The sequence below is a fragment of the Limosilactobacillus portuensis genome, assembly GCF_028607025.1.
Lineage (GTDB): Bacteria > Bacillota > Bacilli > Lactobacillales > Lactobacillaceae > Limosilactobacillus > Limosilactobacillus portuensis.
On sequence record NZ_CP117296.1, the window covers coordinates 1,613,784 to 1,671,454 of the forward strand.

Annotated in this window: 43 protein-coding genes, 1 tRNA gene and 2 rRNA genes (1 of these 46 only partly in view); 10 read left to right on the forward strand and 36 right to left on the reverse strand. The window is 41.4% G+C overall.

Annotation, left to right across the window (positions count from 1 at the left end):
• Positions 1-584 precede the first annotated feature (584 nt).
• Positions 585-1,610: a tryptophan--tRNA ligase gene (gene trpS / locus PRK60_RS08310; protein ID WP_148444475.1), complete on the reverse strand. Its 1,026-nt coding sequence runs from the start codon at positions 1,608-1,610 to the stop codon at positions 585-587.
• A gap of 346 nt (positions 1,611-1,956) precedes the next feature.
• Between trpS and PRK60_RS08315 the strand changes: the two genes are divergently transcribed.
• Complete coding sequence (locus tag PRK60_RS08315) at positions 1,957-2,865, forward strand: DNA-methyltransferase (RefSeq protein ID WP_244973983.1); 909 nt, start codon at positions 1,957-1,959, stop codon at positions 2,863-2,865.
• 119 nt (positions 2,866-2,984) lie between these two features.
• Here PRK60_RS08315 and PRK60_RS08320 read toward each other — a convergent pair whose 3' ends face one another.
• Complete coding sequence (locus tag PRK60_RS08320) at positions 2,985-4,325, reverse strand: FAD-dependent oxidoreductase (protein WP_102168264.1); 1,341 nt, start codon at positions 4,323-4,325, stop codon at positions 2,985-2,987.
• A 125-nt stretch (positions 4,326-4,450) separates the two neighbouring features.
• On the opposite strand from PRK60_RS08320, the gene PRK60_RS08325 reads away from it, so the two are divergent.
• Positions 4,451-5,101, forward strand: coding sequence for a Crp/Fnr family transcriptional regulator (locus PRK60_RS08325; protein ID WP_102168263.1), 651 nt, complete (start codon positions 4,451-4,453; stop codon positions 5,099-5,101).
• A 228-nt stretch (positions 5,102-5,329) separates the two neighbouring features.
• Here PRK60_RS08325 and PRK60_RS08330 read toward each other — a convergent pair whose 3' ends face one another.
• Positions 5,330-7,555 (reverse strand): alpha-galactosidase, encoded by a 2,226-nt coding sequence (locus PRK60_RS08330; RefSeq protein ID WP_273645964.1) that lies wholly within the window; start codon positions 7,553-7,555, stop codon positions 5,330-5,332.
• A 58-nt stretch (positions 7,556-7,613) separates the two neighbouring features.
• Positions 7,614-9,578, reverse strand: a complete 1,965-nt coding sequence (locus PRK60_RS08335; protein ID WP_273645965.1) for a sugar MFS transporter — start codon at positions 9,576-9,578, stop codon at positions 7,614-7,616.
• A 257-nt stretch (positions 9,579-9,835) separates the two neighbouring features.
• Between PRK60_RS08335 and PRK60_RS08340 the strand changes: the two genes are divergently transcribed.
• Entirely contained in the window at positions 9,836-10,672 is an 837-nt protein-coding gene (locus tag PRK60_RS08340; protein ID WP_102168260.1) for an AraC family transcriptional regulator, read from the forward strand.
• Between the two features lie 356 nt (positions 10,673-11,028).
• On the opposite strand, the gene ndk is transcribed toward PRK60_RS08340, so the two are convergent.
• From ndk to PRK60_RS08360, 4 genes are all read right to left on the reverse strand, one after another.
• Entirely contained in the window at positions 11,029-11,469 is a 441-nt protein-coding gene (gene ndk / locus PRK60_RS08345) for a nucleoside-diphosphate kinase (RefSeq protein WP_102168259.1), read from the reverse strand.
• A gap of 94 nt (positions 11,470-11,563) precedes the next feature.
• Complete coding sequence (gene helD / locus PRK60_RS08350) at positions 11,564-13,852, reverse strand: RNA polymerase recycling motor HelD (protein WP_273646446.1); 2,289 nt, start codon at positions 13,850-13,852, stop codon at positions 11,564-11,566.
• Between the two features lie 66 nt (positions 13,853-13,918).
• Positions 13,919-15,463 (reverse strand): gluconokinase, encoded by a 1,545-nt coding sequence (locus tag PRK60_RS08355; protein ID WP_273645966.1) that lies wholly within the window; start codon positions 15,461-15,463, stop codon positions 13,919-13,921.
• A gap of 80 nt (positions 15,464-15,543) precedes the next feature.
• Positions 15,544-16,707 carry a cation:proton antiporter gene (locus tag PRK60_RS08360; RefSeq protein ID WP_102168257.1) on the reverse strand — a complete coding sequence of 388 codons (1,164 nt, stop codon included), beginning with the start codon at positions 16,705-16,707 and terminating at the stop codon, positions 15,544-15,546.
• Between the two features lie 136 nt (positions 16,708-16,843).
• On the opposite strand from PRK60_RS08360, the gene PRK60_RS08365 reads away from it, so the two are divergent.
• Positions 16,844-18,196, forward strand: coding sequence for a ClC family H(+)/Cl(-) exchange transporter (locus PRK60_RS08365; protein WP_273645967.1), 1,353 nt, complete (start codon positions 16,844-16,846; stop codon positions 18,194-18,196).
• A 209-nt stretch (positions 18,197-18,405) separates the two neighbouring features.
• Here the strand turns inward: PRK60_RS08365 and PRK60_RS08370 are convergent, their stop codons facing one another.
• The 7 genes from PRK60_RS08370 to PRK60_RS08400 form a co-directional block, all read right to left on the reverse strand.
• The gene (locus PRK60_RS08370; protein WP_273645968.1) at positions 18,406-19,524 is read right to left on the reverse strand and encodes a trans-sulfuration enzyme family protein; all 1,119 of its coding nucleotides are present in this window, start codon (positions 19,522-19,524) and stop codon (positions 18,406-18,408) included.
• A 13-nt stretch (positions 19,525-19,537) separates the two neighbouring features.
• On the reverse strand, positions 19,538-20,686 hold the full coding sequence (locus PRK60_RS08375; protein WP_102168255.1) for a trans-sulfuration enzyme family protein: 1,149 nt from the start codon (positions 20,684-20,686) through the stop codon (positions 19,538-19,540).
• A gap of 361 nt (positions 20,687-21,047) precedes the next feature.
• Positions 21,048-21,120, reverse strand: a tRNA-Thr gene (locus PRK60_RS08380).
• A gap of 41 nt (positions 21,121-21,161) precedes the next feature.
• Positions 21,162-22,544 carry an MFS transporter gene (locus PRK60_RS08385; protein ID WP_273645969.1) on the reverse strand — a complete coding sequence of 461 codons (1,383 nt, stop codon included), beginning with the start codon at positions 22,542-22,544 and terminating at the stop codon, positions 21,162-21,164.
• The gene (locus PRK60_RS08390; protein ID WP_102168253.1) at positions 22,531-22,962 is read right to left on the reverse strand and encodes a MarR family winged helix-turn-helix transcriptional regulator; all 432 of its coding nucleotides are present in this window, start codon (positions 22,960-22,962) and stop codon (positions 22,531-22,533) included. The genes PRK60_RS08385 and PRK60_RS08390 overlap by 14 nt, the downstream gene beginning before the upstream one ends.
• A gap of 86 nt (positions 22,963-23,048) precedes the next feature.
• Positions 23,049-24,395 (reverse strand): aspartate aminotransferase family protein, encoded by a 1,347-nt coding sequence (locus PRK60_RS08395; protein ID WP_273645970.1) that lies wholly within the window; start codon positions 24,393-24,395, stop codon positions 23,049-23,051.
• A gap of 204 nt (positions 24,396-24,599) precedes the next feature.
• On the reverse strand, positions 24,600-26,027 hold the full coding sequence (locus tag PRK60_RS08400; RefSeq protein WP_273645971.1) for an APC family permease: 1,428 nt from the start codon (positions 26,025-26,027) through the stop codon (positions 24,600-24,602).
• Positions 26,028-26,788: 761 nt separating this feature from the next.
• Between PRK60_RS08400 and nth the strand changes: the two genes are divergently transcribed.
• The 3 genes from nth to PRK60_RS08415 all read left to right on the forward strand — a co-directional run bounded on the left by nth (position 26,789) and on the right by PRK60_RS08415 (position 28,861).
• Positions 26,789-27,430, forward strand: a complete 642-nt coding sequence (nth, locus tag PRK60_RS08405) for an endonuclease III (protein WP_273645972.1) — start codon at positions 26,789-26,791, stop codon at positions 27,428-27,430.
• 258 nt (positions 27,431-27,688) lie between these two features.
• On the forward strand, positions 27,689-28,090 hold the full coding sequence (locus tag PRK60_RS08410; protein ID WP_273645973.1) for an enolase-like domain-containing protein: 402 nt from the start codon (positions 27,689-27,691) through the stop codon (positions 28,088-28,090).
• Between the two features lie 96 nt (positions 28,091-28,186).
• Complete coding sequence (locus tag PRK60_RS08415; RefSeq protein ID WP_273645974.1) at positions 28,187-28,861, forward strand: mandelate racemase/muconate lactonizing enzyme family protein; 675 nt, start codon at positions 28,187-28,189, stop codon at positions 28,859-28,861.
• Between the two features lie 53 nt (positions 28,862-28,914).
• Here PRK60_RS08415 and PRK60_RS08420 read toward each other — a convergent pair whose 3' ends face one another.
• The 12 genes from PRK60_RS08420 to PRK60_RS08475 form a co-directional block, all read right to left on the reverse strand.
• Complete coding sequence (locus PRK60_RS08420) at positions 28,915-30,240, reverse strand: MFS transporter (RefSeq protein ID WP_178695811.1); 1,326 nt, start codon at positions 30,238-30,240, stop codon at positions 28,915-28,917.
• 149 nt (positions 30,241-30,389) lie between these two features.
• Positions 30,390-31,319, reverse strand: a complete 930-nt coding sequence (locus tag PRK60_RS08425; RefSeq protein ID WP_273645975.1) for a zinc ribbon domain-containing protein — start codon at positions 31,317-31,319, stop codon at positions 30,390-30,392.
• 80 nt (positions 31,320-31,399) lie between these two features.
• A complete protein-coding gene (locus tag PRK60_RS08430; RefSeq protein WP_178695809.1) occupies positions 31,400-32,266 on the reverse strand; it encodes a PPK2 family polyphosphate kinase in 867 nt (288 codons plus the stop codon).
• A gap of 53 nt (positions 32,267-32,319) precedes the next feature.
• Positions 32,320-33,507 (reverse strand): MFS transporter, encoded by a 1,188-nt coding sequence (locus tag PRK60_RS08435; protein WP_102168245.1) that lies wholly within the window; start codon positions 33,505-33,507, stop codon positions 32,320-32,322.
• 147 nt (positions 33,508-33,654) lie between these two features.
• The gene (locus tag PRK60_RS08440; RefSeq protein ID WP_102168244.1) at positions 33,655-33,921 is read right to left on the reverse strand and encodes a SemiSWEET family transporter; all 267 of its coding nucleotides are present in this window, start codon (positions 33,919-33,921) and stop codon (positions 33,655-33,657) included.
• Positions 33,922-34,072: 151 nt separating this feature from the next.
• Positions 34,073-35,092, reverse strand: coding sequence for a zinc-dependent alcohol dehydrogenase family protein (locus PRK60_RS08445; RefSeq protein ID WP_191337225.1), 1,020 nt, complete (start codon positions 35,090-35,092; stop codon positions 34,073-34,075).
• Positions 35,093-35,163: 71 nt separating this feature from the next.
• Positions 35,164-35,574, reverse strand: a complete 411-nt coding sequence (locus PRK60_RS08450) for a VOC family protein (protein WP_191911820.1) — start codon at positions 35,572-35,574, stop codon at positions 35,164-35,166.
• Positions 35,575-35,971: 397 nt separating this feature from the next.
• Positions 35,972-36,850 carry a fructokinase ScrK gene (gene scrK / locus PRK60_RS08455; protein WP_102168241.1) on the reverse strand — a complete coding sequence of 293 codons (879 nt, stop codon included), beginning with the start codon at positions 36,848-36,850 and terminating at the stop codon, positions 35,972-35,974.
• Between the two features lie 12 nt (positions 36,851-36,862).
• Positions 36,863-38,221, reverse strand: coding sequence for a glucose-6-phosphate isomerase (locus tag PRK60_RS08460; protein ID WP_273645976.1), 1,359 nt, complete (start codon positions 38,219-38,221; stop codon positions 36,863-36,865).
• Between the two features lie 209 nt (positions 38,222-38,430).
• Positions 38,431-39,720 carry an MFS transporter gene (locus tag PRK60_RS08465; protein ID WP_273645977.1) on the reverse strand — a complete coding sequence of 430 codons (1,290 nt, stop codon included), beginning with the start codon at positions 39,718-39,720 and terminating at the stop codon, positions 38,431-38,433.
• A 420-nt stretch (positions 39,721-40,140) separates the two neighbouring features.
• Positions 40,141-41,130 carry a LacI family DNA-binding transcriptional regulator gene (locus PRK60_RS08470; protein ID WP_102169523.1) on the reverse strand — a complete coding sequence of 330 codons (990 nt, stop codon included), beginning with the start codon at positions 41,128-41,130 and terminating at the stop codon, positions 40,141-40,143.
• A gap of 154 nt (positions 41,131-41,284) precedes the next feature.
• A complete protein-coding gene (locus PRK60_RS08475) occupies positions 41,285-42,676 on the reverse strand; it encodes an MFS transporter (protein WP_102169522.1) in 1,392 nt (463 codons plus the stop codon).
• Positions 42,677-42,919: 243 nt separating this feature from the next.
• Between PRK60_RS08475 and PRK60_RS08480 the strand changes: the two genes are divergently transcribed.
• The 3 genes from PRK60_RS08480 to PRK60_RS08490 are packed head-to-tail and all read left to right on the forward strand — an operon-like array spanning position 42,920 to position 45,810.
• Positions 42,920-43,888 (forward strand): efflux RND transporter periplasmic adaptor subunit, encoded by a 969-nt coding sequence (locus PRK60_RS08480; RefSeq protein WP_102169521.1) that lies wholly within the window; start codon positions 42,920-42,922, stop codon positions 43,886-43,888.
• 1 nt (position 43,889) lies between these two features.
• Entirely contained in the window at positions 43,890-44,573 is a 684-nt protein-coding gene (locus PRK60_RS08485; RefSeq protein WP_178696274.1) for an ABC transporter ATP-binding protein, read from the forward strand.
• 1 nt (position 44,574) lies between these two features.
• A complete protein-coding gene (locus tag PRK60_RS08490; RefSeq protein WP_273645978.1) occupies positions 44,575-45,810 on the forward strand; it encodes an ABC transporter permease in 1,236 nt (411 codons plus the stop codon).
• 92 nt (positions 45,811-45,902) lie between these two features.
• On the opposite strand, the gene PRK60_RS08495 is transcribed toward PRK60_RS08490, so the two are convergent.
• The 9 genes from PRK60_RS08495 to PRK60_RS08535 form a co-directional block, all read right to left on the reverse strand.
• On the reverse strand, positions 45,903-46,835 hold the full coding sequence (locus PRK60_RS08495; RefSeq protein ID WP_216972461.1) for a DMT family transporter: 933 nt from the start codon (positions 46,833-46,835) through the stop codon (positions 45,903-45,905).
• 434 nt (positions 46,836-47,269) lie between these two features.
• Positions 47,270-47,770: a phosphatase PAP2 family protein gene (locus PRK60_RS08500; RefSeq protein WP_102169518.1), complete on the reverse strand. Its 501-nt coding sequence runs from the start codon at positions 47,768-47,770 to the stop codon at positions 47,270-47,272.
• Positions 47,771-47,777: 7 nt separating this feature from the next.
• Positions 47,778-48,731 carry an aldo/keto reductase gene (locus PRK60_RS08505; protein ID WP_102169517.1) on the reverse strand — a complete coding sequence of 318 codons (954 nt, stop codon included), beginning with the start codon at positions 48,729-48,731 and terminating at the stop codon, positions 47,778-47,780.
• A gap of 256 nt (positions 48,732-48,987) precedes the next feature.
• A complete protein-coding gene (locus PRK60_RS08510) occupies positions 48,988-51,834 on the reverse strand; it encodes a DEAD/DEAH box helicase (protein ID WP_178696278.1) in 2,847 nt (948 codons plus the stop codon).
• A gap of 254 nt (positions 51,835-52,088) precedes the next feature.
• Positions 52,089-55,139: an SEC10/PgrA surface exclusion domain-containing protein gene (locus tag PRK60_RS08515; RefSeq protein ID WP_273645979.1), complete on the reverse strand. Its 3,051-nt coding sequence runs from the start codon at positions 55,137-55,139 to the stop codon at positions 52,089-52,091.
• A gap of 63 nt (positions 55,140-55,202) precedes the next feature.
• Positions 55,203-55,649 (reverse strand): hypothetical protein, encoded by a 447-nt coding sequence (locus PRK60_RS08520; RefSeq protein ID WP_273645980.1) that lies wholly within the window; start codon positions 55,647-55,649, stop codon positions 55,203-55,205.
• A gap of 491 nt (positions 55,650-56,140) precedes the next feature.
• Positions 56,141-56,665, reverse strand: coding sequence for a GNAT family N-acetyltransferase (locus PRK60_RS08525; protein ID WP_102169514.1), 525 nt, complete (start codon positions 56,663-56,665; stop codon positions 56,141-56,143).
• Between the two features lie 380 nt (positions 56,666-57,045).
• A 5S ribosomal RNA gene (gene rrf / locus PRK60_RS08530) occupies positions 57,046-57,162 on the reverse strand.
• A 75-nt stretch (positions 57,163-57,237) separates the two neighbouring features.
• Positions 57,238-57,671 (reverse strand): 23S ribosomal RNA (locus PRK60_RS08535) (it continues 2,488 nt past the right edge of the window).

Below are 57,671 nucleotides of genomic sequence, written 5' to 3' on the forward strand. Positions count from 1 at the left end.
TATTTTATTTAGAAAAAAGCGAAATTTAATATCCTCTTAATAATACCATGTTCTTCAACAGAGTGTGAACCCGTTAACTATCGGAAGGACGGAAGATTATTTTTTATGGTTAGTTCTTGGTGAAATTTGACCAGATAAAACACGACCCATATTTGTTAGGGGCTGGGACTAACAATTATGGGTCGTGTTTGAATGTAAATGTAGCTAACTTATTCACTCGGGACTTGTTAGAATTAGTATTCTAGGTAAAACTGAGCTGAAACGTGTTCGCCGTGACCGCAACTTCCGCCTAGATGATGTTCTACTGCAGCATAGCCAAAAACGTGCTCAGCCTAAGCTCCCTCAAGATAACGACCTCTCTCCTAGGCGCAAGTCGCCTTCGTCGAGAGAAATCGTTATTAATGCAGCAGAGCCGAGATCTGCTCGCCAGGAACTTGCTAGAGTTAACAAACTCTCTGCTAGGCAACTTAGCCGAAACATGCTCGCCCTAACCTTCCTCGAGCTAACGACCTCCGACTCCGACGGCAAGACGCCGTTCGTCGGAGAAATCGTTAGCCACCGGAAGGTTTTAACGGGCTCGCACTCTAATCAAAATAATTAATCCCAATTGCGTCGCGGACTTGTTTGAGAGTTTGGTTAGCGACTTCATTGGCGTGGGCGGATCCTTCTTGAAGGATTTGGTCGACGTAATCAAGGTTCTTTGCGTATTCTTCACGACGCTTTCGGATTGGTTCAAGTTCGGTTTCAAGAACATCGTTTAAGTAACGCTTGATCTTAACATCGCCAAGGCCACCAGCTTGATACTGTTCCTTTAATTCAGCAACCTTTTCCTTATCCGGATCAAAAATATCAAGGTAGGTAAAGACAGTGTTTCCTTCAATATGACCTGGATCGCTCACCTTAATGTGTGTTGGGTCGGTATACATGGACATTACTTTCTTTTGAACCGTATCAGCATCGTCTGAAAGATAGATCGCGTTACCGAGTGACTTACTCATCTTTGCATTACCGTCAAGACCCGGGATCCGTCCTTCACCCTTTGGCGGGAAGACTCCTTGTGGTTCAACCAGAATGTCTTCATTGTAAATCCGGTTGAATGACCGAACAATTTCCCGCGTCTGTTCAAGCATTGGTTCTTGATCATCCCCAACCGGAACCGTATCCGCCTTAAAGGCAGTGATGTCTGCTGCTTGGCTCACCGGATAAATAAAGAAACCAGCTGGAACACTCTCACCAAACTTTTTCTGTTGAATTTCGGTCTTAACAGTTGGATTCCGGTGAAGACGGGCAATCGTTACTAAGTTAAGGTAGTGCATCGTTAATTCACTTAAAGCAGGAATTTGTGATTGAACAAAAATTGTTGCCTTTTTAGGGTCAATGCCAACTGCCAAGTAATCTAACGCCACTTCATGAAGACTTTTCCGGATTTTTTCTGGATCACGGGCATTATCAGTCAACGCCTGTTGGTCAGCGATCATGATAAAGGTATTGTAATCACCAGTATTTTGTAAACGGACCCGATTCTTTAATGAGCCAACATAGTGACCAATATGAAGCTTCCCGGTTGGTCGGTCACCCGTTAAGATTGTGTGCTTTTTTTCTTCAGCCATTGTATTTCCTCCTTAAATTAAAAACGCCCTACTAGCTATTCAAACTAATAGGACGCATCAACTGCGCGGTACCACCTAAATTGCAGCGAACCACTGCCACTTTAATATCATTTTTAATTGTAACCAGTTCGTGCTTTGGGGATCTTTTCATCAACCATCCCTCGCTGTTACTCACACTACTTATTTACCGACTATTTTAAGCTATTCTCCCAGGAAAAATCAAGATTAGGTCACGGGATCTTGTATAATGGAACTATGATTTAACATTAGTACGGGAGTGAGAGTCGTGAAATCAAAGCGCAATAAAACGATTGATTTTAGCCTAGCGGACGCACCAGCAGATGTGATGGCAAAGATCATTCAATCTAAAAAGGAAGAACCTTTTTCTCTTGATCAGGTTACCGATAAGGTGATCAACGGCGATTCATTTCGGGTAATGGACCAACTGCCAAGTCATTCAATCGATCTTGCGCTTGTCGATCCTCCGTATAACCTAAATAAAAAGTACGATGGCATGACGTTTAAACAAATGAAGCCAGCTGAATACCAACAATACACTGAGGGCTGGATTAATAAGCTAAAGCCACTATTAAAGGCTAGTGCTAGCGTCTACGTCTTTGCGGATTGGGAAACCAGTATCGTCCTCGCTCCAGTATTAGAGCAGCACTTCACGGTCAAAAATCGAATTACTTGGCAACGGGAAAAGGGTCGGGGCGCGCTAACCAACTGGAAGAACAGTTCTGAAGACATCTGGTTCTTAACCGTTGACCCCCATGATTATGTATTTAACGTTGATCAGGTTAAACAACGGCGACCAGTAGTAGCACCATATAAGGAAGATGGTCACGCTAAAGATTGGCAGGCAACTAAAGCCGGCAACTTTCGTGATACCATGCCCAGCAACCTTTGGGATGATATTTCAATTCCTTATTGGTCAATGCCTGAGAATACAGATCACCCGACCCAAAAACCTGAAAAACTAATGGCCAAAGTTATCCTTGCTAGTTCTAATCCTGGTGACCTAATTTTTGACCCCTTTGCTGGTGCTGGTTCAAGCCTGGTTACAGCTAAAAAACTAGGACGTCATTTTATTGGCATTGAGCAAAGCCTCCTCTACTGTGCATGGGGACAATATCGGCTTAACAAGGCTAATAATGATTCACATATCCAAGGATACGCTGATGGCGTGTTTTGGCCACGAAACAGTTTATCCCTCCAAAAAAAATATTTGAAGGAAAAAGATAATTTAAAATAAAGAGAGAGTCCAGGGAAAAGCAAAATACTTTCTCCTGGACTCTAATTATTATTAATAGTTTCAGTCTAATCACGGCTTGCTTCGCGTTGTCAGCAAAGCACAAGTGCTAGTTCTCGTTCCTACTTATTTGCCTTAGCAACAGCAGCTTGAGCTAAAATGTTCAGATAATTAAATGGTCGATCAAAGTTTGGCTGGAAGAGCATGTCAACAAAAGCGAGGTAATCAATTGTGTGCTTATCTTGAATGCATAATGACAAGACACCAGCTGACTGAGCAACATCATACTTACTCATCAATTGACCACCAATGATTTGCCGAGTCTTCTTATCCCAAACAAGGGTCATCAAAACTTTTTCAGTCGTTGGCATAAATTCTGGACGGTAATTATCTTCAATCGTTACTGAGTCCGCATCAATTCCTGCTTCCTTAGCATTTTCCAACGTTAAGCCTGAAGAAACCATTGTCGTCCCATAGAGGTTCAAGCCAGAACTAGACTGGGTTCCCATGTCACGCATCTTGTTGCCAAAAATGTTAACACCGACCATCGTTCCCTGACGAATTGCGTTGGTTGCCAACGGAATGTAAGCATCCTTACCAGTTGGGTTGTAGTGAACACTGGTAGAATCTCCAGCAGCATAAATATCGGGATCGGATGATTGCATGTATTCGTTAGTTACGATTGCTCCATTATCATGCATCTTAACTTTGCCCTTGAGAAGATCAGTGTTTGGTCGGAAGCCAACACAAAGAATCGCAATATCAGCATCAAAACTTCCCTTATCCGTCTTCACGGTTACCCCATCGTCATGTTCTTCAAAGGCAGTTACTCGCTGATTAAAAGCTAGGGTTGCTCCATGATCCTTAAATTGCTGTTCAATTCGGTCGGTATATTCCTGATCGAAGTACTTGTGAAGCATCCGTGGTGCCCCATCAATCAATGTTACATTCTTGTTCTGGCGAGTATAAGCTTCAACCAATTCAACACCGATATAACCAGCACCAATAACTACTACTCGTTGGGCATCCTTAGCAGCACTAAATAGTTTCTTAGCATGATGGTAATTCTTGCATAAGTATACATGCTCACCGTCAACACCCTCAATTGGCGGAATAACTGGCCATGAACCAGTGGTATCAACTAACTTATCGTAGTGGTCGATCTTTTCTTCACCAGTTACTAAATCAGTTACCTTAACCGTCTTTGTTTCGGGATCAATGCTGGTAACATTATGTTGCATGTGAACTTCAGCACCTAGTTGACTTAATTGCTCAGGACTGGAGTAAAACATTGCATCTGGATCACCAACATCCCCGCTTAGGTAAACAGCAATTCCGCATGACAAGAATGAAACATTATCGTTCCGCTCATAGATAGTCACATCAGTCTCCGGATGATCCTTTAAAATTTGGGTAGCGGTAATTGTTCCGGCATGGGTACAACCAACAATAATAACCTTCATTTTGATAGCCTCGCTTTGTTCAATAATTAACTTAAATATTTAAACAAGTACCAAAACTTGTTGCTTTGATTATATGCAGAAGTATGTATAATTAAATTGATTTAAATCAAGAAAGGATGGTTAATTTGTCCAAACATTCTGAAGTTGCCTGTCTAAGCAAAGCCTCAATTTTCAAGAATTTGCCACTCTCCCTAAAAAAGAAGTTAGTGACAATCACCTCTCACCAAGACTTTTTTCCGAAAGGGAGTCTAATCCGTCAACCATTAGACGGTCAGGATGGAATGATCGTAATTGATTCAGGACACGCCAAAATCTATTCATTAAACGAAGATGGTAAAGAAACGGTCCTCGGCGTCTTGGCAAAGGGTGATTCGACCGGGCAAGAAAATTTATTTAGCCAAAAAGATCACGAAAACTTCATCCAGGCGACAGAAGATTGTCTGGTGTGTTCTATGAACCGACAAGATTTTCAAAAGATGTTAAATGAAACACCCGATCTTTCCTTGACGCTTTTAAATGATTTTGGTCAGCGCTTAATAATGGCAGAGAAGAATACCATTCGGCGAAACTCAATGAACGCTCAGGATCGGGTTCTTGATTACCTTAAGGAAGAAGGAACCCGAGCAGGAAACGTCTCATTTACCCTCCCATTCAAGAAAAAGGACTTAGCTAATTTTCTCGGATTAACTCCAGAGACGTTAAGTCGACAACTAAACTCACTTCAGTCGGCTGGAAAAATTACCGTTAACGGCCAACAAATAACGCTGAATAATTAAAAAGATACGAAGCTGGGAATTAACTTTCTCGGAGGGACGGTTGACTAACCTAGAACGATGAATGATGATGAGAAATCATCAGAGTCGTTCGTAGTTAGGCTCGAGTCCCTCAGTTAATTCCCGCGATTAGACTCTCTAAGTTCGGAGATTAATAAGTATATATAGAGGGCGGGAAAAACGTTAAGTTTTTTCCCGCCCTCTCATCTTTAAATTTTAACTATGTTAATCCTATTTAACTTTCTTCGCGATGAACAGCCGACTGCTAAAGTCTGACGGATCCTTTTCGGACTTCGTGCGGTCCATAATCCGCGGAACAAAGTAACCAGCATTCATTAACTCAGCTCCAGAGAACCGTTCCTGACCATCATTAACAGTGTAGGTAACTTCTGGATCTAGGCCAGCAAAGTATACCCGAATATAAGCAGGGTTAGCACCGTTGAGGATTTGGAATCGGGCAAGAATTGCTTCACTCCGGTCCTCGTTAACTACTTGCCAACCATAGACATTATCATTATTGGTGTCTGGATTATCAAGTCGGTAAAACTTCCCGAATTGGAAGAGGTGCCGATACTGCTTGTAGAAAGCCACCTGCTTCTTAATAGTGGCTAGTTCATCTGCAGCCATCTTGGTAATGTCCAATTCATAACCAAAGTCACCAAAGTAAGCAACCGCTGCCCGCGTATCAAGCGACGTTAACCGCCCAACTTGATCATTTGGAACAGCCGAAACATGGGCGCCCCACATATTCTGGGTATAACCATATGAAGTTCCATCTTGAATTTTAATCCGTTCAACGGCATCAGTATCATCACTGCACCAAGCTTGTGGAGCATAGTACATCATTCCAAGATCGAACCGGCCACCACCTGAAGCACATGATTCAAAAAGAACCTTCGGGAAGGCCTCGGTTAACCGAGCATATAATTGATAAACACCCAGGATATACCGGTGCGGGAATTCAAGCTGTTGGTCAGCAGGTAACTTTGCACCGTACATTTCAGTGATATTTCGGTTCATGTCCCACTTAATATAGTCAAGCTTCGTTTGCTTAATAATTGCACTCATATGCTCGAATAAGTAGTCAACAACTTCTTGCCTGGTCATATCAAGAACATACTGGTTTCGAGCAGGAGTCCCTTGACGTCCAGGAGTTGCAATCATCCAATCAGGGTGCTTTTCATAAAGCTTACTATCAACTGAAATCATTTCTGGTTCAAACCAGAGACCAAATTTCATCCCCTGGTCGTGAACCCGATCAGCAAAGCCACTGATTCCATTACTAAACTTCTTTTGGTCAACAAACCAGTCACCTAAACTGGATTTATCATCGTCCCGGTGACCAAACCAGCCATCATCAAGGACAAACATTTCGATTCCAAGCTTATCAGCCTGCTCAACGATCTTCATTAACTTTGCTTCGTTAAAGTCCATGAAAGTAGCTTCCCAGTTGTTAATCAAGATTGGTCGATCTTGGTGGGCAAAATGCTGGTTAATCAGGTGATCTTGATAGAAAGCACCTAACTGCTGACTCATTCGGTTTAAGCCATCGCTAGTATAAGTCATCACGGCTTCTGGAGTTTGGAAACTTTCACCATTTGCTAGCTTCCAACCAAAATCATCTGGATTAATTCCCACTAATACCCGAGTGGTGTCAAATTGATCGACCTCAACCGAGTCAATGAAGTTACCAGAATAAATGAAGTTAAACCCAAAGGCTGCTCCCTGGTGGTTATCAGTATGTAGCCGGGCCAAAGCAAAGAATGGGTTTTGTTGGTGGCTTGAGGCAACCCGCAAGCTACCGATACTTTGAATTCCGGAACGGAGCGGTGTCCGGATTAAGTGGCGTTCCCGAGCCCAACTTCCTGAGAATTGAAGCATATCATAATCATGATCTGGCAAATCTAATTGGAGACTAAGGGCCCGATCAAGAGTTACGGCTTCTTGACCACGATTAATGAAGGTTGCACTCCGAACGATGACATCTTCTTTTTCAAAGACAGTGTAGTGAAGTTGGAGAACAAGGTTAGCTAACTCATCTTTAAAAGTTACCGTCAGAGTTTGTGAATCATCACCCTGATCGTCGAATGCTGACGGCATGTTCTTAAGTCGTTCCTTGCCATCTGCAACTTCATAACCTGTATATTCAAATTCTGAAGTTCGTGAACCGTTTGGATAGGTAATTTGGTAAGCAGGATAACGGTAATCCCCTTTTCCAAGACCCGCATACTCCTGCTTAATGAGTTCCAACTGAAAGTCGCTTTGGTCAACAGTTAACGTGTTTGTACAATCACGTTCTTCACGACTGGCAAGGTTAGGGTAATCCTTTTTTACAGGAATCTGGGGACCGTAATATAATTGTCCCGCATTCCCATTTTCCAGAATTTTGAAGATGTAACTTGTCTTTGCCGTTTGCAAATGGAATAACTTGTGCTCTTCATTAACGTGGATACTCATTGTAGATAACTCCTTTAATTAGTATTGTAAGCATTTACATTATCAATTATAACCTTGTTTACGCTGGATCACTAGTCAATTTCAACGCTGATGGATCGTTTTCTGGTTTAGGATCTGTTAGATCAACTTCCATAACTGGGTCCCCTGAATTAACCTGCTTACCCGCTTTTTTCATGATTGTAATTGGCCCAAGCTTCTTAGCATTCGTAACCGTAACAATCACCGTATCATCAAGCCCAGCTTTCTTAATCACTGGATCCCAAAATTCGATTAACTCTTGACCCTTGTGAACTCGCTGACCATTTTCTACATATGAAACAAAGCCAGTACCTTTTAGTTTAACCGTCCCAATTCCGACGTGAATCAAGAGGGCGACCCCGTCATCACTTACAAGACCAACCGCATGACGAGTCGTAAATACCTGTTTAACGGTTGCATCAAATGGAGCAAATACCCGACCATCAGTTGGCTTAATTGCAAAGCCATCACCAGCCGCTCCAGATGAGAATGTCTCATCGTTAACATCAGCAAGCTTAATTAGCTGACCATTAATTGGTGCTGGAATAACAACCTGGTTTGGTGTTTTTTCTCCTTTATCCAAGTGTTTTCCCCAAGTCTTTTCAAGCTGAGCAACGATCTCCGCGTGCTTTTCTTCACTCAAGAAGACTTTCTTACCGAAAACAAAGATTGAAATAACAACTATGACTGCGGGAACCGCAAACATCAGTAATTTAAAATTGTGGGCCTGAGTAACCGTAATGGTTGATGCTGATGCACCGGTTGTCATTCCCGCAATAATCGCTACTTGACCAACAACACCATTAGCTACGGCACCACCAAACTTATCCAATAGTGGCCGTACAGACAGGGCAAGCGATTCATCACGGTGTCCCAGCTTTAATTGGCTGTATTCAACGGAATCTGTAATTACCATTAGAACAATTAAAAAGACGATTTGTTGTGGTAAACCAAATAATGAAGCTGCTAGAAGAACTAATGCTAAGTTATCACCGGCAACAGCAAAGAGGCTAAGTCCACATAAAAGGCAAACTAACGCACATGTGAATAACGTTTTTCGGCTAAACTTCTTTGAGAGAATCGGAAATAGTGATGTCGCAACAATTCCTAAGGCAATATTAATCGTTGAAAAAATCGAGAATGCCTTCGGTCGTCCCATAATATATGTAAAATAGTACACTTCCAGCGAGTTAACGATATTAATTGCAACACAGTAAAAGAGGTATGCGCAGCCAACCCACATTAATTGATCGTTCCCCGAAAGGACTTTGAAGATGCCAACAATTCCAACTGTATCCTGCTTATTCTTTCGAATTGACGAATTAACTTCACGGGTAAAGATCCCAACGCCCCATGCTGAAATCAGGGCAAGAAAACAGATAATTAGTGCAAACATGAACCACCCACGGTCATCTCCCGTGCTAGTTCCCTTAGCAGAAAAGAAAAGGACGGCTGGCATAACCAAGATACCAACTAATCCACCACCAATTGCGGAACCAACTCGTGCATAGGTCGCTGTTTTTTCCCGCTCACGAGAACTGGTGGTTAACGATGGCAACATTGACCAAAAGCCAACGTCCTTAAATGAATAGAAGATATCCATTGTGATGTACAATACCGCAAAGAGAACCAAATAACCGATCGCGCTCTTTTTATATAGGCCACCCATATTGGTGAAAAGTAATAGAAGAATTACCGCTGAAACAGTCCCACCAATTACAACCCATGGGCGAAAATGTCCCCAGCGTGTCTTCGTCCGGTCAATTGCATTTCCAATAAAGGGATCAATGAATAATTCAATAAAGCGAAGACACATAATGATTAGCGTTACCGCACTAATCATTTTGTTATCTAATGCCTTGTTACCAGTATCAAAAAGGTGCGAAGTAATAAACATGATTAGGTACCCACACAGCAGCCCATAAAACGAATCATTACCAAATGCACCAAAACTATAGGCAAGACGCTCGCGCATCGTCATTTTGCCATTATTACTAGTACTCATAATTCTTCCTTCTCTCTAGTTATAATAAAAGCGTTTTCTGTATCCGCTTTCAGAGTTTGCATTCATTATATTTGATAAGCGTTTATCATTCCATGGTTAAGTGTACGAAAAAAATGCCATTTATCTCATAAGACAAATTGACATTTAATATTGATAAATTGTATTATAGTGCTAATTCTTTTGGCTTGTTTTATCAACAAATTACCATGTCATATAAAAATTTTAACAATTCGAAGTAGCTTTAAAGGAGTATCATGATGGACGGAGAATATAAAAGCTTAACCGGGAAGAGTTTGGAAAGTAACATTCTTTTTATTGGACAGTATAATTGTCCACCAAATTACTTTTTCCGGGGAAATAATGTTCGGGATAATTACGTTATCCACTATATTCAAGATGGCTGTGGGAGCTTTTCATCTGCAAACCATCCTGCAGTAACCTTAAAAAAAGGGGATATTTTTATTCTTCCAAAAGGCGTCCCCTGCTTTTACCAGGCCGATGGTCAGGATCCGTGGAAATACTTTTGGATCGGTTTTTCTGGTACCAAGATAAAAACAATGCTTGCTGGCTCGGAATTGAATAAAAAGCGTTATTTACGTCAAGTCCAGGATAGTCAATTCTACTCCAGCCTACACAAATTATTTACCACCCTAAAAAAGCCGAGTTCGCTTGGAAATGATATCCTAGTTGAAGCACTTACCTATCAAATGTTTTACCAGCTTGTTACTGAGTACCCTGATAAAGCGCCTCACGCTAACACCAAGGCTCAGCAAAGACTCCAGCTTGCTAATTACTATTTAAGAGAACATTACCAGGATAGTAACTGCAACATCGAAGATCTTTGCCATCACCTTAATATCTCCCGAAGCTACCTATATAACCTGTTCAAATCACAAATGAACGTTTCACCGCAAAAGTTCCTTACCCAGTTACGAATGGAAGATGCCCAACAGCAGCTTGTAAATACCGATGATCCTATTCAGGTAATTTCCCGTCGTGTTGGTTACAAAGACGAATTCACCTTTTCCAAAGCATTCAAACGTTATAGTGGTTTCAGCCCAAAGTTATACCGAGCAGGATCACACTCTAATTAGTTTCGTAAATAAAAATGGACCGGAAATTCCAGTCCATTTTTATTTATGAAGATTTTTGTGAAATTATCAGATTAGCTAATGATTTTAGGCAACCGAGTCGAGATCTGCGCAGTAGCTGATTGACTTCTTTTATCAACAAGTTGATAGCAAGAAGTCTAATCAGCCTTGCGAGGGTTCACAGACGAAAACAAGTTTTCTGGTTCACTCCTTCGTCAGGAACTTGCATGTTCTACTGCAGCATAGTCGAAACGTGTTCGCCCTAACCTTCCTCGAGCTAACGACCTCCACCTCCGACGGCATACCGCCGTTCGGTGGAGAAATCGTTAGCCACCGGAAGGTTTTAACGGGCTCACACTCTAGCCCTGTGTAAATTCAAATTCTGGGAACCAGATTTTGATTTCTTTAGTAGCAGAGGAAGGTTCGTCGGAAGTGTGAACAATATTCCGAAGGTTGCCATCTGGCCATTCACGACCGTAGTCACCACGAATAGTTCCCCATTCGGCTTCAACTGGGTTGGTAGCACCAGCCATGTTGTGAATTGCCTTGATAACATTTGTTCCAGAAACGACAATTCCCACGATTGGCCCTTCTGTCATGTATTCAAGTAATTCAGGGAAGAATGGCTTATCAACCTTATCAGCATAGTGTTGACGGAGCAATTCTTCAGTTGGTTGAATCATCTTTAAGGCTTCAATCTTGTAGCCCTTTCGTTCAATTCGGGTAATAATTTCCCCAATATGGCGGGTCTTAACACCATCGGGTTTTACTAAAACTAATGTGTATTCGTCTTTTACCATGGCGAAACATCTCCTCACATATCAATCTAACATACCTAGACTAACATAAGTCGTTTTATAATGAAAGCGCTTTTTCAATTATTTTACTAGTCTTTTACCTTATTAATTCATGTTCAATCGTTAGTTGTTGACTAGCCTTTTCATTAACTGCCGTACTTACTTGCCCATTACTAATCATCGTCAGATCATGCATTGCCCGAGTAGCCATTGTGTAGAACATCCCAATTTCATCGGTTCCCTTAAGGTTTGCTTGCGAAACATCATAGGCAATCACTGAATCGAATTCAAGTCCCTTAGCCAGATAAACGGGAAGAACTAAGATTCCACTCGGCAGTTCTGTATCGTTCATATCTAGCAAATGAACATTGGAAAATTGTCGATGCAATTGACGGTAAACCTGTTGTGCTTGCTCCTGATCCTTAGTAAGGATCGCAACTGTTTCATATTGTTCATGATACTTTTCAACACTGTCTTGTAGCGCCTGTTCAACAGCATCAGCTGAAGAACGAACCAGAAGCGCTGGCCGTTGCCCATGACGGGTAAATGACACTATTTGATCACCATCAGGCAACAGCGCTTTAGCAAAGTCCGTAATTTCCTTTGTTGATCTGTAGCTTCGGCGTAACGAAATTAGATTAGGATGCTTAGCTACTAGCGTTTTGCTCAGACGTGCCAATAATTGCTCAGGTAGTTCCAATGGTTTAAACAGTGCCTGTTCGCTATCACCGAGAACAGTAAACTTGGCTCCTGGAAAAGCGTGACGCAGGTAGATCATCATTGCCACTGAATAATCCTGCATTTCATCAATAAAGACATACTTAAACGAATGGTTCTGCCCACTCCCCATTAATAAATCGCGCAAGTACATCAGCGGGGCCGCGTGCATCATTGCCAAACGGTGCATTTCTAATTCATTACTATAATTATCAATCATCCGTCGCCACTCTTCCCGGTGAATCTCTTCAGGCAATGGCAACTGTCGCAGCCAATTTGCGTACTGACTATAAATATCAATGAAATAGTCATTATAAATTGCGTCAGCGACAATCCTTAGTCGTCGTTTTGCCCAGCGATATGCAAGGTAAGCATATTGCTCATCTTCATCCCGAAAATCATCAATCGTCTTTTTACCGTATAAATTATGAAGTTGCTGAGTATCAAGACTATCAAGTTCCTTAGCTACCCAGTCCTTTTTTGCTTCTTCTTTTACTCGCCGCTGAAGTTCGCGGATTAACTTATTCTTTAACTGAACCATTCGATTAGCGGTCTTCATTGCGGTTGGCTGTTTTTGATAGAGTTCTTGAATATGCTCAGCAGTGAAAAAGACCCGTCCTTCAAAAGTAATGTTACTAAATTGAAGCTGCTCATCCATTAGATGGGTTGCATACCGATGAATATCATTCATTGCCGGTTGACTTTCTAAGAAGTCGTCAATTCGGCGATCTTGGTTCGATGCCCGTTGACGCTTTTCATATCTCTCAAAAATATTTTCTACTTGTAAACCTTCAAACCGGCGCCGAACAAAACCTGACATTGTCACCTGACGCATGTTTCGTTCCCCAAGGCTCGGTAAGACTTGAGAAATATAGTGGCTAAAGAGTCGATTGGGACTAAAGAGGACAATCTGATCGGCATTTAATGCGGTTCGACTATGGTAAAGGAGGTAGGCAATCCGTTGTAAAACTGCTGAAGTTTTCCCCGATCCAGCAACCCCTTGTACTAGTAAGAGATCACTATGGGTATCGCGGATGATGTCATTTTGTTCCTGCTGGATCGTGGCAACAATGTTATGCATGTATTGATCATTTTGCTCACCAAGAGCGGCCTGGAGTAATTCATCTCCCACCGTTTCATTAGTATCAAACATGTTAACGATCCGCCCATCTTTAATGGTAAATTGGCGTTTCTTAATTAAGACCGTTTCCCGAATTCCATTCGGTGTTTCATACCGCACCTCACCTAACGTTCCGTTGTAGTAAACACCCGAAATCGGTGCCCGCCAATCATAAATGAGAAAGGCAGTTTTATCATCATTCATTAGCGAAGCCGTTCCAATATATAACGTTTCCGGTTGATCTTTACCAGGATCCTGAATATCAATCCTCCCGAAATACGGTGTCTGCTTAAGATTTTGCAGTGTCTTTAACTGCCGGCGAAGGATCGTTTCACTTTCAGCTGCTCGTGATACTAACTGCCGCTGCTGTTCGATCATTGCTCGTGATTCAGCAATGTCGTCAATTTCATACCGGTTAATTGAGGCATTTTCACTGTAATTCTTTTCAACCGCTCGAGTTTCCTTATGGGCATCAGCAAGTGCCTTCTTAGTTTCAGCTATTTGTTTGTCGATCTGCTTCATTACTAAATCGACCCGCTGCTGCTCCATGTGTCGTTCCTGTTCTTCGTTCACACAAAAGCCTCCTCTGAATCAGTCTAACTATTGTAGCACTATTTAATTGTCACCATGAAGTGAAGCGAGCTCACTCTGAAGATTAGCAATTGTTGGATAAGATGGGGCCAATAGCTTTTCAACCTGGCAGAATACGGGAAAAAGGTGCTTATAAACCGCAACTGATTGTGGTTGTGGATCATATTTTGTTTTCTCACCGAGATAAGTTGTTACAACATCATAGTTACTAGCAAGGCCGCTACTCTGCATTATCAAAATAGCTGCTCCAAGACATCCTGATTCAAAAGAAATCGGGACATTAACCTGGCAATCTAAAATATCCGCTAGCATTTGCCGCCAAATTTTCGACCGAGCAAAGCCACCTGTAGCCGTAACTGATTGCGGTTTCCCCACTAACTTGATTACTGTCTCAAAAACACTCGCAATATTAAAGTTAATCCCCTCAAGAACTGCCCGAAGCATGTCGGCTCGGGTATGCAGTACAGTCAGACCAAAGAAATCGCCCCGGGCATTTGCATCCCAAATCGGTGCCCGTTCACCTCCTAAATAAGGATGAAATAACAGGCCGTGACTCCCAGTCGAGGTTCCCTCAATTATCCGGTTTGCTAATGTATAGCGATCGACTTGTTCGTTCTCTAAGGCTCCATGATCAATTAGATGGTGCACTGCCCATTGAAAAACGTCTCCACCATTGTTTAGCGGACCACCAACAATCCAGTGCTTTTTGTCTACCATATAACAAAATAGTCGTTTTTGTGGATCTATCACCGGTCGATCCGTAATTACCCGAACGGCGGCTGATGTTCCAATCGTAATGGCAACCTGATTAGGCTTAATCGCGCCAACACCAATGTTAGAAAGGGCGCCATCAAAGGCACCATATACAAACGGCGTGCTGCGTGGGACATCCATTTTCTGGCGTTCACTTTCCACCATCACTGTCTCTTGGGAAGTTGGCTCAGTAACAATCGGTAATTGCTTTTCACTAATTCCAGCTAATTTTAGAGCAGCTTGGTCCCACTTTCCGGTATGAATATCCAATAAACCTGTACAACTCGCAACAGAAAGATCAACCTTGAACTTCCTAAATAAGCGCCAAAAGATGTATGACTTGATATCTGCTACATGACGTATTTGGCGAAAAAGCTCCGGGTGTTCTCGTCTAATCCAGATTAACTTAGCTAAGGGCGTCATCGGGTGAATTGGCGTTCCCGTCGTCTGATAAAGCTGCTTTCCTTCTGGTGTCTCTTTCAGTTTCAAGGCATCTTGACGAGCACGGGTATCAGCCCAGGTAATAATTCTGGTCAAGGGATGGTAATGTTCATCGAGTAACAGTAAGCTTTGATTAGCCGTTGAAAATGCAACACCAAGTAATTGTCCCGTTTTTAAATCAGCCCGATGAGTTGCCGCCCGAATTACCGTTTCAACTGCTTGAAAGATTTCTTCTGGATCTTGTTCCGCCATCCCCTGTGGGTCGCGGTAAATGAGGTAATTCTTAATAAAATGGCCGATGATCGTTGCATTTTCATCATACAGCACTGCTTTAGTCGCGGTTGTACCAACATCAACCCCAATTAGATACTTCATTATTTTCATCCCTCTCAGCATTCAAAGGAGGTCGGCAAATTTTATTTCTCACCGACCTCCTTTATTTACAAAATATTCTCCTATTCAGCAACTTCATTTGCTTTCACTAAAGCATGTTTCAAGATAAATGGTGCTAAAACGGTTGCCACAATAATTACTGTAATTACATCAGAATAATACATTGATGATAAGAGATGTGCTTGATAACCGATTTGCGCGGTGATCAGCGCCATTTCGCCCCGAGCAATCATTCCGCTACCAACGACATATGAACTGTTAAAGTCAAATCCCGAAAGATAGGCTCCGGCACCACACCCGACTAACTTAGTCAAGCAGGCAAGAACCGTCATCACAATCACAAAAACAAATGACTCATCTAGCCGATCAATTCGCATGTTTAAACCGACGCTCACAAAGAATAACGGGATAAACATGGCATAGCCAATTGGAATAAAGCTTCGGTTAATCGTTTCCTTTCGGTGGGTATTAGCAACAGCGATCCCGGCAAAGAAAGAGCCAACTGCCCCACTTAGACCAACATAATCAGCAATTGCCGCCATTCCTAAACAGATGATCATCGCCATTACGGACGGTGACGCAACAGTCAATAGCCGCTCACTAAGATGCATCATGTATGGAGCAAGCCATTTAACAACCAGGTAAGTCCCACCAAAGAACAAGACTTGGAGAAGCAGGACTGCCCATAATGGCTGCCCCCCAGTCTTTCCTTCAGCCTGATTAACCACACTGATCATAATACTTAAGAGGATCACGCCAATAATATCATCAGCCACAGCAGCCCCTAAAATCGTTGCTCCCTCACGGCTATCCAATCGTTTAAATTCTCGCAGGACCGCAACCGAAATACTCACCGAAGTTGCGGAAAAAATAACCCCAATGAAAATCGATTCAAGAGTTGTGAAGCCGAAAAAGTAACTCGCAGGAGCCATAATTGCAATTGGAACCACAACACCAACAATTGCCACAACCACTGCTGGTTTGAGATATTTTTTCAATAATGAAAGATCACTTTCCAAGCCGGCAATGAACATTAAAATAATTACCCCAATTTCCTGAAACTCGTTCATCATTGAATTGAGGTGAACCCAGTTTAATAGCGCCGGTCCGGCAACAATTCCAACCAGAATCTGCCCAATAACCTCGGGAATTTCGACTCGTCGACAAAGATGCGCTACTAATTGGGTCGCCAGCAATAGTCCCGCTAGCGTTGCAATAAATTCCATTAAAAGACCTCCGTTCCCGCTCGTACTTAATTAAAACCATATTGTAACATATTAATCCTAATGATAGCGCTTCTTTAGAATTGTGAAAGGATCTTGAAAAGAATATAATTGGGGCGTGTAGATTGGAAGTGAAGAAATGAATTCATCGACTGACACAGGAACAGTCCTGCGCGCAAAAGATCTTTTACGAAAACCCTTTACCGCTGAATTCTTACGCTATGTTATTCCCGGAATTTTAGTAGGGGTTATCACCGGATTAGTCGTCGGTACCTTTCGTTGGATTATTGATCAAACACTGATCCTTTTAACAATTGTGTATCCTTATTTGGGTAGCCACCCACTGATGATTATTCCATATATTTTAGGAACGTTAATCGTTGTCTGGCTAATCGCAAAGATAATTCGTCCTGAATTATTCGATATTGTTGGTTCTGGCGTTCCTCAGATTGAAGCAATTCTAATTGGTAAGCATCAAATGAATTGGTGGAGTGTCCTCTGGCGAAAGTTTGTCAGTGGTCTCCTAACTATCTGTCCAGGACTTTTTCTTGGTCGAGAAGGTCCTTGTATTCAAATTGGTGCCTGTATTGGACAAGGATTTGCGGAAGATGTATACCACTATCAGAATACTGAAGAGCGCGATCTGTTAATTAAATGCGGGATTGCTGCTGGATTATCAGCTGCCTTTAGTGCCCCCATCGCCGGAACTGTTTTCCTGCTTGAAGAGGTTACCCGTCATTTTAATTTTAAGGTAATTGCAGGAGCCTTAGCCGCTGCTATTTCTGCCGACCTAATGACAATCCTCTTTTTTGGGACAAAACCATGTCTAGCCATGCCAATCTCAATGCGGTTACCACTCTCGTCATACCCATGGCTAATTCTAGTTGGTATTGTTATTGGCGCTGGTGGGTACCTTTTTCAATACGGAATACTTAATCTCGGTTGGTGGTACCGTAAATTTACCATTCTCCCTAACTATTATCACAGCATTCTCCCCTTACTTCTTGTTATTCCTGTTGGTCTATGGAATTGCCATATTCTTGGTGGAAGTCATAATTTTATTATGTATATTACGCAAATGTCATTAAAGACTAACTGGCTATTAGTTTTAGGGATGCTCATCCTCTTTTTTGTCCTGCGATATACGGGAACAATGATTGCCGCTGGTGCTACTGTTCCTGGTGGTATCTTTATGCCGATCTTCGTTCTTGGTAGTCTTCTTGGCGCAATCGCCGGAATTATCTTGATTCACTTCAACATTATCCCAGCAAGCTGTTACCTGAACTTGATTGCAATGGGGATGGCTGCTTACTTTGGCGCCACTGAAGGAACCCCCATTTCCGCAATTCTTCTCGTCACCGAAATGGTTGGCTCAGTTGATCAGATTTTACCAATGACCATTCTTACCTTTATTGCCTACTTCACTAGCATGACTCTCGGTGCCAAAAACTCCATCTACGAAGCATTAAGAATGGAAATGCTAGCAAAGTAGAGTGCGAGCCAGCAGAGGACTTGCGGAAAGCTAACAATTTCTCCCGACTGGATGCTGAAAGCATCTGGGAGGGAGGTTGTTGTCTATAGGGGCTTCCCTGCGAACACATTTCGACTCAGTTGCCTAGAACGTTAGCTTGAGTAGGTACAGAAGGCCCGTAAAGCAATACTAAACAGACTAAGACTAATTTCACGTCTGAGCCTGTTTTTTTATTCTCCTAATGCCTGCTTGATATCATTAATCAGGTCTTGAGGATTTTCTAAACCAACAGATAGTCGCAATAAGCGTGGTGTGATCCCTAATCGTTGCCGTTGATCAAGCTCCACATCAGCATGAGTTTGATAATACGGAATTGTAATCAAGCTTTCAATTCCTCCAAGACTTTCCGCAAAGGTAATCAGTTTCACATTATCTAAAAGCCTAGCAACATCATCTTCAGCTTTAAGGTAAAAACTAATCATCCCACCCTTCCCGGGATATAATACCTTCTCGACTCTTGGATCCTGTTTAAGATATTTAACCACCGCTTGAGCATTCTTAGTATGCTGTCTTACCCGAACATCTAATGTTTTCAAGCTTCGTAATAACAGCCATGAATCAAAAGAATCCAACGTATCACCAGTCGTAATGTAATATTCAAAATATCGTTCAGCGAGTTCTTGATTCTTACAAACCAAAATACCACCAAGCAGATCATTGTGTCCTGATAAATATTTTGTTGCGGAATGAACAACAACATCTGCCCCTAGTTCAAGTGGTCGTTGATAAACTGGGGTATAGAACGTATTATCCACAATCACTAAAATTTGAGAATTCTTTTTATGAACTGCAGTAGCAATTTCTGCAATATCTAATTCTTTCATTGTTGGGTTTGAAGGTGTTTCTAGCAAAACAACTCTAGTCTGCGGAGTAATTTTAGCTAGCAAATCTGCGAGTCTTTCACCATTCCACTGATCAAAGTTAATTCCGACATGCGAATGAAGATAACGAAAATATCGAAAATCACCACCATACAGGTCATCAAGAGAAATCAAATGATCGCCAGTTTTTAGGATACTTAACGCTAACTGAATTGCGGCCATTCCTGAACTTAGAGCAAATCCTCGCCGACCGGCTTCAAGGTTCGCCATTGTTTGTTCAAGTGCTCGACGATTAGGGGTTGCTATTCGAGAATATGTGTATCCCTTGTTCGGATCAAAATTCTTAGCTTCTTCAAGGGAATCATGGCGATAGTTCGAAGAAAAGTACAACGGTAGAGCAACCGCTTTTTTGTCATCAATATGGTTTCCTGCTTGTGCCGCAATTGTTTCAACTGAATATTTACACATAGTAATTACCCCCCTATTTTCTTGACTTTGCGATTGCCTGCTGAATATCAGCGATTTGATCATGAAAATCTTCAATCCCAACTGACATCCGAATTAATCCAGGCTTGATTCCAGCAGCTAACTGCTCCTCTTCGCTTAATTCTGCATGGCTCATTTTGCTTGGCAATTCAACCAGGCTTTCTACGGCTCCCAAACTAACAGCCAGCTTGAATAAGTGAAGAGCATTGACAAACTTAACCGGATCTACCCTTTCTGTTAATTCAAACGAGAACACACTGCCAGCCCCCTTAGCTTCTTGATGTAGCTCCTGATATCCTGGTTGCCCCTCAACCCCAGGATAATAGATCTTTTCAACCACGCTTAATCCTCGTAAATAGTTGATCAGCTCCTTAACATTAGCAATTTGCCGATCCAACCGTAAACTTAGAGTCTTAATTCCTCTTGCTAGTTCATTACTATCCTCAGGTGACAAAATACTACCAAGAGCGTTTTGAATAAAATAAACCCGCTTAGCTAACTCACGATTTTTAACAATCACTGCTCCTGCTGAAACGTCAGAATGTCCTGATAGATACTTAGTTGCACTATGAATTACAATATCAGCTCCTTGTGCCAACGGCTGTAGTAAATATGGACTTAAAAATGTGTTATCAACGATCGTCAGTAGGTGGTGTTGGTGCGCCAATGTAGCAACCTTTCGCACCACTGTTACTTGCAATAGTGGGTTTGTTACGGGTTCAAAGTAAATTGCTTTGGTATTTGGCTGAATCGCTGCTTCAACTGCCGTGAGATCACGGGTATCAACAGCGGTAATTTCCAGTCCCCAACGCTCAAAGAATTGGTGAAGCAATCGAAAGGTTCCGCCATAAATTTGCTTACCAACAATTATGTGATCTCCCCGTTCAAATATTGCCAATGCAGCATGAATAGCGGCCATTCCTGAAGAAAAGGCAAAGCCAGCTGTTCCTTCCTCTAACGCTGCCAATTGTTCTTCCAAAGCACGCCGGGTTGGATTGCCAGAACGTGAATAATCATCCTTTACTGGTGCACCAATTTTGGGATATGCAAAGGTAGTCGCTTTATAAATAGGAGTAGTCACCGCTCCAGTATTATTATCATGTTGTGCTGGTGCATGAACCAGTTTGGTGTCAAATCTTGTCATTGCTCTCTTCCTTTCGTTATAACCAAAAAAACGCCCCTAAGTAGTATTTAAACTACCTAGGGACGTCAACAACGTGGTACCACCCAAATTCACTGAATTAATCAGTCTCAACAGCACTCAACTAGAATGCCAGGGATGGTAACGGATCCTTCCGGAAAGCTAGCCATTACTGACCGCCTTTCAATTGCTCCGAGCTCATCTTCAGAATGATTACTCTCCCGCCTTTTCACCATCAGCGGTCACTTTCTGAGAGCGCCTATTCCTACTCTTCTCATCAATGCATTATTATAAAATCATTAGAAAAATTAAATTATGGTTAGTATAAAAGGTGATTGTCAGGTTGTCAAGAGGTAAATCATTAAGCCGTCTGGCGGAGTTGAACCGCCGTGTCACCCTTACCATGGATGTGCTCTACCTATCTGAGCTAAGACGGCGATTAAAGTATAACCGAAATTGTTGATAACTTGCAAGCGGGCTAATCTTTAACACTTCGGTAATAACTTAACCAAACAATGACACTGAAAATTGTCAGAACAATAAACGCGTGTTGGGTTCCAATTGCGGTTGATAGTGCCCGATTAACTTTAAGCTGTGTTTGACTACTTGCAACGATCATGGCAGCGATCGATGTCCCCATTGCACCAGCAAACTGCTGAAGGGTATTTAGGATTGCATTCCCCTGTGCCGTTTCTGAAGAACTAATAGTCCTGAGCGCGCTTGTCATTACGCTCCCCATGCACATCCCCATTCCTGCCATATAGAAACAATAAACGATTGCAATAATAACATTACTCATTTGTCGACTAATTACAGCAAAAACAAGCAAGGAAAGAAAACAAAGAGTCATTCCCAAAAGAATCGGCCGTCGCGCACCAAATCGATCAAGGATTTTACCACCAAGCGGCGCAAAGACTGCTCCGGCAACCCCTGCCGGTAAGACAACTAATCCGGCAATCGTGGAAGTATTACCGTTAACTAACTGGATATAATTTGGTAAAAGAAAGGCAAAGCCAAGCGACATAATCTGAGTAAGAAAGAAGCCTAGAACATGACCGGTAAACCGATGATTTTTAAATAGGCGCAGATCTAACGTTGGCGTTGCGATTGTAAGTGAACGCCACGTTAAGCCAATCATTCCAATAATTCCAAGACAAAAGGCTCCCAGAACATTAATGCTCATAAACGGGACACTCCCTACATTACTAAAACCGTCAACCAATCCGCTAAACATAAACACAATCATCAGAAGGCTAACGGAATCAACCCGCTGTTTTCTAATCACAGATTTTTGTTGAATCCCCCACCGTCCTAAAATAAACGAAACAACCATCAACGGGAGGAGAATGTAAAAGATCCACCGCCAGTTCAATTTACTAGCAATGATCCCACCAAATGTTGGTCCCACTGCCGGAGCAATTCCGGTGATTAAATTACCAATTCCCATCATAAAGCCAATTTTACTTTGGGGAACCTGTTCCATAATGATATTAAACATCAGCGGCAGGGCAATTCCAGTTCCGACACCTTGAATCGCTCGACCTAATAGCAATAAGGTGAAGCTTGGCGCAAAGGCATCCACTAATAAACCGCTAAAGAAAAATAGGTTTGCTACGGTAAAAAGGGTCCGTGTTTTATACGAATTCTTAAGAACTGCCGAAAGCGGAACAATAACCGCAACAATCAACAGGTAGATTGATGTCATCCACTGAACCGTATTCGTTGTTAGACTAAACTCACTCATCAGAATTGGGAAAGTAACATTCATCGCAGTTTCAACGATCACTCCGCAAAAAGACATTAACCCTGTCGCAATAACGGCAGCAACAACCCGAGGCGGAATTCGATCATTTTGAACCATTCTCTTCACCCTCCCCAATCATGAATTTCAGAATTTCTTTGAACTGATGAAGATCCTCAGCAGTAAAGTTAGCTATTAGTTGTTCTTCAGATCCTAAAATATACTCCCTAACTTTAGGTGCTAATTCTCTTCCTCTTGCTGTCAACGTAATTACCTTTTGCCGGCGATCAGTTGCTGACTGCCGTTGCTCAATCAAGCCTTTTTTCACTAATCGTTGAATAATTACTGTCGTTGTTGACCGTTTAATATTAAATTCCTGTTCGATCATCTGTTGGTTACACTCCTGGCTTCCACAATTAGCCATAAAATCAATTACAGACATCTGTGTCCCGGTCAGGTCATACTGCTGAGCAAACCGGTTAAATTCTTGATTCAGGCTATTCGTTGCCATTTTTAACAATCGCCCAATTAATTCCATCAAAAAATCTCCTATAACATTTAGTTAGCTGTCTAACAAAATATTATAGGAGATTATTTTCGATTATTAAAGTAACAATTTAGGAACTACCAACCTAATTCTTCAGCATTATCTGGAAGACTTAACTTTCCAGCAGCCTCTTCTGCAAACGCCTGATCAAGCATTTCAAAGGCTCGGTCTAACTCTTCCTCGGTAATTACTAGCGGTGGCTGGAAGCGCAGGATATTTCCCCGAAGACTGATGATAATTGCACCAAGTTCAAATACCCGATACATAATCCGCGTTGTTGCTGCGGTATCACCTTTCCCAGTTTGCGGGTTAACAATATTAATTCCACCATCTAGGCCGTACATTCGGACATCACCGATAAAGTCATATTTCTTTTGTTCATCTTCAAAGAACTGCTTAGCCTTTTCACCTAACTTAGTTGACCGTTCAAGAAGATGTTCATCCTGAATTACATCTAAAGTAGCATTAGCGGCTGCAGTTGTTACTGGATTACCAGCAGTTGTGTAAACGTTAGCAGGAGCACCAAGAGACTCCATAATCTCTTTGCGACCAACAACAGCACTTAATGGCATCCCAGAAGCTAACGATTTACCAACCGACATCAAATCAGGCTCAATTCCAAAATGTTGGATTGACCACCATTTCCCGGTACGCCCCATTCCTTGATTAACTTCATCAACAGCAAAGAGGATCCCGTTTTCCTTAGCAAATTGATAAATCTTTTCCATAAATTCCGGTGGTGTCTTAACGATTCCACCATCACCCTGAATTGGTTCAATCAAGATTGCGGCCACTTCATCAACCGGTAAGTAGGTTTTAAACGGCAACTTAAACATTTTGAAATAGCGATCAACAAATTGCTCTTCTGATTCATCAGGAAGTTTATCCCATGGATCGGGAAATGGTACTTTAACAACCCCAGGGAGTAATGGTCCCATCTTCCGTGCCATATTCAGCGAGACACTGGATAGGGTCATTGAACCATACGTGGACCCGTGATATGCTCCCGTGAAGGAAACGATATACTGACGACCAGTATATGCCCTGGCAAATTTAATAATCGCATCGTTGGCGTCCGAACCAGAATTACCCCAAACAACCTCAGTCGGTCCTGATATTGGAGCTAATTCCGCTAAGCGTGGTGCTAACCGCGCTGCTTGACTATTTGCAAAATAAGCTGGTGTATACTGAATAATTTGGGCTGCTTGATCCTGAATTGCTTTAACAACTTTCGGGTGACAATGCCCGGTATTTGTAGAACTAGCACTTGCTAAGAGATCAATGTACTGATTACCATCAACATCAGTCAAAATAGCTCCCCGCCCACTGTTAATTACGATATCGTAATACTTAACTCGTGCTGCGGTGGCAAATGCTTCATTTTCTTTTGCTAAGATTTTGTGGTTATTTTCCATTGAACCCATTAGCAATCCCCCCTACTTATATTTTTGTTGTTAGTAATAATTGGTATGTGGAAACACGTTTAATTTTTTGGGTAAAGGTTCTGGGCAGCCTTGTTAAAACGTGCTCAACCTAAACTCCCTCAAGATAACGACCTCTCTCCTAGGCGCTAATCGCCTTCGTCGAGAGAAATCGTTATCATCCGGGAGTTTTTACGGTTTCGCACTCTACTTTTTCTTATTCAAATACGAATGCTTCATTCCGTAGGCAAAGTAGATAACTAGACCAAAGACAAACCAAATTCCGGCGTACAGTTTAGCTTGGTAATCCAAACCAAGGAAAACCATCAATGAAGCGACAAAGCCAAGTGCTGGTAAAACTGGGTAAAGTGGCACCTTAAATGCTGGGTCATTAATATCTTTACCTTCGCGGCGACGCAATGGATAAATTCCGATTGAAACGAACATAAACGCAATCAACGTTCCGGCAGAAATCAACTGTGAAAGGAATGCGAATGGGAAGAACGCCCCGATCAGAATTCCAACAATTGTTAGAGTCCATAGTGCCCGGTTTGGCCGATTACTTTCATCTAACTTACCAAGCCACTTTGGCAGCATTCCATCACGACCAAATGAGTAAATCAACCGTGAGCCGGCCATACTCATCCCAATTAATGCGGTAAACATCCCCACAACAGCAATTGTCTGAACAACGGTTGCCACGCCGCCATGACCGGCAGCCCGAAGTGCCAACCCAACTGGTTCAGCACTATTAGCATATTTACTGTATGGAAGCATGCCGACAAGAACTAAACTAACAGCTACAAACAAGACAACAGCAATTACAAGTGAACCAAGGATTCCTCGGGGCATTGTCTTTTGCGGGTTAACAGCTTCCGCAGAATTAGCAGCAATTGAATCAAAGCCGATGTATGACAGGAAAATCATTGAAACACCAGCATAAATTCCCTGCCAACCACCAAATGGTCCATTTGCGGTTTCATGATATTTAGGAACAAATGGAACATAGTTAGCAGCATGTAAAGCTGTCAAACCTACTACAATAAATAGCAAAACGGCGAAAACTTTAAGGACAACCAAAACATTCTCAACTCGGGCAGCTCGAGAAACCCCACGAGAAATCAAGGCCGCAACCAGAGCAATAACTACTACCGAAACCAGGTCAACAATTCCGCCATCAGTCCCAAACGCATTTGACAATGATGCCGGGAGCTTCAACCCTAACGGTGCAATTAATGCCCGAAAGTTAGCCGAAAGACCAGAACCAACAAAGGCTAGTGCGATAAAATATTCCGCAAGAAGTGCCCAACCGGCAATCCAACCAAAGAATTCACCAAAAACAACGTTAATCCACGAATACGCTGAACCGGCAAATGGCATCGCTGCAGACATTTCTGCATAAGAAAACGCAACTAATCCTGCAACCACTGCAGCAAGTAAGAATGAGATTGCAACGGCTGGTCCAGTATGCATTGCTGCCACTTCACCAGGAAGAGTGAAAATAGAGGTGGAGACAATTGTACCGACCCCAAGTGCTAAGAAGTCCCGCACCTTCAACGAACGAACCAGATGGCCGTCTTTATTGGCATAGACGCGCGGGTCTTCTTTTCGGGTAATTGTTTTCCAAAAACTCATAACCATTCCTCCTTATCTATTAAATTTAGATTAGAATAATAAGAAAACATTAACTTATTCTAACAACCGATTGCACATTGGTCAATTGTTAATTAAATAAATGTTTTATTTTTATTTATTGTCCCGTTTATGAAAAAATTTTAATTATTAAAACAAAAAAGACTTTTCAGAAATGGGGAATTCTGAAAAGTCTTCAATAGAGATCAATCTAGCAGGTCTCATAGGGCATGTTTAAGCATCATTAATTCAATTAGGTCGGTTGAATGCCAATTACGACTCAGGTTAATTTAGGGGGTAAGCGTTTAGATAGTGTGTACCTAAGTCATAACATCAACCTAGCAAATTATTTGCGAAATCACAGTCATGGGGAGGCGACAATGATCTCAATTTGAGGATAAAGTATCAACCAATTAAATTAAGTTCAGTTCAAACATGATAACTGAAAAAATTATCACATACATAATGAAATCTAGTAGGACTACTAAATCGTTAAATAATTTCAGTTATAAACCAAGCAATAATATTACTTATCGCTTGTTCACCTTTAGTTATACATCATTATCGTAAAAAGGTCAAATAAAGTCCGAATCAATATTTAAATTTATTTATTATAAAAATCCCGCAATCCCGCGCTACCGTATATATATATATATATATATATATATCTTATAGCTCATTATCAAATGATAATTAAAAGCAAATATTTTTCGGCAGTTAATTTATTTGTTTTATAATAAAAGAAAATATAAGGAGGATCTTTCATGCTCACAGATAGCGAAATTGTCAACGCCATTCACCAAATGCGCGCCATGTTTCCCGAAGCTGGAACAACATTAAAGGCTGATACAACTTTTCATTTCTTGTTAGCGACAATTCTCAGTGCACAATCAACGGATAAATCAGTTAATATGGTTACCCCGCCACTTTTTACCCGTTACCCAACACCTGAATCACTAGCAATTGCTGAGCCCGAAGACGTTGAACCGTTTATTCAATCGCTCGGTCTCTACCATAATAAAGCTAAATACCTTGTTAAAGCCGCTCGGGGAATTGTGACAGATTTCAACAGTGAAGTTCCCCACACCATGAAAGAATTAACTAGTTTAGCTAGTGTCGGTCGTAAAGTCGCTAACGTTGTCCTTGCAGAATGTTTCAATATTCCTGCCTTTCCCGTCGATACACATGTTAGTCGGGTTGCACGACGTTTAGGAATGGTTAAACCAAACGCAACCGTTTTGCAGATTGAAAAACGCCTAAAAGAGGCAGTCCCCAAAGATGAATGGCTCGATGCTCACCACGCAATGATCTTCTTTGGTCGCTACCAATGTACCGCTAAGAATCCTAAATGTACTAAGTGTCCCCTCCTCCCCATCTGTAAATATGGCCGAGATAATGTCTTTTAAGATGACTAATACTAAATAAATTGAAACTTAAAAACCGAGAATTGTGATAATTTGTCATGACTCTGGACTTCATTGCAAAAAACAACAGCCACCCGGTTGGTGAATTAATCATCAATTGGGTGGCACTTTTTTAATTTTTCTCAAGTTTTCCCTCAAAAACTTTTTAGTAGCTTAATCGTTTTTGAAAATATTCATTTACTATTAGCAATCATTTATGCTTAAGGTGATTTTAGAAATCGTTAATGGGAGATAACAATCGTGAAAATAAAGAAAATTGATTTGTTGTATAGCGATCCGGTAGAGGATGGCTGGCGACCATCTTTTTGCCGAATTTATACTGATACCGGTCTGTATGGGGATGGCGAAGTTGCTCTTTCCTACGGTGCTGTTAGTCATGCTGCATTTGCAGAAATGCATGATTTGGCACCATTGCTAATTGGGATGAATCCGTTAGAACACGAAGTAATCTGGGAAAAACTATATCGGCAGAGTTTCTTTGGGTTAAACGCCGGGCCTGTCATCTTTGGTGCTATTTCGGCTTTTGATATTGCTTTATGGGATATTAAGGGTAAATATTATCATGCCCCTTTACACGAATTATTAGGCGGTGAGCAGCAACGACGAGTACGTGCTTATGCGAGTCAGTTACAGATGGGCTGAGGAGTTGGTCGCCATCACGCTGGCCAACCGGCAGACTATGCGGCTAATACCCGGATTGCGGTAGAAAAGGGATTTGACGCTGTTAAAATTAACTTTTTGACTTTCGATGAAGAGGGCCAGCCAGTTAACCATATCGACCAGGAGAATCTCTTAACTAGTGACTACCTAAATTTGGTTCAACGACGTCTACATGCAGTTCGTCAGGTACTTGGCCCCAATGGCGATTTAATATTGGAGAACCACGCACTGACTGGTAAACTGGCAGCCATTCGTTTCGGCAAACTAGCCAAACAGTATTCACCATTATATTACGAAGAACCAGTCAAACCAGATCCTCAACTCTTAGCCACTGTGCACCACGAAACTGGTCTCCCAATCGCTTCCGGAGAACGTTTATATTCTCGCTGGGATTTCAAACGGGCATTTGATCAGGGAGCCATTCAGGTTGCCCAACCGGATATTGGAACTGCTGGTGGGATAACGGAGGTCAAGAAAATCTGTGACTTAGCAGCAATTTCTGATATTGGTGTCCAAATCCACATTACTGGTAGTAATTTGATGACGGCAGTTTCCTTAAACTTAGAAGCAACCTTACCTAATTTTGTTATTCACGAGTATAACATTAATACAGCAATGCCAAAAATGTTAGCATTGACAAAATATGATTATGAGCCAGAAAACGGTCAACTAACTGTGCCAGATCGTCCCGGGATTGGCAACGAACTTTCTACAACGGCCTTTAAAAATAGTAATATAATTACGGTGAAATAAACCAAAGCCCCAGTATCCATCGTTTGAATACTGAGGTTTTGATCTATCTAATACTATTTAGCTTCTGCATGACGTTTCTTTAATGAGAAAATGTGTAAAGCAACAGAACATGCTAAGCAAAGAATGGTTGCGATAATTAAGAGAACTAATCCCGCATTCCAGCCGTAATGATCGACTGCCACTCCGAGAAGGCTCGTTCCCAGCGTTGAACCAAGGACATAACTCATGAAGCCCCGAAGCCCAACAGTTGAGCCCACAGCAAATGGTGGAACAACTTCCATCGTTTGAACGGAATCAAGGAATTGTGGAATGTAAACTAAACAACCTGCCAGCGCAGCATAAACCGTTACTGCTGTCACTGATTTGCTATTCCAATAGCCAAAGATACAGAAAATAATTAAAACCAGGGCAATCATTGCAGGGGGCATCCGGTAACTCTTGAAAAGTTTATCAGAAATAATCCCTGCTAGTAATGTAGATGGGATAGCGGCCCATTCAAAGAACGCAAACGCAATCATCATTTGACCATGGGTGAAGCCTTTAGCCTGAATTAAGAAGATTGGTAACCAGGTTAAAATTCCAAACCGGATCATGTAAACAAAGGTATCCATAAACGAAACTAGCCAAGCACCAGGATTATTAAAGACATACTTAGTAAGAATTTGCCAGGAGCTTAAATCGTGGTAATCAATATTGCTTTGTTCTTGCTTTGTTTCTTCCAGCGGTGGCAGGCCTTCTTCTTCAGGTCGGCCCTTAACAAAGATCAACACAATTAGGGCCACCGCAATGGCAACTAACGCTGGGAAAACATAGATTGCAAACCGCCAGTGGCTCGCACCAACAATTCCCAACATAAATCCAGCAAGAGGTGAAATTAGTCCTCCCCCAAGATTATGTGAAGTGTTCCAAATCGACGTTATAAAGCCCCGTTGCTTCTTATCAAACCAGGTTGAGAGAATAATGAATGATGGCCCAACACCCATTCCTTGGAATAAGCCTAAGAGAATTAAAATAATAGCTAGTGACCATAGGCTAAAGCCAAAGAAGGCAAGGCACATGCTGAGCAGCGCACAAATAATCAACCCGGTTGCCATGAACCGCTTTGGGTTAGCTTTGTCAGACCAGGCGCTCATGACCCCTTTTCCTAGCCCATAAGCAATCAGTAAGCAACTAGATAACATCCCAATCTGTCCCTTAGAAAGATCCAATGATGCCTTTAGTTGTGGCGTTGATAACGTAAAATTATTCCGGACAATATAAAAAGCAGCATAACCAATGAAAACTCCAAATAAGGACATCCATTTATACCGCTCAAATAAACCGTGAGCCTTATCAGGTGGTACTTGCTCCTTATGCCGCGGTTTCAAAAAACTTAACATCTTAATAACAACTCCTCCAATATAAACTCTCCCCAAATAAATAAGCGCTTACATAATTAATTATACACTATCTAAATATAGAAAAAGGAAAAACGTGGTTAAGATTAGTGGGTTCTTAATCACGTTTTTCTTTTGTCATATTCTATTCTTTATTCATGAGCAATTCCGACTTTTTTAGCCATTTGCTGAACATTCTTGGCTTGCTTATGACTATTCAGGTACTTAACCAGATCTTGTTGTGAAACTGTCTCAACTGGATTGTAAATATTCCCTGTATGCGGTGCATCAGGTGTCCCGAATTCGTAGATATTTACACTGCCATCCTGATTGATGGTATATGCAGAGTAGACAACTTCATTGTTGCTATCTTTACTGTTAAAGGCGACGTAAACTGTTCCATTTCCCTTAGCAGATAAGTAATTAACAATATCCGGTTCGGTTGTTTCCTTGATCAAAATACCGTTATTTGAATTATTAACAACATCTTTCCACTTTGAAACATTCTTTTGTGCAGCATATTTGGCAACTGCTGCAGCAAACTCAGTTGGCTGCATATTGCTCTTTAACTGGTCGCCATTACTCTTCTTTGTTACTTGCTTCTTTACAGCAGGCTTCTTCTTTGCAACTTCAGTACTACTCTTCTTTGACTGGGAAGACTTGGCAACATTCTTCTTACTTTCAGCTTTCTTAGAGGAAGTCTTGGCTGTTTGCTTTGATTCAGAAGAAGCTTTCTTTGCTTTTGCAGAACTAGACTTAGCAGCACTTTCACTAGAACTACTTGAAGCAACACTACTATCCGCAGTCGATGATTCAGAAATGGTCTTAGTCGTTTGTTGGATGTTTTGACGAGCTTCGGTTTGTTCCTGCTGGTTATTAAAAATATAACTTCCACCAGCAATGATCGCTAATGTCGCAACGATCACCATTTCATTCTTATGGCGAATCTTACTCTTAGCTTGTTTTTGTTGGCGTTGATCATAAAACGAACTCATCTCGCCACGGCTAAAATCATACCCACAGGAAGGACAAATCCGATCTTCTGTTGGTACGTTTTTCCCACACCAAGGACATTTCTTCATTTTTTATCCCCCCCAATCATAAATCACTTCACTAATCACATTATAACTCTAATTTACAAAAAAATGAATTTTTTTGTAAATTACTTTTCGTTTAGTAACTCCGCTTTAGCTGCATCTAGCTTTGCTGCTTCATCAGGAGATAACTCAGGATAGGCCAATGGCAATTTTTCAATTTCTTTCGTTAAAATATCCGACACGATTAAGCGTGAATACCACTTATCATCGGCCGGAACAACATACCACGGATTTTTCTTAGTAGCAGTTGCGTTAATTGCTTTTTCATATGCTTTTTGGTATTTATCCCAGTATTGTCGTTCTCGAATATCCGCTGAAGAAAACTTCCAGTGTTTCTTTGGCAGGTTAATTCGCCGAAGGAACCGTTTCTTTTGCTCGTCCTTTGAAATATGAAGGAAGAACTTAAAAATTACAAAGCCGTTCCGTGATAGGTATTTCTCATAATCGCGAATATCCTGATACCGCCCCTTGAAGAAATGATCATTGACATCACTTAAGGAGTCAACCTCTGGTAAATTAGCATTCAGGATAATTTCAGGATGAACACGAGAAACTAGGACGTCTTCGTAATATGACCGGTTAAAGACGCCAATTTCTCCTCGGGATGGCAGTTGTTGATTAATCCGCCAAAGATAATCATGGCGTAATTCCGCAGAAGTTGGTTGCTTAAAGTTAGCCACCTTAAAGCCAACTGGATTAACCCCAGAAAAAATATGAGCAATCATACTATCCTTTCCAGCGGCATCCATTGCTTGAAAAACAACCAAAATCCCGTACTTATGTCGTGCATACATCATTTTTTGGGCGTGGCGAAGATGTCGGAGGTTTTCTTCAATTTGTCTCTTGATTTTCTCCAGTTCATCAGCACTATCCTTAACCTTTGTTGGTGCTTTTTTGATGTTAAAGTCATCGCCTGTATATTTATAGTCCATTTTTTTGGCCTCCCAATTAAGTTACCTCTATTCTAGCACTGTTCACCAGCTAATTAGTCTTGGACGTCGAGCTTCCGAAGACGAAGACCAATGATCAAGGCGATCAGCAAGAAGAGAATTACAAACCAATATGGATACTGATAGTTAACGTCTAACAATGCTCCAGTGATTAATGGACCAATAATATTTCCGATACTTGTCAACGACATGTTAATCCCATTAAGGAGTCCTTGATTTGTCTTGCTCATCTTGGTTAACAGAGTTGTAATAGCAGGACGAAGAAGATCGAAAGCCTCAAAGACAAACAACGTTGCTACAATCAGCTGCCAGTGTGAATGATCATAAATCACCAAAATTGTTCCAACAATACTCAAAAGAAAACTATATTCCATTAGACGGACCTCACCTAACCACTGTACAAGTCGTTCAAAGAAGAACACCTGAAGAACCAGTGAAATGATCCCGTTTAATGTTAGGACAAGCGCAATTGCTCCTAAATCAAAGTTATGGACTTCATTAACGTACAAGCTATAAATACTCTCAAATCCTGCTAATCCGAATGCAGCGACAAAAATCATCCCAAAAAGGACTGCTAGCGTTGGCGTCATAATTTGCTTTATTTGCTGCCAACTACTACCGAGAAGTTCGCCCTCCGGATCCTTTGTCTCACTTTGGAACCGTTCATCCTCATCGCGAGGAAGAAAACGCCAAGCCACTAATGTACTGATCAAGCCAAGCACTCCAGCAACCCAAAACGGGAATTTATAACTAACATGAGCTAATATGCCCCCAAGTCCTGGTCCCAAAATCAAGCCACCACTAAAGGCTGCGGATAACCAACCGATTACCTTAGCACGATCACGCTCAGTTGTAATATCAGCCGCTAATGCCATTGAAGTAGGGACAAACATCGCTGCTGAAAGACCGTCAACCGCCCGTGAGAGATCAAAGACCCACAAATGCTGAGCTAATGCAAAAACAAATTCCGCAATAGCAAAAATCAAGAGTCCCCAAACCAGCATCGGTTTTCGCCCAATCTTATCTGAAAAACGGCCAACAATCGGTGACGCGACAAATTGAACGAACGCAAATAATGATGACATCACTCCCATGTCGAAAGCAGTAAAGTGATATTCATTCTTAATAAATGGCTCTACCGGAAATACCAAACTCATCCCTAAGCAGATTAAAAATTCGCAAAATAGGACCACCGCAATGATCCGCTTTACTTCTTTTGTCATTTTCTGTTCCTTTCCATAAAAGAAAGCGGCACCCGTTTGATGGCACCACTTCAATTGATATTTTTTCTTATACTATCAAAAAACTGACAAGAAGTACAATTTCTTGCCAGTTAAATTGAATTAATATGTGGAGTTATTTGACCTATTTTACCAAGGGAAACAAGTCAAGAATGTTGCAAAACTAAAGAAGATTCCCGGAAAGTTAGCCCAGAACACTGGCCAGTCACGATCTTTCTTAAAGTATGCATAGATACTCCAAAGAGTACAGTTTACTCCCGCAACAAATGGTTGAAGCGGTGCAGCGTAATTACCATGTAAGTTGTTGTAAATCTGTGCAATGTAGGACACGTACATTAAGATAGCAATTATACTGGCAATCCGTCCGAGCCAGCTGATAAACTTTGATTCATTCATTCTCGTTCCCCTTTTCATAAAATAAATTTTCTATACCTAACCAATAAAAGCTCAAATTTGGAAAGATTTGCTTACTCACTTCAAACAGTGAAAAAGCCTTGGAAAAAATTTGAAGTAAGATGTAGAAAATATGCTTACCCGCCTAGATAACTTAGGCTTCTTCGCCAGCAACCTTTACGATCGCCTTAGAAATATTACCTAACTTACCACTTACAAAGTCTTCAACATGAGCAAAGTCCAAAACATTAGAAATTAATGGAAGTGGATCAACATCACCTGATTGAAGCAAAGCAATTGAATCTTCGAAAGTGTAAGGGTTGATGAAGGTTCCTTGAATTGTCAGTTGCTTTTGGTAAACCTTGTAAGTATTTACCTTAAACTCTGAATCAGGGTTACCAACACCAAACATTAATACTTGACCACCACGACGAGCAGCTTCAACTGCTTGTTCTTGAGTCTTTGGCAGACCAACGGCTTCAACAACAATGTCGTATGAGTCTTCCTTGACTTCTTCTGGGTGCGTCATGTTGTTAATGGTCTTAAAGCCGAAATGCTTCCGGTTATTTTCAAGCTTTTCGTCAACGGTTCCGGCAAGAGTAACTTCACGAATTCCGCGAGCCTTTAAAATTTGAGCAATCAATTGCCCTTCAAACCCGTCACCAATAATTAATGCATTTTGGTATGGGTGAGTGGTCAAAAGGTCAACCGCGTGCATTGCGCATGAAATTGGTTCAATTACGGCTGCAGCTTCAAGTGAAACATTGTCAGGAACATGGTAGACAACTTCTTCAGGAGCGGTGAAGTACTCTTCAAAGCCACCATCCCGAGTAACACCAACAGCATCCAAGTGTTCACAAAGTTCTGGACGAGATGTCCGACAGTAGTAGCACTTGTGGCAGTAAATGTTTGGATCAACGCTGACCCGATCGCCAACCTTGAAATCCTCAACTTCACTCCCAACAGCTGCAACGACACCGGAATTTTCGTGTCCCAGTACAATTGGCGGAACAGCATCTGCTGAACCAGGAAGGCCATTGTACAATGCCTTATCAGTTCCGCAAATACCAGCCCAGGCAGTGTGTACTAAAACTTCATTGGGCTTAACTTCTGGCTTCTTGTAGTTGTCATCAATTTCTAACTTCTTCTTACCAGTCATTACTAAAGCTTTCATCAGATATTCCTCCTACACTAACAAAGTGCTTTAGGGTCGATCTGGACTAAAGGCTACTGCCTCTAGCGGGATTAATCCTTAACAACTTCACAAAATTCAATAGTTTCATCATTTGGACCAACAATGTTGAAGAACTTGATTCCATGTTTCCAGAAGTCAAGGTGTTGTACTTCGTCTTCCTTAACATCGAATCCTTCTTCTTTAGCGGCCTTAAATGCATTATCTGCATCTTCAACGTTCAATGAGATATGGTTAATTGCACCAGTCTTGTGAACAGCACCATCACTGTCCCAGATCTCTAACATTAAGTGGCCAGCCTTCATAAATACCACTTGGTGACCTTGATCATCAGTATCGAATTGACCTTGCTTCTTGAAGCCTAACTTTTCCCAGAAGGCAATTGTCTTCTTCAAATCATCAGTTGGGATTCCAACGTGTGCCAAGTCGTCATAATAACCTGCCAAACTCTTGTTAAATGCCATAAGTCTCACCTCCTTTAAGTGTGTTTTAATATCTAATTTATTAAGACGAGAACGTTCTAGGCAACTGAGTTGAATGCGCTCGCTGTGACCTAGCAATTCTACTGCAACATTGTCGAAACGTGCTCGCCAGGAACTTGCTAGAGATAAAGTTCTACTGTGACAGAGTCAAAACGGGCTCACCGTGACCGCAACTTCCGCCTAGCTATCCCGTCCTTGATTGTAAAACAATCATCGTCCGGAATTTTCTAGTGCTCAGTTGCTAGTTCGTCACGGCTCGCACTCTAATAAACGTGCTTCGCCCGAGTTCCCTAGAGCTAGCAACCTCTCTCCTAGGCGCAAGTCGCCTTCGTCGAGAGAAATTGCTAGCTTTCCGGGAACTCTTTGGGGCGAAGGCACTCTAATTTGTTGCCGCCTTTAATGCTAAGGCAAAGTCGCCGATGGTTGCGGAGCCGTTGTGTTGGGCTAATGGCATGGTGATGTATTCATCAAGATCGCCGACCTCAACGTAATCATTAAGGAGCTTCTTAAATTCCCGGCGGACCTTCTTTAAGAATTCTTCGCTAACGACACCGCCACCAAAGACAATTTGTCCTGGACGGAACATCAGTGTTGCATCGACAGCAGCCTGGGCAACATAGTAAGCCATGATGTCCCAAACGTGGTCAGTCAACGGAACATCTTTCCCCTTCTTGCCTAACCGCGCTTCAAAGGTTGGTCCACTAACTAGTCCCTCAAGACAATCACCATGGAATGGGCAAATTCCCTTAAAGTCAAGGTCATCAGGGTGCCGCTTCAATCGGATATGTCCCATTTCTGGGTGACCTAGCTCACCAACAAACTTACCGTCAATTACTGCACCAGCACCAACACCAGTCCCAATAGTGTAGTAAACCAGTGAATTGATCCGCTTGTTAAATAACGTTGAAAGAACATATTCACCATATGCGGAACCGTTAACGTCTGTCGTCCAAGCAATTGGAACGTTAAAGTGCTTCTTGAATGGCCCCACAAAATCAGTGTCTTGCCAACCTGGCTTGGGCGTATTGGTAATGTAACCATACTTTGGTGAACTCTTACGAATCTCAATTGGTCCAAATGATGCAATCGCAATTGCGCTTAAATCATCCTTGTATTGGTCAAACCATTCAATACACTTTTGAATCGTTTCTTCAGGAGTCGTTGTTGGGATATGAATTGAATCTTGAACTTGGTAGTTAATATTACCAACAGCACAAACGAACTTTGTCCCTCCTGCTTCAATACTTCCTAGTAGCATCGCAATTCCTCCTTACTTATTCTCGTCCATTTCAGCCCGCAGCTTCTTGCCGATCTCTTCGTAACCTGGCTTTCCTAATAGGCCAAACATGTTAACCTTGTAAGCTTCCACTCCTGGTTGGTTGAATGGGTTGATCCCGTTAAGGTAGCCGGAGATTCCCATGGCCACTTCAAAGAAGTAAATTAGGTAACCAAGGGTGTATTCATCTTCCTTTGGAATGTGGACAGTCATTACCGGTACTCCACCAGCGGTATGGGCAGCGACAACCGCTTCATAAGCCTTGGTATTGGCAAAGTCCATCGTCTTGCCTTCCAAGTAGCCTAAGCCATCGAGGTTATCCGGTTCGCTTGGGATTTCCATATCATGGTTTGGCTGGTCGAGCTTCACAACGGTTTCCATCAAGAACCGGCGACCTTCTTGGATGTATTGACCAAGGGAGTGAAGGTCAGTGGTGAAGTTAGCACTGGATGGGTAAATCCCCTTGTGATCCTTCCCTTCAGATTCACCGGCTAATTGCTTCCACCATTCGGCAAACATCGTCATGTTTGGTTCGTAGTTTTCGAGCAATTCGGTTTCGTAGCCCTTCCGGTAAAGGATGTTCCGGTAAGCAGCGTATTGATAAGCTTCGTTGTTTTCTAACTTTGGATCCGTGTAGTCCTTTTCCGCTTGGGCAGCCCCGGCCATTAACTGGTCAATGTCACCGCCAGAAACGGCAATTGGTAAGAGACCAACTGGGGAAAGAACAGAGTAACGACCACCGATCCCGTCTTGGATGACAAAGCTTTCATAGCCGTGGGCATCGGCTTCGGTCTTTAAAGCCCCCTTAGCTTTATCGGTGGTAGCGTAGATCCGCTTGTTAGCTTCATCTTCGCCATACTTCTTAATCAAGAGGTTCTTGAAGATCCGGAAAGCAATTGATGGTTCAGTGGTGGTTCCGGACTTGGAAACGACGTTGACGGAGAAGTCCTTGTCGCCAATTAATTCGATTAAGTCATGAACATAGGTTGAACTTAAGGAATTGCCAGCAAAGAGTACTAATGGATACTTCCGGTCTGCAGCCTTTTGGGCTTGGTAGAAGGTATTGTGCAAGAAGTCAACTGCCATCCGGGCTCCAAGGTAAGAACCACCAATCCCGATGACCACTAAGATATCTGAATCTGATTGAATCTTCTTGGCAGCGGCTTTAATCCGCGCAAACTCTTCCTTATCATAGTCAGTTGGCAAGTGGAGCCAGTCACGGAAGTCAGCTCCGGCACCAGTACCGTTGCGTAATTCATCATCCGCCGCATTCACCATTGCTTGCATTTCGCCTAATTCGTTATCGTTAACGAACTTCTTTAAGCCTGTTTGATCAAATGAAATATGAGCCATGATTCAAGTCCCCTTTTTTACTAATTAGCTTACTTCGTTCATTTGGAAGTGCTTAACTATTCAACGACTATTATGTTAGCGCTTTCTATTTTATATGTCAATCGGTTGACAGAAATTTTTCAATTTTATTTTTAGGTTAAATTATCGGCCTAATTTAAAACAAAAAACGTGATCCAACAACTATTAAAAGTTATTCGACCACAGTACTGTTATTTAAATCTGTTACTTGGTATATACGTAACCGTTGCAGGTTGCTTCTTTTCAACAGTATTATCCATCCGCTTAAGTTCGTATAGGTGCTTCCCCATAAAGAGTAAGCCAGCAATAATCAGCATCATTACTCCATAAATCCGAAATGGTGCCGCTAAGCCTAACCCACTTAGCGGTTGGCTTAATAAGTGGTTAAACCAAGCATCAGCTGTTGGTGAGAAGAAAGCCCCAAAGTTAAACCCAATTAGTACAAATGATGTAACCTTGGTTTGTAGCCTCATCGGTGCCATAAATGGCAGAATATTGAAGATCAACGGTGTAAGAACTTGCATTGGGAAGCCAACCAAAAGGATCCCGGCAGCGATAATTGGAAAACTGTTTCCACCGAAGCCAAACAGGAAGTTAGCAATTGCCAGAAGAATTAAGCCAATGTAAATCGTCCCTACATAGCCCAAATGCTTCTGCAAAATTCCATAACATGCACCGCCAAGGGTCGCGCCAATTAGCATTAATGAAAGATAGGTTCCAGTGCCCGTGAAAGTCTTACCATTAATTGCAACGGCTAATCCAGGAAAACGATCTTCCATTCCGATAAAGTCCATCTTGATTAATAGAACAAATGCCAAAATTGCAATTACTAACGGACTAATCTTAGTTACTGGTTCATTAGTAATTGGTGAAATGGTTTCTGTTGCTTGTTGGTTATCACTAGTTGTCGTGTTACTGTGAGCATCATTTGGTACCCGCCATGCAAAGAATGCCATTACCGCAAAAGCCAATCCATAAACCAGGAATGCCGCGTGCCAACCAGCATAAATCAGCAACAAGCTTGAAATTGTTAACGTGCAAGCATTCCCGATTTGTTCAAATGCTGACCGCCAGCCCTGCATACTTGTTCGTTCGTGACCTTGATACCAAACAGAAATCAATGAAATTGCTTGAGAATTATAAAGACCATATCCAGCACCAAGGAAGAGCCGTGAAATCAAAATTACCATGTAGTTGCTAACAAATGAAGGAATCAATCCAGCGATCCCAACAATTGTAATTCCAGCCATAATAATATGTTTATCAGAAATATTAAACCAATCCTGAAGCAATGGTGAAAGAACCACGAAGAACATTACCGCAAAGGATGGTGCTGTGACTAAGTATTCAACTTGTGGCTGACTAACATTCAGTGCTGACTTGATCTGCGGCAAGGCACTTTGAATTGCGTAGGCGCTCGTAACCATAAATGATGCGGACAAGAACGCAAGTTTAGTTGCCAGTGACTGACTTTGTTTCATAGTAAAAACAACCTCCAAACTTGCTAATACGAAGTAACGAATTTTTATTTCATCTAATTTCTTTCAACATCTTTATGGTAATCGGTAAACATAAGCTAGTAAAGCGCTTACATTTAGTGATTGATTTCACTCTTTCCCGCTTGAAACCAGTAGTTAACGGTATCTTCACTCTAAAATATAGTAAGCGCTTACATTAGACCGTTTACTAATTTACTAATTCTTTTACTTGTTAACTGCTTATGTGCAACCGGTTAACAGGATCTTTTTAAAAAAAGCCCAATTATTAATAGAAAATAACGAAATTAATGACAAAATAGCTATTTTTCTACCAGATTGTTCAGCAATTAACAGGTAGCTTTATAACACTATAACTGAAAAAGCAAGAAGCTGAAAAATTTTTTCTAGCTTCTTACTTTTCACTTATGCTGTTGTACTGTTAATCATCTTTACCGGAAGAGTAACTGACTTAACGTTTGTCTTGCCTTCAATCAATTGAAGAAGCAACTCAACTGCCTTAGTTGCCATTTCAGGAATTGGCTGTTGGATTGTAGTCAATTCTGGTGATAAAGTTCGGGTAATATTTGCTCCATCATAACCAACGACCTTGAGATCATCAGGAACATGACGATTAAATTCTTTCCCCACCCGAATAATTAAGCTTGCGTTAGTATCATTATCGGCAAAAATTCCGTCAACCTCAGGATGTTCTCGGAACATTTTACGAAAAACCCGTTCCTTCTCCTCATCAGATACATCAAATGAAACACTGTAGGTAATCGGTTTTCGGTGATGCTTATTCATCAGATCTTCATAAGCCTGCTGACGTAATTCATTAGGCGATACTAAATTAATCGGGTAATTAGTATGAATGATGTGCTTACAGCCATCGTTCAGTAAGCGTTGAACCGCGAGGAGTCCTCCCTGGTAATTATCAGAAGAAACAACCGGAATCTGTTTCCCAACAAATCGTTCAATTGAGACAATTGGCCTGGTTGTCTTCTGGTATTCAGAAATCCCCTGATTATGAGACCCCACAATCAAGCCATCAACCTGATGATTCAATAGCAGTTTTAAATAATCCTGTTCCTTAGCAGGATTATTCTGACTATTCCCCATCAGGACACGATAGCCTAATTGATCAAACCGTTTTTCCAATTCTGCTTCAAGTTCAGCAAAAAACGGGTTGTCTACCGTTGGAAAAACCAAGGCAACCAGGTTGGTCTTTTGTTTAAATAACTGCCGAGCAATTACGTTTGGTCGATAGTTTAGCTTATCCATTGCATCGTGGACCTTTTTAATCGTCTTGTCGCTTAAGTATCCCCGATTATTTAAGACCCGCGAAACGGTTGTTTTTGAAACACCTGCTAATTCCGCCACGTCATCTAACTTGATTGTCTTTTTTTCTACCATAATTACTCCTCTTACTTGTCACTAGCTATTATAGCATAAGAAAAAACGGGGAATAGATCCTTCTCAAGGCCTGAGCAGGCTATATTGCTAAAAATAAAAACACCAAACCTTCAGCTTTCGAGAAGACCCGGTGTTTATCAAAATTTATTATTAATTAGTTTTGAGCATTTTCCCCATTATTTTCTTTAGCATGATCGGCCGCATTAACTTTAGCTTCCATCCGAAGAATATGGCGTTCCTTGAAGACAAGGTAAACAAGAAGCAAGAAGGCAGCTCCAGCAGCAACATAAATCGTAACTGATGATGCGCCCCAGCCAAAACGGTTAACTAATTGACCAATTAAAGCGGTGGCGGCAGTTTCACCAAAAACATACTGGAAGAAGCCCATGAATCCGGTCGACAACCCAACCGCGTAATTTGGTACAGCTTCATTAACCATTAAACCAACTAGTGAAAGTGGTGCATAAATCAAGCTCCCCATAATAAAGAGAACCGCAACGATAACTGCATGACTCGTACTAGTGAAGTAAGTGATCAAACAGATGATTAAGCAGATTACGCAAATTAAACAAACTAGTGACCGCCGACCCTTCAAGAGGTCAGAAACACCACCAAGAATAATAACTCCTGGAACAGCTGACAATTCAAAAATTCCGACTAGCCACTTAGCCCAATCAACACTGAAGCCCTTTGTTGGCAAGTAACTCGGGATCCAACTCATGATCCCATAACGTACAATGTAAATTGACATGGAAGTTAACGTAACCGCCCAAACAACCTTATTGCACAGAATATCTTGGTAAAGGATTTGCCAGAAAGTCTTGTTAGACAGTTCTTGAGCAGTTGAATTACCATTTTCATCCAGTTCAACGTGACCAGAATAAACGGCCATGTTCGGCAAACCAGCTACTTCTGGACGCTCCGAATTAATCAATAACATAATAGTAGCAATAATTGCAGAAACTACAGAAGCGGTTAAGAAGACAGCTGGTAATGAACCAGAGAAGAGGAACGTTGCTATTTGAATACAAGCAACACAGGCAAAGGCTCCGGCATTGTGCGCTGAGGCCCAGACAGCAAAGACAACTCCCCGGTGCTTTTTAGCAAACCATAACGAAATTTCCCGCTGACAAGCAGGTGCTCCCATTGCTTGGGTAATGGAAATAAGAAGCATTAGGAATAAGATCAGATAAAAGTTCTTAGTAAATGCTAAGAAAGCATTGAAAATACAAGAAAGATAAAGACCAAACGCAAGGAAGACCCGCGTATTTGACTTATCCGCTAAACCTCCCATGAACAGCTTAGCAACACCATAACCAATCCCAAACGTTGAAAGAATCAACCCAATTTGACCAATGTTAAAGCCGTATTCTTTCATTACCGGCTTCTGTTCGGTCGTAAAGATCAACCGAATAATGTAGTAAGCCAGGTAAGTAAAACAGGTTGCTAAGATAACCCCCGTCTGCTTGCGCCGATAAACACTAGGTATTTTATCTTTTGGTACAAGATTGGTTGCATCCGGAGACGGTTTCAAAAACTTAAACAAATGAAACACTCCCTTATAAAAAAAGTAAAATAGGTAAACAACTAAGTGAAATTTAATCACAGTTAACATTGTAAGCGTTTTCCATGAAAATTTAAACAAAAATTTTGAGATTTTACTTTTATTTATGTTTTAGCTGGCTAAATTCTTCTTAATCGTAATTATAAATTGTTCTTGCAATTTAAATTTCCACCCTATACACTTAGTTACATAACTAATTAACCTAAAATTGGGAGGAATTCTTAAATGACCGCGAAACGAACCAGCCAAAAGCAATCACGATGGCGAAAATTGCTAGCAACCAAACGGCGTCGACTGGCAATGATTATTAGTGTTTTCGTAATCCTAATTCTTCTTATTATCGGTATTCAACACTCAACCGCTAAAAAGAATCAGTCGCAAGCTACATTTTCTACGATGAGGGTTACTTCTCAACCAAGTTTTAACCTTACCGGGAAAATCGAGCCAGTAGAAACACAAGTGCTAGCTTTACCTTCTGGGAAGCTTCAAAGTCTCGCCGTTAAAAATGGCGATCACGTGGTTCAAGGACAAGCAATCCTAACGATGCATAATGATGATTTACAAAATCAAGTTGCGAATTTACAAAATCAACTAGACCAGTCACAAAGCACTTCTTCAGCTGATCAGACTAATGGTCCCTCAATGCAGCAACAATTAAAGAATATTTCGGGAAAAGTTAATCAAACTCTTGTGGCTCCATATTCGGGATATGTATCCATCGACCAATCTAAAGAAGATGCCCCAGTAGTAACCCTCTATTCAGATAACCTTCAATTTGTCGGCCAGGTTTCTGAATACGACTACGATAAATTACACCAAAGCACGGATTTAAAGGTTACGGCACTAGCGACAAATCACGTAGCTAACACCCAGGTTAATTACCTAGCCACAATCCCAACAAAAGGCACTGGCAACAACACTCGCTATAAAGTGACTGCAAGCGTTAATGCCAATCAATTCATGGCCGGTCAAACCGCTAAGGCATCAATTAAACAGGATGGCGTCTTGATCCCTAAAAAGGCTGTTCGCAACGGAAAAGTATTCATTGTTGATGCCAACGGACGAGTACGGAAAACTAAAATTAGTGGTCACGCCGTTAATAGCTCCTATGTTGTTACGAATGGAATTGATGAAGGCGATAAAATCGTGATTAATCCTAATAGCAAATTGAAGAACAATACAAAGGTTGATTAAAATGATCACTCTGAAGAATATTAATAAGTATTATCATCAAGGCAGCCACCGTTTCCATGTTCTGCATGACATTAATATTGAAATCGACCAAGGCGAGTTAGTCGCTATTATTGGTGAATCCGGGTCGGGTAAATCAACCCTCATTAACATTATCGGTTTCTTAGATGATGATTTTGAGGGGACCTACTTTTACCAGGATCACCCCATCCATGATTACACACGGAAACAATTTTCCAGTTTACGAAACCAGAATGTTGGCTTTGTTTTTCAAAATTTTAAGTTATTGCGGGAGTCAACGGTAGCGGATAATGTTGCCTTGCCATTACTATATGCAGGAAAATCCCGTAAAGAAATTAATGGCCGAGTTTCTGAAGTACTTAAGCAAGTAGGTCTAGCAGGCTATGAGGAACAATTACCGAAAAATATGTCTGGCGGTCAACAACAACGAGTCTCGATCGCCCGGGCAATTTCAACGCATCCCAAATTCTTGATCGCCGACGAGCCGACTGGTGCTCTTGATAGTGAAACAAGTCAAGAAATTATGAACTTATTTAAATCCCTCAACCAACAAGAGGGTACAACCATCATTATGGTTACTCACGATCCCCACGTTGCTGAACAATGTGAGCGAGTAATAAAAATCATTGATGGTCGGGTAATCAGTGATAGTAAGGAGGGAAAATAGCGTGCAGGTCATTGAATTATTTAAAACGGCAATCCAATCACTAAAAGCAAATAAGAAGCGAAGTTTTCTGACAATTATCGGTATTATGATTGGAATTGTGGCTGTGATTGCAATCCTGGGAATTGGGGATGGAATTACCCAGACGATGTACGATAAATTCGGTAACAACGCTAAGCAAGGACAGCAAACAACTGAAATTGCCTTTAATCCTGACAACATCACTTCCAATACCTATGGCTTTACCCAAGATGAAGTCGACAACATTAAAACTCAATTTGGTGGCGAGATTAACAATATCAAGATTGAGCGCGAAACCGATAACCTCTCAACACAAGCTCAGATTGGTGATACCACTAAAAATACTAGCGTCAGTCTCCTGAAAAAGCCGAGTCACCAAATTTACCTGATTGCCGGAAAAAATTTCACGGAAAATAATTTAACGGTAGGTCAAGCAAGTGCTTTAATGAGCGATAAAGTCGCGAAAAAGCAATATGGTACAGCCCAAAATGCTCTGGGAACAACAGTGACAGTTAATGATGTCACCTATAATATAATCGGAGTATATAAAGCGCAGGGGCAATATACAAGCGATGGCAATCAAAATCCATATGGTGCCGATCTCTTAGTACCAGATTCGCTATATTATCATGGTGAAGGAGCTACTCAGGGAAATACTCTAAAGCTGACTTTTAGCCAGGGCGTCAATGCTAGTAGCATTTCACGCAAGATTGCTAAGTATTTAACGAAAAACGGCCCGGCAAGGAATCAAGGAACTTATGAATATATTGATATGGAAAAAGCCTTGAAGCAATTCTCCTCACAAATGAGGATTATTACTACCTTCATTAGCTTTATCGCTGCTATTTCACTGTTTATCGCTGGAATCGGGGTAATGAACATGATGTATATTTCGGTTTCGGAACGAACCCAGGAAATTGGGATTCGTTTAGCAGTTGGTGCAACACCGTTTAATATTATGATGCAATTCTTAGTTGAAGCGGTAATTTTAACGGTGACGGGAGGATTACTAGGTTTCCTTGGTGGCGCAGGATTAGCGCATTTATTGGCACCATTACTATCAAACGCAATTGGCGGTCAGGGAATCCATATTCATGCCCACATTTCGCTGAATGCTTTCTTCCTCGCATTCGGGACATCAGCAGCAGTTGGATTAATTTTTGGTATTCTTCCAGCTCGCCAAGCTGCTAATAAGAACCTCATTGACATCCTAAGATAATAATAAAATTGGACCTCAACATTCGCTATGTGGTTCCACCGACTAAAGAGGAACACATCAATACCGAATGCGCAGGTCCATTTTCTGACTATTTAGTTTTTTGGCTTATGGTGATTAGTAAAAAATAAAATTCTCTGATAGTAGTTTGATGGGATTGATTGAAGCACAGTAGTTAACAAGATTAATACCGATCCAATAATTGCCGCTCCCGTTAATTTCGTCCCGAGTAGTGTTACTGCTAAGAATGTCGCAACGAGCGGCTCAAAAGCACTAAGAATTCCCGTAACTGCTGGACTAATATAGCGCATGCTCTGCAAGAACATTGTGTAAGAAAACATTGTGCCAAAAACAACAATATAGGCAACCAAGATCCACTCCAGCAGATTCAATGATGGCAACCGGTAAATGATGATTTCTGGCAACATCCCGAGCCCGCTTAAAAGCATTGCAAGTCCGCAAACCGCTAACGCATCGAAATTTGTAAGTAGTGGCCGTGGTAATAAGGTATATAGTGCAGCAGCCACAGCACACCAAAGCCCCCAGAAAATAGCGGCTGGCGTTAACGCTAACGTTCCAAGATGACCTCCAGTAACTAACAAGAAGGTCCCAATTAGCGCAATGATGATTGAGATGCAATCAATTCGTCGTGGCCACTGTCGCTGAGCAATGGCTAGCCAAATAATAATAATTACTGGTTGGAGATATTGAATTACAGTCGCTGTTGGTGCGTTACTATATTTTACTGCCAAAAAATACGTCAATTGTGAGTTAAGCGTCCCCAAAAGAGCAAAACTAATTAACGAAACTAAATGGCGGCGATGACTGACTATTCGGCGGACTTGTTGGGGCATCTTAAGTAAACTAACCATCGTTAAGACAATTCCCGCCAAAAGCAACCGCACTGCCACCAACCATGGAGTGGTGATGCTCGTTTGTTCAAATAAGTATTGCGCCGCAGCTCCCGATCCGCCCCATAACGAAGCGCCACCGGCTGCCAAGAGGATTCCTTTCATTTGTTTTGACATTTTCTCACCCGCCCATCTAGTTATCAATAATTAAATTTAACATTTATTCTTTTGCGGCGATAGCATTTCCAATCTTAAATTAAAAAACTTAAGCTGATCACGCTAAATTAGAGGGTCGTCATGTAAGCGCTAACAAATACTAAGAATTTGTTAATAAACTCCCCTGATTTTTAAGAAATTCGCTTAGCAAAAGCTTATCTAATTATTATCATCACGGGCTTCAAAACATGTTAATATACTTTGTGGAGGGGTTGTTGAATCCCGTTAGAAGAAAAACAATTATGTTAAAAGGAGTTGTTCAATATGATGTCTATTATGAGTAATGTTATCGCTGCTGTAAGTTTTGTAGGGCTGATTATTGCGACAAGCGCCCACATAATGAATAACCGGGCATAAAGCAATTATTTATAACGTTTCATTTTTGTTATTAAAATTTAAATTACTAGTACAATGCCGCATGCCAAGCCACAGAAGAACCCGGCAATAACATCCCGAGGATAATGAATTCCGCCAATTACACGGACTATGGCTAGAATCACCGCAAGCGTCAATAAGATTAACCCGAACACTCGCGAAACACTCATCACACTCATTGCAATCACAGTTGCCGAAAACACGTGACGACTAGGTAAAGAATCGCCACCACCCTTTCGCGTGATCAGCGGTTTAATTGGCCATTCTTCATATGGTCGTGGGTAATTAAGGTGGTTCCGAATTAACGATAAAAGAACAAACCCAACTCCCGGAATAAACACTAACGGAAGAAGCTCATTAATACCACCTGCAAAAAGGGCAGCCCAAAGCAATAACAGAATATATGAAACGTACATTCCCACCACAATTGCTCTATTTAACCAGCGAAGACCATGAATTAGCCAGGGATGTTGAATAAGTGGCCCAGTAATTCGTCGATAAAAAGTTTGGTAGTTTTTCATAAGTCTTTTATGGCAAAGTATTCCCCGCAGCAAGGTATAAGTCATACCACTCTTGGTTAGTCAGTGTAATATCGCTTCCTGCTACACTATCTTGAATATGTTGCGGATTCATTGTTCCAATTAGGACCTGCATATTGGCTGGGTGTTTCAAAATCCAAGCCACCGCAATCGCATTCTTGCTAACACCATACTTATCAGCCAGCTTAGCTAATTCAGCATTTAATTTTGGAAATTGCTCATTGTTAATAAATGTTCCCGCAAAAGTCCCGTACTGAAATGGCGACCATGTCTGAATAGTCATTTTTTTCAATCGTAAGTAATCAAGAAGACCGCCATCATGGTTAACTGACCCATCATCTGTCATATTTGTGTGCAGACCAAAATCAATCATCCCCGTGTGCTTCAAGCCAAATTGAAGTTGATCGATCAATAGCCGTTGATCTGTTACTGATTGTAGTAGTTCTATTTGTTGAGGATTAAAATTAGAAACACCAAAATGACGAACCTTACCTGCAGTTTGAAGTTCATCAAACGCCTCAGCAACCTCACTAGGGTCCATTAACGGGTCTGGACGGTGAATTAGTAAGGAATCTAAGTAATCAACCTTCATCCGGCTAAGAATACCATCGACGGCCTTAAGGATATGAGACTTGGATGAATCGTATCGCGTGATTTGATTATCCGCGTTTGCAAACAACCCCACTTTAGACTGAATAAAGAAGTTTTCCCGGGTTAATCCACTCTGTGCCAGAGCCTCGCCAAAATGGATTTCTGATGAACCTCTTCCTAACTCCGGGTCATTACCATAAATATCTGCCGAATCGATAAAGTTAATTCCAACTTCATGAGCAGCTTGTAAAGCATTGACTACTTTAGAAACCGCCAAGTTTCCCATTCGCATCGTTCCTAATGCAATATTCGATACTTGCCAGTTTGTGTTCCCGATTTTTACCGTTTTCACCTTAACCACCCTTTATTTGCGATTTCTTCTATTTTAATCCAACTAGTTTCCGTTGACTAGTGCTAATATTCCGGCAATGAAAACGCTTTATAATCAATTTAACAATTATATGAGGATTGTCTAATAATCATTTGCTTATTAAATCAATTATGATAAACTAAAAAATAGGTAGCGATAACTACCTATCTTACTTACTTTGAGAGATCGAGAATTATCTCGGTCTCTTTGTTGTTTAAAAGAGATCAGTGCAAAATCACTAGTCAAATAATACTTTAGTCATTGTGGTAGGTAGCGGATGCTCTAAAACGAGGTTCATCCCCACCGCCGCTTTTTTCTTTTCGCCAAGCAGTTCTTCCCTTACTGAAGCTGGATCAATCTTAGCAATTCCCAAGTAGTAAAATTGCTTTCCCACAGCATCGCTCCGCTTGACAAACAGATGTAACTTCTCCCGTTGCTGGCCTGTGTCAACTCCCGCAAGCAAGCGCTGTACCTCGGCAGAAGACAGATGACGCGGTGAGCGGGTATACCAACGTAATGATTGACCATCCTGAAGCTGATTATCATATATTGCATTCCGTTGGTTTGGAGACTTCTTATGATACGTGATAAAAATTGGACATTCATTTTCGGCAACCCGATAGCCGTACATCGGAGCACTAACGTCTAATGGCCAGTTTAATAACCGACAAACGTCCTTCCGATCATATTGTTGATAAAGGGTGAATTGCTGGCGTTGATCATATTTTTTACTTAGAGTTAACCCGGTTTTAAGCACATCAATAAAGAGTCGTTGAAAATCTGAATTTTGTTTTAGCGACTTCTTAATTTGAGAGTTCAACCGGTAAGTTTCCTGGTTAACCGTGACGATTGATTGATCACCATACTGTTGCTTCTTCGTTTGCTTTCCAGCCTTAACATCAAAGAACCGTAAACTAAGAATATCTGTTAGGGAACGTAAAACCGCTTCATTAACATAGCAGCTATTTTGTTCTAAAGCACCAATTAACTGTTTCTTAGTGACCTCCTGATCCTTTAGCAGTGAAAGAAGGATTAGTTCGTGCGCCCGTTTTCCACTTAAAAGTTCTTTCGTAATAAAAGTTAAGACTTGGTTTTCATACTGGTTTAGTTTTACTTTTTCGCCCATTTTAACCAAAAAGCTTCCGTAATTATCAAGAAGCTTATTGCGGGCAAAAACAACGGGCGATACTGAATTAGATTGAAGAAAGTCAATTAATAGCGGTACTCGACCCAAGCGTTGTTCCAACTCACGGTATGCTCGACGAAGTTCCGCGATTGAATCAAGCTTCGTCTTATCCAGTGAGGTTAAGATTCGTTCACTGGCAACCCGTGAAAAGTTAATCGTGGAAACACCAATATTCTGCGGAAGTTGGACTTCACGCCGCGCTTGATCCTGATCCCGGCTCGAATCATCGTTTAACGCCAATGGAATCATGTAATTATGCTTATAATTACCGATAAAATCAACCACAGTCACATAGTCTTTTCCTGGGTATTTCCGTAATCCGCGACCTAACTGTTGAAGAAAAACAATCCGTGATTCAGTATTTCGCAACATCACAATTTGATTTAATGACGGAATATCAACTCCCTCGTTAAAGAGATCAACGGTAATCAGGTATTCAAGTTCACCATTTTCCAGTCGCTTTACAGCTTCTTGGCGTTGATAATTACTATCTTGGTTTGTTAATGCAATTGCCGGATGACCTAAAGCGGTAAACTGTTTTGCTATTTCACGGGCTTCCGCTTGCCGACTGCAGAAAACCAGTCCTCGCGGTTGTCGGCCACAGTAGCCATAGTATTCTAACTGCTTTAAAACATACTTCACCCGTTCACTAGCTACTAACCGTTTTAAATTGGTCGTCTCATCAATCACTTCACCATTGGCTTCGTAATCCTGAACTCCTACATAGTGAAATGGAACTAGCATGTCGTTATTCAAAGCGTCACGGAGACGGATCTCATAAGCAATATGGTAGTCAAAGATTCCGTAAACATCCTGGTTATCCATCCGGTCTGGAGTTGCCGTCATTCCTAACCAGAACTTCGGCTTAAAATGATCCATTAATCGTTGATAACTAGGAGCCGCTGCCCGGTGTGCTTCATCCACGAGAATAAAGTCAAACATTTGGGGAGAGAGTTTCTCAAGGATCTTCTTTTGGCTTAATGTTTGGACCGTTGCAAAAAGGTACCGTGACGAAAAGTCATGGTGTTGACTGCTAATTAGGCCAAAATCCTCCTGTGAACCGCCAATAACCCGCCGAAAACTCTGCATCGCTTTTCGTGCAACTTGTTCTCGGTGAACAACGTAGAGAAATTTCTGTGGCTGGTTCTCCTTAACAGCGAATGCCCCTAAATAGGTTTTACCTGTTCCTGTTGCCGAAATCACTAATCCCCGGTGTGCCCCACGATTGATTAAGCCTTGAAGTTCATTCAGGGCCGTCCGTTGCATTTGATTTGGGATAATTTTCTGGCTATTTTGTTTTAAACTGTTATTTGCTTTTGATGATTGCCAACTCTTAGCGTAATTTGTAATCCATTCTTTAGTTAACGGGTAACTTTCACTTTGAAGGTGCCTTATTCCAGTGGTAATTTGCGAAAACAAGGTCGAATTTTGGCTTGAGGTTACCTTCAACATTGTTTCATGATTTTGGAGCAATGCTGCTCGGGTAAGGTTTGCACTTCCAATTAATGCCGTTGAATAGTCATCATGAGTGAAAAAGTACCCCTTAGTGTGAAAACCAGTAACTGTAGTAACCATGACCTTTAAGTTAGGAATCTTAAGTAGTTCCGCAAACATCTGCGGAGAATTAAAGCCAAGGTAATCGCTAGTAATAAGTGTTCCTTGGATCCCTTGCCGATCCAAATCAGCCAAGACAACTTTAAGTGGCGTTAGCATATCACTGGTAATAAACGCTACCGCCCAAGTAAATGACTTACAATTCATTAACTCATAATGAAGCGTTTCCCAAATTGTGCCATCTTCATTTCCAATCAATCTTGGCGTAAATTGCTGGTGGCCTTGATAATTTCGATCGTATAAGCCATTTAAAATTGCATTTTTTATCGTTGCTTTTTCTGTCATCATATTCCTCAATCTTCATTTATCTTCCCTAATAACTTATCATAAAAATATAAAAGAGCGAGACCGAGAAACTTAATTCTCAGCTTCACTTTTTTTTATCTTGAGTAATTTAACTCAGATTTTAACTATTCATTGTCTTCTAGCTTCTTAACAACCTTGTTCTTCCGCTTCTTATTCAATGAAGCTCCGGTAGCAAGGGCAGCACCTGCAGCTACAACCGTCATGGCTGTAAGGCTATCCTTGTTAACTTTTGGTTACTTCTTTGCTTCAGACTTAGTGTTGCTTGAAGGCAACTTGATTTGACCACTCTTAATAGCAGCTTCAAGCTTAGCGTTGATCTTTCCACCGCCAAGTTGACGAGTATACCCTTCAAGTGGAGCTGATGGAATACTTGCAGCTTCTTGTTGAAGGTCATAGTAATTATCGTACGGATCATCAAAGCCAGCCATCATGTTATCGTTAGCAACGTGTGCATTCCGCGCTGCAATCTGAGCTGCAATTTCACTCTTTACAGATGCTTCTTCGGAGGCCCGGTTCAAACTACCTGGGTTTTGAACCTTGCTGGTAAGAACCTGTTGGTCATTTTCTTCATTGTTAGCCTCAGTCGTAACGTTTGCTTCTTGAGTTTCATTTTGTGAAGAATCGTTGGCAACCGCAGAAGTTGTTGAAGCATTGTCATCACTTGTTGAGTTCGTTTCAGTTTGGTCAGTAGCTGAACTAGCGCCATTAGTAGCGTTTGAACTTGTAGCAGTTTCGTCTTCAGAAGTTGTTTCTTCAGCAATAGGGGTTGAAGGAATATATGGGTGACTCAAACCATCAAGAGTAATCTGAGCACGCTTCAATTCACCTTGAAGACTGTTAAGCTTTTCTTGAGCCTTAGTTAAATCACCATTAGCAACGTCAAGAGTTGTTTGATCCTTATCCAAGGTTCCCTTAAGTTGCGTTAACTTTCCAGTTTCAACTTGAACCTTCAACTGAGCAGCAGCTAAAGCAGTCTTAGCTTTCTTAACGGCTGCATCATTTTGAACCGCATCAGACTTCTTAGCATTTGAAAGAGCCGCTTCATAGATTGTCTGAAGTTGACTAACCGTTGCAGTTAATTCTTGAAGTTTTGCCTGACTTGCCTTGTAAATTTGGGTATCATCACTTAACTTTTGTTGAGCACTAGCAACTGCCTTCTTAGCATCACTAATTGCCTTTTCGTAGTTGCTCTGTGGTGAAACAGCAGCAAGAGATGTTCCAAAGACCTTAGCTAACCGAATTTGACTATTCAATTGAGAATACTCTTTCTTCTTGTTTTGCAGTTCGCTTTGGGCTTGTTGCAAGTCATTTTGCTTTGCTTGAACATTCTGTTGTAACTGGTTTAACTTAGCATTGGCTTCGTTAACCGCAGCATCCCGACTAGCTTGAACTTTCTTCGAAGCATTTAGCTTTTGTTGAGCAGCAGCTAAGTTAGTCTGAGCTTGGGCTAATTGACGAGCCTTATCTTGAACACTACCGTTCATAGCATTCAAGTCTGCTTGAACCTTAGCTAACTTAGCTTGCAAGTCATTGATCTTGTCGTTTGCTAAGTTAACCGCTGCTTGGGCATTTTCCATAACGGCCTTCTGGTTAAGTGCCTCGTTAGCTGCTTGTTGTTGAGCAGCAGTAGCGTTATTAACTGCAGTTTGGGCAGTCGCAACATTAGCTTGTGCTGTTGTTACCCCGTTTTGGGCAGCCGTTGCAGCGGTTTGAGCTGTGGTAACTGCACCTTCCTTTTGAAGGTAATCATTGTGAGCATTGTTGATTTGTGCAGCACTAACGTTTTCAGGAGTGGTTGCCCCTTGAGCAAGCTTGTTCTTCACTTCTGCATTAGCATGGCCATCGTCAAAGAAGTTGTAGTGAACCCAACCATCCTTATCAATAGTAACGGTCATGTACTGGTTACCATTATCATCATAGGAAATACCGTTCATTCCCTTTGGATCATTAAGGAATGCTTCAGTGTGACCACCGAATCCATAATAAAGGGAAGCATCAGCTGCATTTTCAACATCTTGGTAGATCATCGCTAATATTCCAGCGTAGATACTTTGCTTAACGTCAGCCATTGACATACTTTGCTTAAGGCCAGCAATATGAAGAGAAGCTGGATCAAGTAGTAACCCGGTTGAAAGGTTTTCGCCCACAAAGCCAGTGTTTAGACCAGCCTTATTAGCGGCAGTAACCATGCCATTTTCATTGTGTGGTGAACCAGTAGCGTTACTACTCTTATTCCAACCGCTATTATTATAAGCACCGTCAATTACTTGGTTACCAAGTTCAGTTGCGTAAGGTGAAACCTTAACCTTTCCGTAACTGTGAGCGGCACCAGCAGCTGTAGATTGGAAACTATCACGGAAACTATTAACAATCTGGGCGGCAAACTTTGTAATCTCGGTTTGCTGAGCAGCTGTCATGTTTCTTGGGTCAACCTTCTCAGCCTTATCCTGAGCAGTTGCTTGGTAGTTAGTCTTCAATAACGGAGTCCATGTCTTACCACCGTCAGTACTTGTCCAACCTGTTGACATTAGTCCCTTGGCAGGATCTCCACCATTCAGAGTAATTCCTTCTGCACAATCAGACTTAACCTGTGGACTATTGTAACGATTACCGTTAATGTAGCTTTCATACTGTTGAACAATATCGCTTGGTGTCTTAACAGTTGGTACACCGTTATCATTCTTGTAATTATTGTAGGTCTCTAGGGCCTTTAGCGCATCAGCCTTAGCAGTGGCCACCTTTTGTTGAGCAGCGTCAGCGTTAGCTTGAGCAGTAGTAACTGCTTGTTGTGCCTTTGCTAAAGCAGCTTTAGTTTGGTTAACCTTTTCTTCAGCTGCTTTTTGGGCAGCAGTAGCATGATCATAATTTTGTTGGGCAGATTCAAGCATCTGTTGTGCATTTTGAGCTGCTTGCTTATCATTTGCCAATTGCTTTTGTAATTGAGAAATTGTTGATTGCAGTTGAGCAGTTGCGGTGACATTATCATTGCTACCGTTATTCTTCAATGCATCCAAACGTTGTTGAGCATCAGCAACCGCAGAAGCATCCTTAGCTACTTGAGCAGCAGCCTGTGAAGCTGTTTGTTGGGCAATTGAAACAGCATTTTGTTGAGCTTGAACTGCTGATTGAGCCGTATTAACAGCTTGTGAAGCAGCGTTAACAGCATCCTGCTGGTCATTAACTGCTTTTTGCGCATTTTCTAACGCGAAGTTAAAGGCAGAAGTTGCTGCAGCCTGTGAAGCAACAATATAGTCACTTAACCGCGCTTCGGCACTTGCCTGCAATTCCTTAGCAGAACTAACAGCACTTTGATCGCTATTTACCTGAGCATTATTACTATTTACTACTTATTGTTGATCAGAAACAGCACTATTAGCTGCTTGAACAGCACTAGCAGCGGATTGAACATTACTCTGGTTCTGAGCTGCACTTGTAACGGCAGACTCAACTGCCGCACTAGCAGAATTTGCTTCAGTTGCAACGCTATTTACAACTGCTTGTTGAGCATTGACTGCAGATTGATCAGCTTTAACCGTATTTTGAGCACTATTAACTGTTTGCACACCAGAATTAACAACCTGTTGTTGAGTGTTGACCTGTTGTTGAGCAGTATCAACACGTTGCTGAGCCGCTTGTTGTGGCGTCTGTGGGTTAACATTTACATCGTTATTCTTAACTGTCTGTTGCACAGTATCAGCTTGTGCGTTTAAAGTAGAAGCTCCAAGAAGGGTGGCACCAGTAACGGCCACAGTTCCGACTAGAACTTTATCACTTATCCTCTTCCGATTTTTCACAATACCAACTTCCTCCGTAAATAATCGTTTGATGCTATTATCATTGTAGCCGCAATAATTTTATTTATCAATTATTTTTTATTCTTTAAATTAATCACTTGAAAAATAAGAGCAAGTAGTTAGACAATTTTACTATTTATAAAGCTATTTTGTTGCTATAGCAGTAACTTCATCTGTCTTTCAACCGATAAATATGATTTGAAATTTTTTGGCAATAAAAGTCTAAAATTTTCTTTAAATCGCAAATAACTGTAATGAAATAATTTTCATCTATTAAATCAATATGTCGCATTTTTATCATAAATACTATATTTTATAATTCATAATTATGATAATTATAGTGACGTAAATAGATGATTTTAACGCCTTTTGTTCAATAAATTAAAATAATTACTTATCACTTGCTAATGTGGATCATTAAGAATCACCAATCTACTTTCAAATAAAAACAACCGTTTTCTAACAGTAATACCTGCCAGAGAACGGTTATCTTATAATTGATATTCCATTACCTTAGCTTGTTGATCTCCAATATCATCATAATGAATGATTAGCTCTTTGATGAGCCGAAAACCAATTTTTGAATAAAGCTTCTCAGAAGGAAGATTATCAGCTAAGACATCAAGGTGAATTACCCTTTTTCCTTCTCGCCTTGCCTCGTTGAGTAGGCCATCCAAAAGCTGGTGAGAAACCCCTGTTCGCCGATAATCTGGATGAACTGCAATCAAATGCCAGATACCAATTTCTCGTTCATTTACCTTAGTGGGCCAGTTAACATCAGGATATTCCTCTCCAGTCGTCATCACTCCGGCTGCGATGATTTGGTTATCCTTAACCCCAACTACTACCGTGGCCTGTTGAATAAAGTCACGTAAGCCATTAGCACTCGGGTACTCACCCCAGGTCCACTTAGCACCGTACTTATCTAATAATTGATGATCGCATACTGCTTTATATAATGCTGTAACTCCCTTAAGATCACTTAATTGAGCTACCCTAACCTGATCAAGTTCCATCTTAGCTTCCTCCTTTTCCCATAATTATACCTTTTTTCAATTTGCCGTTCAGTTAAGAATATTAGAATTTCATCGTCCACAAGCCAGCTTCATTTTTAATATCTAGTTTCTATGGTCGTTATTACTAGTTTTTAAGGCAGTTAAATTTGTCAATATTAAATAGGTTTAAGTATACTTACAATTAACAACTTTCCGTGGTTCTTAATGTGATTACTAATCTTGCTCGCTACAAGCGTTTAAGTTAAAGTCCCTACAGTGTTCTTTGTTCTCGACCAAAAGTTCCGGCTACTATGAGCTACAGCAAGACCTAATCGTTAAACTCGGCTCATATAACAAAAAGACCAATTCAGCTTTAATTACTGAATTGGTCTTTCTTCATTGCGTGGCAACGTCCTATCCTCGCAGGGAGCGATCCCCCAACTACTTTTGGCGTGTTGAAGCTTAACTTCTGTGTTCGGCATGGGAACAGGTGTATCCTTCAAGCCATCATCACCACACTTACCCTTCCGGGCAAGAGCTTGCGCTCTCAAAACTAAACAATATCGCTCTTCTTCCAAACCTTACCGCTTAACTTGGTTAAGTCCTCGACCGATTAGTAATGGTCCGCTCCATGCCTCACGGCACTTCCACTTCCATCCTATCTACCACATCATCTTTGTGGGGTCTTACTTCCCGAAGGAATGGGAAATCTCATCTTGAGGCGAGTTTCACACTTAGATGCTTTCAGCGTTTATCTCGTCCATACATAGCTACCCAGCGGTGCTCCTGGCGGAACAACTGGTACACCAGCGGTATGTCCATCCCGGTCCTCTCGTACTAAGGACAGGTCCTCTCAAATTTCCTCCGCCCGCGACGGATAGGGACCGAACTGTCTCACGACGTTCTGAACCCAGCTCGCGTACCGCTTTAATGGGCGAACAGCCCAACCCTTGGGACCGACTACAGCCCCAGGATGCGATGAGCCGACATCGAGGTGCCAAACCTCCCCGTCGATGTGGACTCTTGG

Bases quoted from the DNA above. Each gene is read 5' to 3' on its own strand.
- trpS (WP_148444475.1), bottom strand. From the start codon at position 1,610: ATGGCTGAAGAAAAAAAGCACACAATCTTAACGGGTGACCGACCAACC.
- PRK60_RS08315 (WP_244973983.1), top strand. From the start codon at position 1,957: ATGGCAAAGATCATTCAATCTAAAAAGGAAGAACCTTTTTCTCTTGAT.
- PRK60_RS08320 (WP_102168264.1), bottom strand. From the start codon at position 4,325: ATGAAGGTTATTATTGTTGGTTGTACCCATGCCGGAACAATTACCGCT.
- PRK60_RS08330 (WP_273645964.1), bottom strand. From the start codon at position 7,555: ATGAGTATCCACGTTAATGAAGAGCACAAGTTATTCCATTTGCAAACG.
- PRK60_RS08335 (WP_273645965.1), bottom strand. From the start codon at position 9,578: ATGAGTACTAGTAATAATGGCAAAATGACGATGCGCGAGCGTCTTGCC.
- PRK60_RS08340 (WP_102168260.1), top strand. From the start codon at position 9,836: ATGGACGGAGAATATAAAAGCTTAACCGGGAAGAGTTTGGAAAGTAAC.
- ndk (WP_102168259.1), bottom strand. From the start codon at position 11,469: ATGGTAAAAGACGAATACACATTAGTTTTAGTAAAACCCGATGGTGTT.
- helD (WP_273646446.1), bottom strand. From the start codon at position 13,852: ATGGAGCAGCAGCGGGTCGATTTAGTAATGAAGCAGATCGACAAACAA.
- PRK60_RS08355 (WP_273645966.1), bottom strand. From the start codon at position 15,463: ATGAAGTATCTAATTGGGGTTGATGTTGGTACAACCGCGACTAAAGCA.
- PRK60_RS08360 (WP_102168257.1), bottom strand. From the start codon at position 16,707: ATGGAATTTATTGCAACGCTAGCGGGACTATTGCTGGCGACCCAATTA.
- PRK60_RS08365 (WP_273645967.1), top strand. From the start codon at position 16,844: ATGAATTCATCGACTGACACAGGAACAGTCCTGCGCGCAAAAGATCTT.
- PRK60_RS08370 (WP_273645968.1), bottom strand. From the start codon at position 19,524: ATGTGTAAATATTCAGTTGAAACAATTGCGGCACAAGCAGGAAACCAT.
- PRK60_RS08375 (WP_102168255.1), bottom strand. From the start codon at position 20,686: ATGACAAGATTTGACACCAAACTGGTTCATGCACCAGCACAACATGAT.
- PRK60_RS08385 (WP_273645969.1), bottom strand. From the start codon at position 22,544: ATGGTTCAAAATGATCGAATTCCGCCTCGGGTTGTTGCTGCCGTTATT.
- PRK60_RS08390 (WP_102168253.1), bottom strand. From the start codon at position 22,962: ATGGAATTAATTGGGCGATTGTTAAAAATGGCAACGAATAGCCTGAAT.
- PRK60_RS08395 (WP_273645970.1), bottom strand. From the start codon at position 24,395: ATGGGTTCAATGGAAAATAACCACAAAATCTTAGCAAAAGAAAATGAA.
- PRK60_RS08400 (WP_273645971.1), bottom strand. From the start codon at position 26,027: ATGAGTTTTTGGAAAACAATTACCCGAAAAGAAGACCCGCGCGTCTAT.
- nth (WP_273645972.1), top strand. From the start codon at position 26,789: ATGCTCACAGATAGCGAAATTGTCAACGCCATTCACCAAATGCGCGCC.
- PRK60_RS08420 (WP_178695811.1), bottom strand. From the start codon at position 30,240: ATGTTAAGTTTTTTGAAACCGCGGCATAAGGAGCAAGTACCACCTGAT.
- PRK60_RS08425 (WP_273645975.1), bottom strand. From the start codon at position 31,319: ATGAAGAAATGTCCTTGGTGTGGGAAAAACGTACCAACAGAAGATCGG.
- PRK60_RS08430 (WP_178695809.1), bottom strand. From the start codon at position 32,266: ATGGACTATAAATATACAGGCGATGACTTTAACATCAAAAAAGCACCA.
- PRK60_RS08435 (WP_102168245.1), bottom strand. From the start codon at position 33,507: ATGACAAAAGAAGTAAAGCGGATCATTGCGGTGGTCCTATTTTGCGAA.
- PRK60_RS08440 (WP_102168244.1), bottom strand. From the start codon at position 33,921: ATGAATGAATCAAAGTTTATCAGCTGGCTCGGACGGATTGCCAGTATA.
- PRK60_RS08445 (WP_191337225.1), bottom strand. From the start codon at position 35,092: ATGAAAGCTTTAGTAATGACTGGTAAGAAGAAGTTAGAAATTGATGAC.
- PRK60_RS08450 (WP_191911820.1), bottom strand. From the start codon at position 35,574: ATGGCATTTAACAAGAGTTTGGCAGGTTATTATGACGACTTGGCACAC.
- scrK (WP_102168241.1), bottom strand. From the start codon at position 36,850: ATGCTACTAGGAAGTATTGAAGCAGGAGGGACAAAGTTCGTTTGTGCT.
- PRK60_RS08460 (WP_273645976.1), bottom strand. From the start codon at position 38,221: ATGGCTCATATTTCATTTGATCAAACAGGCTTAAAGAAGTTCGTTAAC.
- PRK60_RS08465 (WP_273645977.1), bottom strand. From the start codon at position 39,720: ATGAAACAAAGTCAGTCACTGGCAACTAAACTTGCGTTCTTGTCCGCA.
- PRK60_RS08470 (WP_102169523.1), bottom strand. From the start codon at position 41,130: ATGGTAGAAAAAAAGACAATCAAGTTAGATGACGTGGCGGAATTAGCA.
- PRK60_RS08480 (WP_102169521.1), top strand. From the start codon at position 42,920: ATGACCGCGAAACGAACCAGCCAAAAGCAATCACGATGGCGAAAATTG.
- PRK60_RS08485 (WP_178696274.1), top strand. From the start codon at position 43,890: ATGATCACTCTGAAGAATATTAATAAGTATTATCATCAAGGCAGCCAC.
- PRK60_RS08495 (WP_216972461.1), bottom strand. From the start codon at position 46,835: ATGTCAAAACAAATGAAAGGAATCCTCTTGGCAGCCGGTGGCGCTTCG.
- PRK60_RS08500 (WP_102169518.1), bottom strand. From the start codon at position 47,770: ATGAAAAACTACCAAACTTTTTATCGACGAATTACTGGGCCACTTATT.
- PRK60_RS08510 (WP_178696278.1), bottom strand. From the start codon at position 51,834: ATGACAGAAAAAGCAACGATAAAAAATGCAATTTTAAATGGCTTATAC.
- PRK60_RS08525 (WP_102169514.1), bottom strand. From the start codon at position 56,665: ATGGAACTTGATCAGGTTAGGGTAGCTCAATTAAGTGATCTTAAGGGA.